We start from the raw sequence: 55,438 nt of genomic DNA on the forward strand, positions 1-55,438 counted from the left end.
CTTATCGGCATTGTCGACGCCGTTCTGCAGACTGAGTACCACCGCATCCGGTCGGGCATGGGCCGCAATAAGCCCGGCCATGTCCTGCGTCGCGCCGCTCTTGACCGTTAGCAGGATGACATCGGCACCGGGGAATGCCGCGGCCGGATCGGCGGTGACCGACAATGCCTCCGGCTTGACGGATCGGTCGCGGCCATCACGGTCGGTGATGCGCAATCCACCTTTTTGCAGCGCCTTCTCGATGCGAGGCCGCGCCAGCAGAACCACCTTTCGTCCGGCAAGTATCAGGCAGCCGCCGGCGTAGCATCCGATACTGCCGGCACCGGCGATTACGATCGTCCTGCCATGCGTGATCATGCGATGGCCCTGTCCTGGTCGAGAGGCCTGGCCGCAACTATACGGCATGAAAACCATAATGTCGGCGGCATGGCTGGCCCTTATGTCTGGCCGTGACAGGCCTTGCGCTTTCGACTATCGCTTTTGCCCATGACGCTGCCTACCGATCCGACCAGAAATCTGGCTGCTCTCATCCGCTGCGCTTCCGTGACGCCCGCCGAAGGCGGTGCGCTGAGCGCGCTGGAAGAAATGTTGAAGCCGCTCGGCTTTGCCGTCGAGCGCCCGGTGTTTTCCGAATCCGGCACACCTGACATAGAGAACCTTTACGCGCGGCGTTCCGGCAACGGCCCGCATCTGATGTTTGCCGGCCATACCGATGTCGTGCCGGTGGGCGATGAAACAGCCTGGACGCACCCGCCCTTTGCCGCCGACATCGCCAATGGCGAGATGTTCGGCCGCGGCGCCGTCGACATGAAGGGCGGCATTGCTTGTTTCGTCGCGGCGGTAGGGCGACATATTGCGCAGAAGGGCGGCCCGAAGGGTTCGGTCTCGCTGCTGATAACCGGCGACGAGGAAGGGCCGGCGATCAACGGCACGACGAAACTGCTCGAATGGGCGGCTGTCAAGGGTGAGAAATGGCATGCTGCGATCGTCGGCGAGCCGACCAATCCCGACGCGCTCGGCGATATGATCAAGATCGGCCGGCGCGGCTCGCTCTCCGGCACGGTCGTCGTCAACGGCCGCCAGGGACACGCCGCCTATCCGCAGCTAGCCGACAATCCCGTGCGCGGCCTGGTGACGCTGGTCGACGCCTTGCTTGACCCCGTCTTCGACAACGGAACAAGGGATTTCCAGCCGACCAATCTTGAGGTCACCTCCATCGATGTTGGCAACCCTGCCACCAACGTCATCCCAGCGAAGGCGGCGGCTACCTTCAATATTCGCTTCAACGACACATGGACCGTCGAGACGATCCAAGCCGAGATCCACAACCGCCTCGACCGGGCGGCGAAACGCAAGAAATACCGCGCCGGCAAGAAGACGCCGGTCGACTACGAGATCGTCTGGCGCGACGGGCCGAGCCATGTTTTCCTGACACGCGACGACAGGTTGATCGAGACGCTTGGCGGCTCGATCATGGCGGTGACCGGCAGAGAGCCGGCGCTCTCCACCTCCGGCGGCACCTCCGATGCCCGCTTCATCAAGGATTATTGTCCGGTGGTCGAATTCGGCCTTGTCGGCAAGACCATGCACATGGTCGACGAACGCGTGGCGATTGCCGACCTCGAGACGCTGACGCAGATTTATCTGCGCTTCGTTGAAGACTGGTTTGCGCAGGACATATCCTAGTGATGCTTTCAGCGGATGAAACCTACGCTTCGCTTGCCGGTGCCTGGCGGCTGATGCTCGGCAAGGCCGACGGATTTCGCCTGCTCGACCTTTCGGCGGACGGTTTCTGGAACTCCTTTTTTGCCATCGTCGTCGCGGCGCCGGCACTGATCGTCGGCTGGGTCGGTATTGCCAACGAGATCGGCGATCCCAACGCATTCGTCGGCCGTTTCAGCATGTTGATCCGCCTGGCCACCGTCGATATCGGCGCCTGGGTGCTGCCGCTCATAGGCCTCGCCCTGGTGGCGCCGCGGGTCGGCGTCGGCGGCCGTTTCGTCCATTATGTCGTGGCCAGCAATTGGGCCTCGGCGATCATCGCCTGGATGATGCTGCCATCGGCGTTGATCCGGCTTTTCCTGACGTCGGCCAACGAAGTCTCCGGACTCGTGTCGCTGCTGTTGTTCGCGCTGTCGATGGTCTTGACCTGGCGGATGACCAACGTTGCGATCGGCAGGGGTGCGGCCGCCGGCAGCGCCGTTTTTGCCGGCATGTTCGTGGCGTCGCTGATCGTCCTGTTCGGCCTGCAGGCGCTGCTCGGGATCAGCGTTCCGGATCAGCCAGGCGTCGGATAATCGACGCCGACGAGAAACAGCCCGTCGGGCGGCGCCACCTGACCGCAGGCGGCACGGTCGCGCGCCTCAAGCGCCGCCTTGAGGTCGGCAACAGTCCAGCCGCCTTCGCCGACACGTTTGAGCGAGCCGACCATCGAGCGCACCTGGTTGTGCAGGAATGACCGCGCCGAAGCGCGGACCTCAATGAAATCGCCCGCCCGGCTGACATCCAGCCGGTCGAGCGTGCGGACGGGGCTGGTGGCTTGGCACTGGGTCGAGCGGAAGGTGGTGAAATCATGCCGGCCAAGCAGCACCTTTGCCGCCTCGTGCATGGCACCGGCATCGAGCTGCTTCGGTACCCACCAGATCTTGCCCTTGTCGAGCGCCGCCGGCGCGCGGCGATTGACGATGCGGTAGAGGTAATGGCGGCCGATCGCCGAGAAACGCGCATCGAAGCCATCCGGCACGACGGCGGCCTTCAGGATGGCGATGCGCACCTTGGCCGCTTGCAGATGCGCGTTGACTGCGTCGCGCACCTTGTCGCCGGGCCATGCCTTGATCAGATCGACATGCGCCACCTGAGCGGTCGCATGGACGCCGGCATCGGTGCGGCCGGCGGCGCGCAGCGAAACCTGCTGACCACAGAACTTCTCGATCGCCTGCTCGATCGCCTGCTGCACCGATGGCTGGTTGGCCTGGCGCTGCCAGCCGGCGAAGAGACTGCCGTCATATTCGATGTCGAGGCGAAAACGCGGCATTCCCGGATCGAGGCGAAATCAGGCGGCAAGGGCTGAGCCGAAGGCCGAGGCGTAGACCAGCCTGCCGGTCTCCGGCGCCTCGCCCCAGGCAAGCGCCTGCAGGGCTTCGCCCTGATAGTCGCTGTCGAATTTCGCGGCACGGGCACGGCTGTAGCCGAAACGCCCATAATAGGCCGGATCGCCGAGCACCACGGCGAGCGTCTCGCCGGCAGCTTTCAGGCGGATATGAGCCTCGCGTACCAGGGCACCGCCGATGCCGGTGCCGTGGAACGACGGCTCGACCGCTAGAGGCGCCAGCGCCACCGCCGGGAAACTCTTGCCGCCATTCTGCACGAAGAGCCGTGAAAACAGGATATGGCCGACCACTTGCCCGTCTTCGTCCGCCACCAGTTCGACGACGGCATCACCGCCGGTGACCAGCGCGTCGACCAATCCGGCCTCCGTCTGCTGGCCGAACGCGTGTTCTTCGACAAGGCGGATCGCCTCGCGGTCCCGCGGCGTCGCCGCGCGTATGGACATCATGCTCATGACAATTTCATTCCTTTTTCGAGCTTGGCCCCGCGCAGAAACTCCTGCGCGGCAATGGGCCTTGCGCCCGCACGTTGAACTTCGACCAGCCTGATCGCGCCTGACCCGCAGGCGACCGTCAGACGGTCATCGAGAATTCCTCCCGGTTCGCCGGCGCCTTGCGAGAGCGTCGAGCGAAGCAGTTTCAGCCGTTCCACGCGGCCGCCGATTTCGGCCTCGCACCATGCACCGGGAAAGGGCGACAGGCCGCGAATCTGGTTGTGCACGTCGCCGGCAGGTCGCAGCCAGTCTATGCGAGTCTCCGATTTATCGATTTTCTTGGCGTAGGTCACCCCCACCTCCGCCTGTGTGGTAAATGTCAGCGTATTCCGCTCCAGCCGTTCGAGCGCTTGCACGATCAGCGCAGCACCGAGGACCATCAGCCGGTCGTGCAGATCGCCGGCCGTCATGTCGGGTCCAATGGGACATTTTTCAACCATTGCCACCGGCCCGGTGTCGAGGCCTTCCTCCATCCGCATCACCATAATGCCCGTTTCGGTATCGCCGGCCATGATGGCGCGCTGGATAGGGGCAGCGCCGCGCCAGCGCGGCAACAGCGATGCGTGACCGTTGAGGCAACCGAGCCGCGGCGCCTCGAGAATGGGTTTGGGTAGAAGCAATCCGTAGGCGACGACCACGGCGACGTCGGCGCGCAAGGCGCGGAACGCCTCCTGCTCCGCCTCGCTCTTCAGCGACACCGGCGACCGCACCTCGATGCCAAGCCGCTCCGCCTCGCGCTGCACCGGCGACGGCGTCAGTTCGAGCCCGCGCCGGCCGCCGGCGCGCGGCGGCTGCGTGTAGACGGCCGTCAACCCGTGCCCGGCCCCGGCAATCGCCCGCAGCGTCGGCACGGAGAATTCAGGCGTACCCATGAAGATGACACGCAGGGGCATTTCGTCGACGCCTACCCCACCATCTTGCCCGGCGCCTTGTCCCTGGCGAGCTTCTTGAATTTCTTGACCACCATGTCGCGCTTCAGCTTGGAGATGTGATCGATGAACAGCACGCCGTTGAGGTGGTCGATTTCATGCTGCAGGCAGGTCGCCATCAGCCCCTCGGCCTCGATCTCCTGCAGCTTGCCGTCGCGGTCGAGAAACTTCACCCGCACCGCCGCCGGACGCTCGACCTCGGCATAGTAATCCGGGATCGACAGGCAGCCTTCCTCGTAGACCGAACGCTGGTCGGAGCTTTCGAGGATTTCGGGATTGATGAAGACGTGCGGTGCCGGCGTCTCGTCCTCCTTGGCCAGGTCGATCACCAGCATGCGCAAGGGTTCGCCAACCTGGATCGCCGCGAGGCCGATACCGGGCGCGTCATACATGGTGTCCAGCATGTCGCCGGCCAGTTTGCGCAGATCGCCGTCGACACGCTCGACCGGTTTTGAAACCTGGCGCAGGACGGGATCGGGGAGGATGATAAGCGGCTTGATCGACATGGCGTCTCACCTAAGACCTCGCAGGAAAAGCGTCAACCGGGGCGCCTTCGGGTCGTTCACGTTTTGATCTGTGCCGGCAGACCGAATCATCTATGCTGTCGACATGAACGATCTGGCCACCATCCTGTCCGAACCTGTCGCCCGCCTCGGCGCCACCACGATCACGCTCGGCCAAGCCCTGGGTTTCGGCGCAATGCTGTTCCTCGGCCTGTTCGTGGCGCTCGTCGTTGCGCTCTGGCGATCGGCCAAGGCGCGTGCAGTGGCGGCCGCCGAAGCCGCCGACCACGCCCGCGACGCCGAGGTGCGGATGGCTGGTATCTTGGCAAGCCAGGCGGAAATGCAGGGCCGCATGGGCGCCATCGCCGAAGTGTTCGGGGCGCGCCAGGCGGAACTGACACAGTCGATCGGCCAGCGTCTCGATGCCATGACCGGCCGCCTGGGCCAGACCATGACCGAGCAGACGAGATCGACGCATGAGAGCCTCGCCAAGCTGCAGGAACGGCTGGCGGTCATCGATATCGCGCAAGGCAACATCCAGTCGCTGGCCGGCCAGGTCGTGCAATTGCAGGCGATCCTTTCCAACAAGCAGACGCGCGGCGCCTTCGGCCAGTCGCGCATGGAAGCCATCGTCGCCGACGGATTGCCGCACGGCGCCTATGAATTCCAGGCGACCTTGTCGAATGGCAGCCGGCCCGACTGCCTGGTGAAGATGCCGAACGGCGCACCGTCGCTTGCCATCGACGCAAAGTTTCCGCTCGAGGCGTGGAATGCCATCCGTGCCGCCGAAGGCGCCGACCTGCAGAAGTCCGCTGCACAGGCTTTCCGCCGCGACATCGAGGTGCATGTCCGGGATATTTCCGAAAAATACCTGATCCAGGGCGAGACGCAGGACACCGCCTTCATGTTCGTGCCCTCAGAATCGGTGTTCGCCGAAATCCATGAGAATTTCGAGGCCGTTGTCCAAAAGGCGCATCGATCGCGGATCGTCATCGTCTCGCCATCGCTTTTGATGCTGTCGATCCAGGTCATCCAGGCAATCCTCAAGGATGCCCGCATGCGCGAGCAGGCACACCTGATCCAGGGCGAGGTTATCCGGCTGATGGAAGACGTCTCCCGGCTCGACGAGCGGGTGCGCAAATTGCAGACGCATTTCGGCCAATCGGCCAAGGATATCGACGACATTCTGGTCTCGACATCGAAGGTGACCAGGCGCGGACAAAAGATCGAGGCGCTGGAGTTTGGCGTGCAGCCGGCGGAGGACACCGCTGGTTCGAATGGCAGCGGAGCAAAAGCGGAAAGCAGCCCGCGCGTCGCCGATTCGAAAACCGGGCAGTTGAGGCTAAGGGTCGTCGAAGGCGACGATTGAGAGCTACGCCGGAACCGGAGGCTTCGCCCGGGTCTGGCGCTACTGCTCCTCGATGATGGTTGTGCCTTCGAATTCCGGCAGCCAATGCAGCGCCGAGCGGTGCCAGATCTGCTTTCTCGGCACCAGTTGCTCGCGCTGCCGTGCCGTGCCGACCCTGATACCGTAAACCTTCGGTCCCTCGCCCGCCGACGTGGCGTAGAGATGCGAGCCGCACTCACCGCAAAATGCCTGGGCGCGCTTGGCGCCGCTCGAACCGGTCTTGATGTAGATCTTCGGCGTGCCCTTGGTGATCCTGTAATTGTCCTCGGACGCCGGCACGGTGACGCGAAAGGCCGTTCCGGTTAGCTTCTGACAATCGATGCAGTGACAAATGGTGGTCTTTTCCGGATCGACTTCGGCCTCGTAAGTGATAGCGCCACAATGACACGCGCCGTCGATTTTCATCTTCGTTCCTCCTGGAGCTTTTGCCCGCAATCATAACCGGGACTGCCCGATGGCGCAGCCATTTTCCTCAGGCCGGTTCCCCTCCGGACGCCGCCAAGGCCTTGCTCCGGCGTTCCCAGGTGCCGGTGGTCTGCGGCTTGACGAACAGCCGCGTCACCTCCGGCATCTCCGCTTTCAGCCGCGTCTCGAGGCGCTCGACACAGGTCTCTATCTCCGGCGCCGACAAATGATCCTCGAACTCGATGCTCAAAGCGGCGACGATCTCCTGCGGACCCATATGCAGCGTCAGCACGCCATTTGCCCGTTGCACCGCCGGGTCCTGCTGGACGATGGCCAGCACCTCTGTTTGCACCTCGGGCGAGGCCGGCTCGCCGAGCAGCAGGCTCTTGCTTTCGCGCGCCAGGAAGATCGCGGTCCCGCCCAGGATGAGCGCGATGCCGATCGACGCGGCGCCGTCGAGCTTCGGCATGTCCAGCAGTTCCGCCGCCGATATCCCGGCGAAGGCGACAACGAGGCCGAGAAGTGCCGCGCTGTCCTCGAAGAGTACGGTGTAGACACTCGGATCCTTGCTGAGCTGCACCGCCTCAAGCCAGCCGTGGCTGCCTTTTTGGTGGCGGAATTCCTTCAGCGCCACCAGCCAAGAGGTGCCTTCGAAGAGAAAGGAAAGGCCAAGGACAGCGTAGTTCACCTTGGCGTTGGCGATCGGCTCCGGCGCCATGATGTGCGTCACGCCTTCGTAGAACGATATGCCGGCACCCAGTGCAAAGACGAGGAGCGCGACGATGAAGCTCCAGAAGTACAGCTCGCGGCCATGGCCGAGCGGATGCGTGCGGTCGGCCGGCCGGGAGGCACGGTGCATGCCGTAAAGCAGCAGGCTGCCATTGCCGGTATCGACGAGCGAGTGGACGCCTTCCGAGAGCATTGCCGAGCTGCCCGTGAACAAGGCAGCGGCAAATTTGGTCAGTGCGATCGCAAGATTTCCGGCGAGCGCCGCATAGATCACTTTTTTCGACCCGCCATGCGCCGCCATGGTGTGCTGCCTTGGTTGATGCACCGAGATTGGCGGAGCGCCCGCCCACGCTCCACAGCTCTCACAACGCCCGAAGTGCCCAGTTGTTCACAAGGTCAGTTGTTAAAAAGGGCGGCGCGGGGCTATTCGACGACCTCGTCCGTCCAGACCTTGAAGCCAGCCAGCGCGCCCGGCCCAAAAATGTGGGTCAGCGGCACATCGGCGGCATCGCGTCCGGAGGCAATCAGGATGCGGCCGATGCGCGGCGCGTTATTGCGCGGGTCGAACGCGTGCCAGCGGCCGCCGAGATAGACCTCCATCCAAGCGGCGAAATCCATGTCCGACCACGGCTTTGGCAGGCCGATATCACTGATATAGCCGGTGCAGTAGCGGGTCGGAATGTTCAGGGCGCGGCAGAAGGCAACAGCGAGGTGAGCAAAGTCGCGGCATACACCACTCTGCTCGCGATAGGCCTCGGCGGCGGTGCGCGTCGGCCGTGCATTGAAATAGTTGAAGACGATGTGGTTATGGACGAAGTCGCAGACCGCCTGGACGCGCGGAATGCCGAGCGGGGTGCTGCCGAACAGCCGCCACGCTTCATTCGACAGCACGTCGCTCTCGCAATAACGGCTGGGCAGCAGGAACAGCAGCGTCTCCGATGGCAGATCGCGCACCTCGTGCTGCCACGCCGTCAGCTCGCGCGTCTCGAAGGAGCCGGCGTCGCGGATCACCGCGTCCGTGCCGAACGCAAAGCGCCCGGCCGGCGCAACGAAACGGTTGCACCAATTGCCGAAACTGTCGCGGTAGCTTTCGATCGGCACCGGCGGGTTCGACGTCAGGAAGTCCGGCCGCTCAAGATCGGATGCGCGCGAATAATGGACGTTTAGCATCGCGATCAGCGGTGTTTCCTGCGGGAAGTCGAAGCTCATCTGGCAACCGATGTGGATCCGCATTGTCGTCCTGACCGGCCTGCCTGATCATCAGCCGGCGAAACGCAAGGGCTGATGCTGCAGTGCGAAGAAGACCATGGCACGGACCGCTGCGGTTTACGAGGGAATTAGAAACCGGTTGACAGCCATCGGCCAGGGCGACTGCACGGCAGCGGCCTCTTGCAGTCGAGCGTTTTCTCTTGTTTCACTTCGCCAGACGTCAACTGGAGGAACGAATCATGGCTAAGGGTGCGATGAAGGCAGGCAAGGAAGCCCGCAAGCCGAAGAAGGACGCGAAGAAACCCGCTCCGGCGCCGGCCCTGAAGGCACCGCCGGTGAAGGCGATGAAGCTGAAGGACAAGTAGGGCCGCAGCTACCGTTTCGGCTTATTTCGACCGGCCGCAAACGCGGCCGGTATGATTGTTCACTAAGCTCACGCGCATCCCCTATGGATGCGGCGAAGGCAATTTTTGCGCTTTTCAAGAAATCGCCCGGAAGCCATCGAAACGGAGCGTTCCGATGTCGTGGATTTCCTGTTCCTCGCCGGCCTGTTCGAGATCGGCTGGGCGATCGGCCTCAAATACACCGACGGATTCTCGAAGCCGCTGCCGACCGTCCTGACGGTAGCCTCGATGATCGTCAGCCTGACCTTGCTCGGCCTGGCGCTGAAGGCATTACCGGTCGGCACCGCTTACGCGGTGTGGACCGGCATCGGCACCGTCGGCACGGCGCTGTTGGGATATGGCTGCTCGGCGAGCCAGCGACGGCGATCAGGCTGGCCTGCATCGCGCTAATCGTCTGCGGCATCATGGGACTGAAGCTCGCGGCTTAGCCGATTCTGACGGACGAGCGCGTTCGGGGCCGCTGCAAGGCGGCCCTGATTCTTGAATTCGGCTGATCAGTGCCGGAAGGCGCTATCGCGCGGAGAAGCCGGGCGGCGTCCTGCCGGTGCGCTGCTTGCGCGCCGCATAGCGTGCGTCACGCTTGGCCTTGCGTTCGGCCTCGTCGGCAAGAAAACGGGCGATCCGCTCGTTCTCTTCAGCTTCCCGGATCTTCGCTTCGGCCTGTGCGGCTTCTTCCGCGGCGATGCGTGCCGCTTCGGCAGCTGCCTCGCGCTCGGCCTTTTCGGCCGCTTCGCGCGCCAGCTTTTCCTGCTTCAGCCTGGCCTTTTCGGCCTCGCGTATCGCGCGGGCCTCGAGGATCGCCTTGCGCTCGGCCTGTCGTGCCAGCACCGCTGGATCATCTGGCGCCGGCTTTGCCTTGAAGCGCTCCAGAAGCGCCTTCTTTGCCTCGTTTGCGGCATTGCGCCGCTCGAAAACGTCTTTTTCCCTATAGATAGCCAAGTCCACTTCCCTGAAGTCAATTTGCGAGGCTTACATACGCGCGAAAACCGAGAGTTCAAGCGCCAAAACGGTATGCCAGCCATGAAATTCTGATCTGTTGCAGCCGGGAGACGCCATTTCGATTGAATTCGGCTGAAAGCACCCGCACTGTTCACCATCCAGGCATCTGGCGGGGCGGCGGACTGATCGCTACGTGTAGCGCCAAGACAAAACGCTGAGATGACACACTATGCAACTCGGTCTCTACACCTTCGCCGACGTCAGCCCGGAACCAGGTCCCGGTGCGATCGGTGCGCATGAGCGGTTGCGCAACCTGATCGAGGAGATCGAGCTCGCCGACCAGGTCGGGCTGGACGTCTTTGGTCTCGGCGAGCACCACCGTCCCGACTATGCTGCCTCGGCTCCGGTGGTGGCGCTGGCGGCGGCGGCCGAACGGACCAAGCGCATAAGGCTGACCAGCGCTGTCACCGTGCTGTCGTCCGACGATCCGGTGCGCGTCTTCCAGCAGTTTGCCACCCTCGATCTTCTGTCCGGCGGCCGTGCCGAGATCATGGCCGGGCGCGGCTCGTTCATCGAGTCCTTTCCGCTGTTCGGCTACAATCTCGAAGATTATGACGAGCTCTTCGCCGAGAAGCTCGACCTGCTGCTCGCCATCCGCGATCATGTCAAGGTGACCTGGTCGGGCAGTCTGCGCGCGCCGATCAACGACCGCGGCGTCTATCCGCGGCCCTTGCAGGACAAATTGCCGATCTGGATCGCCGTCGGTGGAACACCGCAATCCGTCGCCCGCGCGGGCGTGCTCGGGTTGCCGCTGGCACTGGCGATCATCGGTGGCGAGCCGGCGCGGTTCGCACCGCTGTTCGACATCTACAGGGATGCAGCCAGGCGCGCCGGCAACGATCCGGCAAGCCTTGCCACCAGTCTCAACGTGCACGGCTTCATTGCCGACACCACGGACCAGGCAGCCGACGATTTTTACGGGCCGCAGGCCGAGGTGATGAACCGCATCGGCCGCGAGCGCGGCTGGGGGCCGACATCGCGGGCGCATTTCAACCAATCGCGCGGCCCAAACGGCGCGCTGTTCGTCGGCAATCCAGAACAGGTGGCCGAGAAGATCATTGCCCAGCACAGGATATTCGGCAACGACCGCTTCCTGCTGCAAATGGCGATCGGCACCATGCCGCACGCCAAGGTGATGAAGGCCATCGAACTCTACGGCACCAAAGTGGCGCCGATCGTGCGCCGGGAAACTGCTAAGGCCGTTCCCGCCGTGGCGGCGCCGGTTGCCTGATTCCCAGTCACCTGATTCATTGCCAAGGCCGCGAGGCGGCCTTGCCGGTGACGCCGGCTAACGGAACCTTGAAGCGACAGAGGCGTTTTCGCCAACGGTCTGCACCAATCGCGGTGTGCCGCCGAGGGTCAGAATGAAAGCCGAACCCGACGCTTCGGGCGCAAGCGCTGCCGAAAGCCCGGATCCGCGCGTCGAGGCGCGGGCGGATGCGCATCTGATGCGTTCGCTGCTCGTCGGCATCTTCATTCTCATGGCGATCTACGCGCTTTACTTCGCCCGCGCCTTCTTCATGCCGGTCATTCTGGCTTTCCTGCTGGCGCTGACGCTGACGCCGATCGTTCGCTTCCTGCGCAAGCATGGCATGCCCGATGTCATTTCAGCGACACTGTTGGTGCTGCTTTCGTTCTGCCTCGTCGCCGTCGCGGGATTTCTGCTCAGCGGCCCGGTCATCGACCTCATCAACAACACCTCGACGATCGGCCAGCAGCTTACCGAACGTCTGGCACAACTGCGCCGTCCGTTCGAACGGATCGTGGAGATTTCGCGCCAGATCGAGGGCCTGACACAGACATCCCAGGAGCCGGGCGTTCAGAGGGTGGCGACGGCGCCATCCGGTATTCTCTCGCAGGCCGCCGGCAATGTGCTGTCGGCCGGCGCCAGCGTTACCATCGTCTTCGTCCTGTCGCTGTTCCTGCTCGCCTCGGGCACGATGTTCTATGAAAAGATCGTCCAGTCCTTCCCCAGTCTCAGCGAAAAGAAGCGGGCGCTGCGCGTCGTCTACGACGTAGAACGTGAAATCTCGCATTATCTGCTTACTGTCACGGTCATCAATACATGTCTCGGCGTGGTCATCGGGCTCGGCCTGTGGGCGCTCGGCGTGCCCAACGCGCAGGTCTGGGGCGCGGCAGCGGCTCTGCTCAATTTCCTGCCCTATATCGGGGCGCTGACCACCATCACGCTGGTTACGATCATCGCGCTGATAAGCTTCGACACGATTTCCTATGCGCTGCTGGCGCCGGCCTTCGTCCTTATGTGCGATGTCGTCGAAGGCCAGTTCGTGACGCCGACGGTGGTCGGCCGCCGTCTCGAAATCAACGCAGTGGCGATCCTCATCGCCATCGCCTTCTGGTCGTGGCTGTGGGGTTTTGTCGGCGCGCTGCTGGCGGTGCCGCTGCTGGTCGTCATCAAGGTGTTCTGCGATCATTTCGACGGCCTCAGTCATGTCGGCAATTTCCTGGCGGCGCAGCATACGGCAGCGATCGAGGACGAAGAGATTCCCGAGGTGAAAAAGTAGCGGCTTAAAGGGTCAAAAGCGTCCCCCCGATGGGGCAGATCACGACCTTGCATCGGTCGCACGTCCGTTGTGCCCTCAGCGCTCCATCAACATTTTGAATTTGCCGCCTCGGCAACGGCTTCCTACATCCCTTCGGCCCACAGGAAACCCGCGCCGATGACCGTTCTTTCCGTTCTCGACCTGTCGCCGATCGTCGAAGGCAGCAACGCTTCACAGTCACTCGCCAATTCGCTCGATCTCGCCCGTCATGCCGAGCGGCTGGGTTACCGGCGCTATTGGCTGGCAGAGCACCACAATATGCCGGGCATCGCCAGCGCCGCCACCTCGGTGGTCATTGCCCATGTGGCCGGCGGCACCAATACGATACGCGTCGGCGCCGGCGGCATCATGCTGCCCAATCATTCGCCGCTGGTCATCGCCGAGCAGTTCGGTACGCTTAACGCTCTGCATCCTGGCCGCATCGATCTCGGCCTCGGCCGGGCGCCCGGCACCGACATGGCCACGGCACGGGCGCTGCGCCGTAACCTCGACGCTGGCGCCGACAATTTCCCGCAGGACGTCGTCGAGCTGATGGGTTACTTGCAGCCGGCCGAAGACGGCCAACGCATCCGCGCGGTGCCCGGCGAAGGCGAAAAGGTGCCGATCTGGATTCTCGGTTCCAGCCTCTACGGCGCGCAGCTTGCCGCCATGCTCGGCCTGCCCTACGCCTTCGCTTCGCATTTTGCGCCGGCCGAGCTCGACCATGCTCTGGAGATCTACCGCTCGCGTTTCCAGCCTTCGGAGCAGCTCGACAAGCCTTATGTGATGCTCGGCCTCAACGTCTTCGCCGCTCCTTCCGATGCCGAGGCGCGGCTGTTGTTCACCTCGCTGCAGCAGGCCTTCGTCAATCTGCGCACCGGCCGGCCCGGCCGATTGCCGCCGCCGGTCGAAGGATATGAGCGCGACCTCGATCCAATGGCCAAGACCATGCTCGGCCAGGCGCTTTCCTGCGCCGCCGTCGGCTCCCCGGAAACGGTCAGGCAAGGCATCGAGGCGTTTGTGCGCCGCACAGGGGCCGACGAGCTGATGGTCACAGCGCAGATTTTCGACCATGCGGCGCGGGTGCGCTCGTTCGAGATCCTGGCCGACGCTCACAAATCGCTGTCGGAAGCTGCCTGAGAGTTGGTTCGCCACTTGCCACTGTTGCGGGCAAGGCCGGCCTTAGGCAGGGAACATCGCGAACAGGTGTGCGAAGACATAGCGAACATTTCGCGCGTTTTAGGCGGAGGTTTTCGATCCGTCATGCTCGTCCGTTAGCGGGAAACGCGGCGTCCACTAAATAACGATCACCTTGGTGCCGATTGTGGAGCGGTCATAGAGATCGATGATGTCCTGGTTCATGAGGCGAATGCAGCCCGCAGACACGGCTTTGCCGATGGACCACCATTCGGGGCTACCGTGCAGGCGATATCCAGTGTCACCCTTCTCGTTGAAAAGATAAAGCGCCCGCGCACCGAGCGGGTTCACGAGTCCGCCCTCCATATGGGCCGGTATGATGCGGCCTCGCTTCTGCTCGCGCACGATCATCGCGGACGGCGCGCTCCAATCCGGCCATTCGCGCTTCCTCGCAACGTGAGCAGTGCCATGCCACTCGAAGCCCGCCTTGCCGACGCCGATGCCGTAGCGCAGTGCCTGACCGTCTCCCAGCACGTAGTAGAGAAACTTCGCTCCTGTATCGACAATGATGGTGCCAGGCTCCTCGTCAGTTGCATAAGGCACTGTCTGCCGACGGAACTTTGGGTCGACCTTGTAGATCGGAACCGGCGGAATGCGGAAACCGGCGTCGGTGAGGCCGCCATAGGCCTGGGGAAAGGTCTGTAATGCTCCGCCGGTGGTGCAGCCGGAGAATGCGACCATCCCAGCAAGTCCCAGCCCAATTAGGATCGATTTCACGCGCATGACTCAAGCCGGCGCCCGTGTGAACGATCAGCCGCATCTCGTCATATTCCTAATCCGACATGCTTCGATTGCCAAGATTTTCCTGACTGTCGGCTGGCTGATTGTTGGCCACTTGGCTCGATCGGCGCCGCGTCCTTCAATTGCTCGGTTTTCGAACGACGAACGCCCGTAGTGGCTGCGAAGGCCCGGGGTCGGCAGGACAGAGGGAGCGCTGTCCGTCCGGCATTGCAAAGTTTCTGAACAGAGCCCAAGCGCTACGCGCTGACGCTCTGCGCAGTCGCACCTAGCGGACGGCATGAATTGCGGATCATCAGGCGTCCCTTGAGCGTCAGCTTGCGCGGCGGCGCATCCCTGTTTCCGGCGAGCCGGTCGAGCAGCAGATTGGCCGCCTGTTCGCCAATCGCCTGCACCGGCTGTGCGACCGTGGTCAATTGCGGCCGGAACACATCCGACCACGGAAAGTCGTCGAAGCAGGCGACCGAAATATCCTCCGGACAGGACAGGCCGATATCGCGAATGGCCTTCATGGTGCCGATCACCATCGGGTTGTTGGCCGAAAAGATGGCGCTCGGCCGGTCGTGCAGCGAAAGCAGCTGCATGGTGGCATTGTAGCCGTCGACTTCATGGAAGTTGCCGAAGCGGACGAGTTCGGCCTCGGCCGGCAGGCCGGCGGCCTGGAGGGCCTCGCGGTATCCCGCCATGCGGTCATGCATCGGCGAGATATCGAACGAGCCGGAGATGTAGCCGATGCGCCGATGGCCGAGATCGATCAGGTAAGTGATGGCGTCGAACACCGCGCGCTGATTGTCGAGAACGACGGCATCGGTGTCGACACCCTGGCAAACACGGTCGAGCAGCACGACCGGCACATTGGCGTCGTCGACAATCCGTTTGAGGATCGCGCCGTCACCGACACGCGCGACGATCAGTCCGTCGACCATGCGGTCGAGCAGCAGCCTGATCTGGTCGTCCTGCGTGTTCAGGTGCTCGTCGGTGCAGCACAGCATGACGGCGTAGCCGGCCCTGTCGAAAGCCTGCTGGATGACCGAAACCACGTCGGTAAAGAACGGATTGGTGATGTGTGGGACGGTGAGCCCGATGGTGCGTGTGGTGCCCATCTTCAGGCTGCGGGCAATGGCGTTGCGCTTGTAGCCGATGTCGCGGATCGCCTGTTCGATGCGCTGACTGAGCTCGGGGCTGACGGTCGCGGTGCCGTTGATCAGCGCCGATACGGTGGCCACGGAAACACGCGCGGCCTCGGCCACATGAAGCATGGTCGGAGCCGTGAATTTGCGCTGCTTTTTTCGTCCTGACGCTGTCATTTTCGAAACGTTTCACCACTCCACGGTAGCAATACGTACGGAATCTTATGATTTTGCGCAAGAATTGAAATGGAACAATCTCAGGCTCCAGATATTGCCTTGACATGATCGAAACGTTTAGATTAGCGTTTGAGGTGTTCGGTGACGACGGAGGGAGGCCGTCCTTGTCATGCAGCACGGCAATTCCATCCCTGCGCAAGGCGCTACGGCGGACGGCTCGGCTATCGTAGTGAGCGCCGAGCACATCTCCAAGTCCTTCGGCGGTATCGCCGCGCTCGTCGATGTCGGCTTCGAACTGCGGCGCGGCGAGGTCCATGCGCTGATGGGCGAGAACGGCGCCGGCAAGTCAACGCTGATGAAGATCCTGTCCGGCGTCTATACGGACTATAACGGAACGGTCAGTATCGATGGCTATCCGGTGCGCTTTGCCGGCGTCCGCGAAGCCGAGCGCGCCGGCATCGCCATCATCCACCAGGAGCTGAACCTCGTTCCCGAACTTAGCGTCGCCGACAATATCTTTCTCGGCCGCGAGAAGCTGATCGCCGGGCTGATCGTCGACCGCAAGGCGAGCAGCCGCGCTGCCGGCGCGCTCTTGCAAAGGCTCGGCATCGAGCTCGACCCGGATGCGCGCGTCGGTGCCTTGCGCGTCGGCGAACAGCAGCTGGTCGAGATCGCCAAGGCGCTGTCGATGTCGGCGCGCATTCTGATCATGGACGAGCCGACCTCGGCGCTTTCGCCGGCCGAATGCCAGCGGCTGTTCCGCATCATCCGCCAGCTCGCCGACAGCGGCGTGGCGATCGTCTACATTTCGCACCGCATCGACGAGGTCATGCATCTGGCCAGCCGCGTCACCGTGTTTCGCGATGGACGCCACGTCCTGACGCGGGCGATGGACAAGCTCGACGAAGACGCCATAATTTCGGCGATGGTCGGGCGAAACCTGCTTGCTTCCTCCCAGGAGCACCGCATCCCCGGTGGCAACACGGTCCTGTCCGTAAGCGAGCTGTCGCTGTCGAAGCCCAATCGCCATGGTTGGCGCACCGTGCTCGATGGCGTCAGCTTCGATCTTGCCGCAGGAGAAATCCTCGGTATCGGCGGGCTGCTGGGCTCGGGCCGTACTGAAATCCTGGAAACCATCTTCGGGTCCAGCGGCGGACGTGCCGGCGGTGAGATCAGGCTCGATGGCGAGGCAGTAGAAATCCGTTCGCCGCGCGATGCGCGCCGGCTCGGCATCGCTCTGGTCACGGAAGACCGCAAGACGCAAGGCCTGCATCTCGAGGCCTCGATCACCGACAATGTCGCGCTGCCGCTGGTCGGCGCGCTGGCGCGGTTCGGCGTGCGCTCGCTGGCCGGTGAGCAAGGGCTGGCACGGGACGCCGTCAAGGCGCTCGGCATTCGCTGCGAGACCGTCGAGCAGCCGGCGGGCACGCTGTCCGGCGGCAACCAGCAGAAGGTCGTCATCGGCAAATGGCTAGCGACGAGGCCGCGGGTGCTGCTGCTCGACGAGCCGACACGCGGCATCGATGTCGGTGCCAAGCGGGAAATCTACGATCTCATCTTCAAGCTGGCGCGAGACGGGCTGGCGATCGCCGTGATCAGCTCGGAATTGCCGGAGCTGCTGCATCTTTCCGACCGTATCCTGGTCATGGCCGACGGCCGCCAGACGGGAATCCTGTCCCGCGCGCAAGCCAGCGAGGAGGCCATCATGCGGCTTGCGGCGCCGCGACGGACGATGACGAGGCCTGCCGCATGAGCATTTTGCATATCCTGTCCCGGACGAAGCTCTATTGGGGCCTGATCGCCATCTTCCTGATCGGCGTGCTCGGCTCGCCGATCAGCTCCAAGGGCAACAACATCTTCCTGTCCTACGGCAACCTGCTCGATGTGCTGCGCCAGGTGTCGACCACCGGGCTGATTGCCACCGGCATGACTGCGGTGATCATCACCGGCGGTATCGACCTTTCCGTCGGCTCGCTGATGGCTATCTGCACGGTCGTCTGTGCCATGCTGCTGACGGTCCCCGGCGTGACGCCGGCGGTGGTGCTGGGGGTGCCGACAGTTGCCCTGGCAGCCCTTTGCCTCGGCATTCTCGTCACTCGTTTCATCCTGCTGAACATCGAAAAATCCCGCGCCGGCGCGCAGGCCACGCACGACATCAGGTTGGACAGCGTTCGCGGGCTGGTGACGCCCGGCATTGTCGGGGTGATCCTGTGCAGTCTGGTGCTGTGGTTCCTGCTGCCGCAGGTGGGCTCAAAATTCGGCGTGCTCGGCGTGCTGCTGGTGGCGCCTTGCGTCGGCCTGCTGTTCGGCGCGCTCAACGGCTTCATCATCGTCGCCGGGCGGCTGCAGCCCTTCATCGTGACGCTGGCGATGATGGTCACTGCGCTCGGCATCGCCCGGCTGACAGCCGGCCAGAACAATGCGGTGCTGCCGGTCTACACCGGCTCGAATGCCACCGCCGATTTCGAAATGCTGCGCACTCTGGTATTCGGCGTGATCCCGATGCCGGGCCTGTTCTTCCTCGGCGCCATCCTGATCTACGGCGCCGTGCTGCGCTTCACCCCGTTCGGCCGCTATGTCTATGCGATCGGCGGCAATGAGGAGGCGGCGCGGCTGTCGGGCATCGCCGCCGGCCGCGTGAAGATCGCCACCTATGCCGTGTCAGGGCTGCTGGCCGGCATCGCGGCGGTGCTCTATGTCGCGCAGTACCGGCAAGGCAAGCCGGACGCCGGCGCCGGGCTGGAGCTCGACGCGATTGCCGCCGTGGTCATCGGTGGCACCAGCCTGATGGGCGGACGCGGCAGCCTGACCGGGACGTTCTGCGGCGTGCTGATCTTCGGGCTGCTCTCGAACATCCTGCAGCTGCACAACATCAATTCGAACCTTCAGCTGGTGCTGAAGGGGATGATCATCATCGGTACCGTGCTCGTACAGGAGCGCAGTGCCGGTGATCTTCTCTTCTATCTGCGACTGCCCGGTGGGCAAGCGCACAAGGAAACGGCCGCGGCAAAGCGGCCGTCGCAAGAGACCGCGTCTCTGAATATTGGAGGAAACAAGAAATGAAACGACGTGAATTGTTGAAGCTCGCCGGGCTGACAGCGGCACTCCTGACCACGACCGCCATGCTTGCCGGCGGCGCCCATGCGCAGGACAAGAAGTGGAAGATCGGCTTCTCGCAGGTGACGACCATCGAACCCTGGCGGGCTCAGTTCAACAAGGACATCCTGGCCGAAGCGGCCAAGCATCCGGAAGTCGAGCTGATCATCACCGACGGCGAGGACAAGACCGAGAAGCAGGTCGCCGATGTCGAAAACCTTATCCGTCAGGAGGTCGATGCGCTCTTGGTATCACCGAAAGAATCCGCCGGCCTGACCGGTGTCGTGCAGCAGGCGATCGATGCCAAGATCCCCGTCTTCGTGCTCGACCGCAACGTCGAAACCAACGACTACACGCAGTTCGTCGGCGGCGACAACAAGCTGATCGGCCGGGCTGCCGGTGAATATGCCGTCGAGCTGCTTGGCGGCAAGGGCAAGGCCGCCGGCAACGTCGTCGAGATCTGGGGCGGCATGGGCACCCAGCCGGCACACGACCGCCATGACGGCTTCCATGAATTCACCGACAAGGAGCCGGGCATAAAATACCTGCTCGACCAGCAGTCGGGCGATTGGAAGCAGGACCAGGCCTACAACATCATGGCGACGGCGTTGCGCAACAACGAGAAAATCGATCTCGTCTACGGCCACAATGATCCGATGGCCTATGGCGCCTATCTTGCCGCCAAGGACGTCGGACGTGAGAAGGACATCAAGTTCATCGGCATCGACGGCCTGCCCAATGAAGGCGTGCAGCTGGTCGCCAATGGCGAGCTGACGGCGACGTTCACTTATGTGACGCCGGGCGCCGAAGGGCTGCGGCAGGCGATCAAGTTCCTGAACGGGGAGAAGGTGGAAAAGACCATCACCCTGCCGACGCAGAAGATCACCAAGGAAAATGCCGCCCAGATCCTGAAGGACAACGGCCTCTGAGACGAGGCTTTCCTGCCGGGCGTTCAGCGCCCGGCAGGAACAACAACCAAATGCCGGCAGGCAGCAGCTCAAGCCAGCTTGGCCAGTAGCTTCATGAAAATGGCCGCTTCCTTGGCGGAAAGCGGCGCCAGCGTTTCCTGCGTAATCTCACGGGCAAGCGGAATCAGCCGCTCGATCGCGTCGCGCCCCTCGGCGGTCAGATTGACCAGCAGGCGCCGTTTGTCGACTTCGTGTTTGCTAAGTTCGACAAAGCCACGCGCTTTCAGCCGGTCGATGACGCCCTTCACGGTCGCCGCATCCATGGCGATCAGGCTGCCAAGCTGGTTCTGCGAGGTCTCGCCGACGTCGTGCAATTTGGCCAAAGCGGCAAATTGCGGCGGCGTCAGATCGGCGATGTGTGCGGCGAAGATCGAGACATGGCGCTGATGCGCCTTGCGCAGGATGAAGCCGACCTGCTCCTGCAAGCGATAGTCGTTTTCGTCAGGCTCCTCGGCCTCGACCAGCTTGAGCAGATTGTCCTCGGCGCTCACCGCAGCCCATCCCATGCCTTAATGTCCTTGGCCGCCAGCCCACCCATGCGGTCGTGCACGCGCGGGCCGCAGGTCATGGCGAGGCAAAACAGGATCTCGTCGGGACGGGGGCCATCGCTGATGCCGATTTCCATGGCATCGAAATGGCTGCGCACATAGGCGGCGTTGATGTGGCCGAGCGGCACATCGAGCCGCGCGCCGAAGCCGCCGACCTTCTTCGCCGAGGGCACGATCGCCTTGGCGTCGCCGAGCCGTTCGCGCATGGCATAGCCGCCCGGCACATGCCACAGCGCGCCATGCTCCAGCTCGCCCGCCATGCCGACGATGGCGCCCTTGCCGTAACCGTCGATCTGTTTGACGTCGCCGCCCAATGCGGCAACAAGCCTGTCGGAGAGCAGCAGCCCGAGCGGCTTCAAATCCTCCATGGCGCTCTGCAGTTCCTCGACGTAACGGCCGGCGAACGGGTTCTTGACCACGGCCATGGCCGCCGCGCGGCGTCGCGGCACCTTCGCCACCGGCCCGCCTTCGTGAAAAATCTCTTCGGTCAGCACGGCGATCTTGCGGATCGGAAACTCAGGCATGAGCAATTTCCCTCTCTAAAACCTTATTGGCGAGTGCCATCGGACCTGCGATGCGTGCCTGACCGCCGAGGAAAAGCGCCGCGGCGGCAATCAGGCCGCGCCGCCGAAACTCCTCGGCACCGGCAAATCCACCTTCCAGTGCAATATCGATTTCAAGGGCGGAAAGCGGCCCCACGCCCTGCGTCACCAAACGGTCGCCGAGATCGCTGTCAGGTGCGAGATCGCGCGCCCGAACGCGCCTAACGGCCGGATGACCGGGCAGGTCGACGGCGTTGGCGATCAAGGTCGCGGCGGCATCGGCTTCAGCACCCGTTCGCGCCAGCACCGTGACCGCGTCGGCGATGCCCAGCGAAAAGGAGCGGCCGCGCCAGCCGCTTGTCGCGACACCGCGGATCCCGTCTTCGGGGCGGATCGTGAGACGATCTGCCAACCCATGACCTGTCCCGGCAATGGCAAGCGTCATCGACTGCCCGTGGCCGAGATAGATCGCGCTGTCGCCGCCATTGTTGACATAGGCGCGCTCGAGCCGGCGGCCGGCAAGCAGCGCGCCAAGCACTTCGTCGGCTACCGAGCCGGCGACGGCCGCCATCGGTGTGATGAATTGTTTCGCTAGCGGAACGACTGCCGCTTCCATGCGGCGCGCCGTCGGGCCAGCGAAAGCACGTGGCCGCGAGGCGGCCGGGCGCCGCAGTTCCGGCAACTCTTCGACCAGTTCGGGCAGGATTGTCTGGAAGCGCGCCACTGCCTGGCGATATGCGGCGCTGCATTCACTCGCCTCGCCGAATGCCTCGACGATCAGGTCGATCGGCCCATGATTGAGGTGAAGCCTCCGGCCGTCCTCGAGCCAATGCGCCTGCGGGCCGTTCATCGCCCGGCCCCGTTTGCGGCCGCGCGACGCAACTGCGCCAGCGGCGGCCAGGGATTGTCACGGGGTGCGGCCGTGCCGCGGCGCGGATTGAGATATTCGCCGCCCTTGGCCAGGATATCGTCGACGCTGCGGATTTCGCCTTCGTAGCCGCCAAGCCTGACATAATCGTCGCGGCGCATGGTGAACTCGATCGGCGCCACCAGCGCCGGGGTCGGCACATAGCCGAAGGCGCCTTCCGGGACGCGGGTGACGTCGACCATCAGCGTGATGCCGCCGCCCGGCCAGACATAGACCGGCGCGCCGCCGACCGTCACATAGGTCGTCAAGCCCTGCACCGAGCGGGTCAGATTGACCGGGTTCTCGGTGACGCCGGCGCGCAGCGAGCCGCCGGCGCCGCCGACGAAAAGCACGGTGCAGAGCGCCGGCTCGCAATTGTCCTCGATCAGTTCGACCGACTTCCGCAGCCGCTCCGGGAACGGTTTCTGGACCGGCTTCAGTTCGTCGTCGAGCTCGTAATAGGCGAATTGCTCGCCGGTGGTCGAGACCATCAGCAGCGACATGCCGGGGCGCGCACCCTTTTTGGCGTTCCATTCACCAAGGATCGACAGCGGGTCGGAAATGCTGGTGCCGCCCCAGCCGAGGCCGGGCTCCGACACCTTGAAATAACGGCCCGGCGTCGAACGGCGGCCGATGATCTTGATGCCGGTATCCTGCCAGCCAAGCACCTTGCCGGCCTGATGCTCGGAGACGACGCCGGTGATGTGGTCATCGACCACCACCACCTCGTCGACAAGGCCGCGCCATTGGGTCGCGAACATGCCTATGGTAGCCGAACCGCAGCCGACGCGCATGCGCTGCTCGAGCTTGCCGTCGATGACCGGCGGCTTGCCGGCTTCGACGATGACGGTGGCGCCGCCGTCGATGACGAGTTCAACCGGTTTGCGGTTGCACAGGGCGAGCATGGCGTCGCAGGTGGCGCGCCCTTCAGCCTTCGAGCCGCCGGTCAAATGATGTACGCCGCCCAGCGACAGCATCTGCGAGCCGTATTCGCCGGTCGTGACATGGCCGATCGCCTCGCCTTGGGCACGGACCGTCGCCGTTTCGGGGCCGATATGACGGTCGGTGTCGATCTTCACCTTGACGCCGCAATAGGAGAAGATGCCCTCGGTGACGACGGTGACCAGATCGACGCCCTCGACCTCCTGGCTGACGATGAAGGGCGCCGGCTTGTAATCGGGATAGGTGGTGCCGGCGCCGATGGCGGTGACGAAGCGGCGGCCGGTGTTGACCAGTTCGCCGTCCCATGTCTCGCCTTCTTCGGCAAAGGGTACGATTGCGGCGCCGGTCTCGGCCGCGTGGTCGAGGATGGTCAGTGGATCCATCCGCACGATCCTGCCGCCAACATTGCCGTAGCGGTCGCAGGCGCCGGTGCGGCTTTCGGCGATGTAGCACATGACCGGACAGGCATCGCAGCGGATCTTCTCGGCCACCAGCTTCTCGCCGGGATCGTGTGTCTCGAAGCGTTCGGCAAGCTCGCTCATCGGCGCGCCTCCTTGTCGAGGATGGCGGCGCGAATGCGGGTCGGCGTCGCCGGAATTTTGGTGACCAGCACACCGGTGGCGTGGCGGATGGCGTTGAGGATCGCCGGCGCCGTCGGGATCAGCACATGCTCGCCCAAACCCTTGGCGCCGAAGGGTCCTTCCGGATCCGGAACTTCTATCAGGATGGTCTCGATCGGTGGCACGTCGCCGATCGTCGGGATCAGATAGTCGTGCAGGTTTTCGGTGCGGCCGGGGATATATTCTTCCATCAGCGCCATGCCGATGCCCTGGGCGATGCCACCCTCGATCTGGCCCTCTGCCAGTAAAGGGTTGATGGCCTTGCCGATATCGTGCGCGGCGGTGATTTTTATAAGCTTCACGGTGCCGAGCCTGAGGTCGACCTCCAGTTCGGCGATCTGGGCGCCATAGCCATAGACGGCATAAGGCTTGCCTTGGCCCTTGGCATCGAGCGGCAGCGTCGGCGGGTCATAGCTTTCCTCGGCACGGAAGACAAAGCCTTCGGCGTCTGCCTTCAGCGAGGAAAGATCGATGCGGCGCGTCGCTTCGCCTTCCCCGATGCTCAGACTTGTGCCGTCCAGCGCAATCGCCGCCTTTTCCGAGACATTGGCGAAACGCAAGATCTCATCGCGCAAGGCGCGGCCGGCCTTTTCGGCGGCCTTGCCGGTGACGAAGGTCTGGCGCGAGGCCGACGTCTTGCCGGCGTCGGGGGTGATCGCCGTGTCGGCGCCTTTCAGCCGCAGCTTTTCAAGCGGAAGACCCAACGCGTCGGCGCAGATCTGCGCGATGACAGTGTTCGAACCTTGCCCGATATCGACCGCCCCCTGATGCAGGACGACTTCGCCCGATGCCGAGATGCCGACCTTGATGGTCGACGGATTGGGCAGCGAGGTGTTGCCGCAACCGTACCAGCAAGAGGCGACGCCGACGCCGCGTTTTTTTTCGCCGCTGCTACGGGCGTTGAACGCGTCGGCGTCAGTTAGGGCACGCCGCCAATGTGAGCGCAGGGCCTCGAGGCAGTCGGCGATGCCGACGCCCGACTCGAGCCGCTGGCCGGTGACTGTTTCGGATCCGTTCCGAAGGCAGTTCTTCAGGCGAAAGTCGAGCCGATCCATGCCGAGCTTGTCGGCCAGGTCGTCATAGAGGGTCTCCTGCATGATCGTCGCCTGCGGCACGCCGAAACCGCGAAAGGCGCCGGCAATCGGGCCATTGGTGTGGATGGCGCGGCCTTCGGCCCGATAGTTCGGCGTCGCATAGGGGCCGGAGGCGTGCACCGGCACGCGGTTGGCGACCGTCGGCCCCCAACTGGCATAGGCGCCGGTGTTGAAATCGCCGGCGAAGACCATGCCGGTGATGCGGCCGTCGGCATCGGCGCCGATGCTCGCTCTCATCTGAGCGGGATGGCGCTTGGTGGTCGAGATCATCGATTCGGTGCGGCTGTAGGCGAGCGCCGCCGGCCGGCCGGTTTTCATGGCGACGAGGCCGATGAGCGGTTGCAGCGAGACGTCGAGCTTGGAGCCGAAGCCGCCGCCGGTGGCGGTCGGCACGATGCGCACCTGTTCCGGGGCAAGGCCGAGCACTTTTGCCGTGTCGTCACGGTCCATATAGGGCGCCTGCGTGCAGGCGACGACGACCAGCGTGTCGCCGTCCATGAAGGCATAGCCGGCTTCCGGTTCGATATAGGCGTGCTCGACATAGGAAGTGTGGATGGCGCCGGAAACGGCGAAAGCCGCACCGGCGAGCGCGGCTTCGGGGTCGCCACGCTCCACGAAGCCGGAGGTGAGCAGGTTCGAGGGCCGGTTTTCATGGACTAGTTGCGCACCGCCGGCCTGCGCTTCGCCAGTTTCCAGAAAATGCGGCAACTCGGTCCAACTGACAGGGAAATCGGCTAGGTCGAGATCGAGGATAGCCTCGCGTTCGCCGGCGACCAGCGCCACCGCCTCACCGCGAAAGCGCGAAACCCCTTCGGCCAGCGCCGGCTGGTCGGCGAAGGGCGCGATGACGCCGAAACAATTCTTTCCCAGAATGTCGGCGGCGGTGAAGACGCCGGCAATGCCAGGACGGGATTTCACCCAGCTGCCGAGATCGCCAAAAGTGAAAGCGGCATGATAATGCGGCGAGCGGACCACCAACACCGACAATGCGTCGGCCGGGAATGAATCACCGCCGAATTTTTCGCCGCCAGTGACTTTCGGAAGGCCATCGAGGCGGATCGGGGAGGAGCCGACGGCATGGCCAGAGGATGGCATGCGCTGATCGAGACCGTCGGCGTGGCGCCAAGCATCCATCACCGCGGCGACGATCTTGCGGTAGCCGGTACAGCGGCAGAGCACGCCGCCCAGTGCATCCTGCGTTTCGGCCTCGCTCGGGCAAGGCGTCCTGTCCAGGAGTGCCGTTGCCGCGACCAGCAGGCCGGGCGTGCAGGCGCCGCATTGCGCTGCGCCATGGCTGAGGAACGAAGCCTGCAGCGCCGACAACCGGCCATTGGCGAGGCCTTCGACGGTCGTCACCACGGTGCCGGAGGCGGAAGCCGCGGGCATCAGGCAGGCGCAGACCGGCTCGCCGTCGACCAGCACCGTGCAGGCGCCGCAATCGCCGGCATCGCAGCCGATCTTGGTGCCGGTCAGCCGCAGTTCGTCGCGCAACACCGCGGACAGCCGCCGCACCGGCGGCACGCAAACGCTGACGGCGGCGCCGTTGACTTCGAAGGCGATGTCGGCGCGCTCCATGTCCATCAGGCCGCCGCCCTTTCGTCGGGAACAGCGCCCATCGCACCAAGCACGGCGCGGGCGACGATCTCGCGCGCAGCGTCCAGCCGATATTCGGCGCTGCCGCGCACGTCGCCGATCGGCGACAGCTCGTCCATCGGTGCGGATTGGATCGCAGTGGCCAGCGCGTGGCCGACGGGCCGGCCGCGTAGCGCCGCCTCGACACCCGCCAGGCGCCTGGCGACAACCGAGCAGGAACCGACGGCGACGGCCGCGTTCCTGACCCTACCATCTTCGACGGCCAGGCGTGCGGCGGCCATGGCGATGGAGATGACGAGATAACGCCGCGCGCCGAGTTTCACGAAGGCGGAGCTGCCGGCGGTCGCGGGTTTGGGAATGCGGATTGCCATGACCATTTCGCCGGGCTGCAGTGCGGTGCGACGGTTGCCGAGGATGAATTCTGCAAGGGGCAGATGCCGGGTCGCCACAGCGGAACGCAGTTCGACTTCGGCATCGAGCACCAGCAGCGGCGGCACGCCGTCGGCGGCCGGCGAGGCGTTGCAGAGATTGCCGGCAATCGAGGCAACGTTCTGGATCTGCACCGAGCCGACTTCCCGCGCCGCCTGCTTCAGCGCGTCGAAAGCCGCCGGCAGAGGATGGCGGACGAGATCGGTCCAGGTGGTGCGCGCGCCGACGAGCCAATGGTTTTCGGCTTCGGCAATGCCGCGCAATGCCACCAGGCCATTGATATCGAGGACATTGTCGCGGAAAGGCTTGCTGCCCTGTGCCGGATAGAAGTCGGTGCCGCCGGCGAGGATGCGCCATTGCCCTTCGCCCAGCAAAGCGAGGGCGTCGTCGACCGTGGTGGGTTTTGCGTAACGGATCACGCTTTGCCTTCCCAGAATGGGCTTCCCGAGAGGGGATCCTGCCGAAAGATTTTCCCGAGCATTCAAGGCAGGAAATTCATTCGTATGCAAATGATATCAAGCCGGCAGGAATTGTCAAAGCCAGAGTTTGCACGGCTGTTGGCACCGGTGCACCCGGAACGCATTTGTTATGCCATGAGAGGTTGACGCAGCCGGCCATCTGGTCAAGTTTCTGCGTCCGGTCGCGTTTTCATTGGAGCCTAAGCTCAAGACCAAGAAAATAAGGAGGCTCCATGGCCGACGAAGCGCTTGTCGTTATCGACCTGCAGAACGATTTCTGCCCGGGTGGCGCCCTTGAAGTGGCCGGTGGCGACGAAATCGTGCCGTTGGTCAATGACCTGATCCGGCGGACCGAGCACGTCCTGCTGACGCAGGACTGGCACCCTGCCGGCCATTCGAGCTTTGCCTCCAGCCACCCCGGCAAGCACCCGTTCGAAACGATCGACGTGCCTTATGGCCACCAGACGCTGTGGCCGGATCACTGCATCCAGGGCAGCCTGGGATCGGATTTCCATTCGGGCCTCGCCTGGAGCAAGGCCGAGCTGGTGATCCGCAAGGGGTTCCGTCCTGCGATCGACAGCTATTCCGCATTCTTCGAGAACGACCGGACGACGCCGACCGGCCTTGCCGGCTATCTCCGGGATCGGAACATCGAGACGCTGACCCTGGTCGGCCTGGCGACGGATTTCTGCGTCGCCTTTTCGGCGCTCGACGCAGTCAAGCTCGGTTTTGAGACGTCCGTGCGGCTCGACGCCTGCCGCGGCATCGATCTCAACGGCTCCGTGGAGAGGATGCTGGGCCGGATGCGCGATGCCGGCGTGACACTGATTTGAACGTCATCCACCCGAACCTGACAGACTTTTGAGGGGCTTCATGCGGTTTGCGGCGTTGACGGCAAGTGCTGCACTTATTGCAGCAATCTTTTCTCCGAGAGCGGTTCTCGCGGCCGAAGCGCACGAATTGCCGGGCGCCGCCATGTCGCTTTGGTGGGTGCTGCCGTTTGCCGGGCTATTGCTTTGCATCGCGACCGGCCCGCTGCTGTTCCATCATGCTTGGGAGCACCATTACGGCAAGATCGCTGCCTTCTGGGCAGCGTTGGTGATCGGGCCGCTGGCCATCGCCTTCGGCATCCCGTCCGCCACGCAGGCGGTGCTGCATGCGCTGCTCACCGAATACATGTCGTTCATCATCCTGCTGTTTGCGCTGTTCACCATTTCGGGCGGTATCTTCGTTGCCGGCAACATACACGGCACGCCGCTGGTCAATGCCGGGCTGTTGCTGGGAGGGGCGCTGCTTGCCTCGATCATTGGCACAACCGGCGCCTCGATGATCCTGATCCGGCCGCTCATCCGCGCCAACGACAACCGGCGCTTCAACGCCCATGTCGTCATCTTTTTCATCTTCCTGGTTTCCAACATCGGCGGGTCGCTAACGCCGCTGGGCGATCCGCCGCTGTTCGTCGGCTTTCTGCGCGGCGTCGATTTCTTCTGGACGACAGTTCACCTGCTGCCCGAGACGCTGTTCGTCGCCGGCGTGGTGCTGGCTGTTTTCCTGGCGATCGACATCATCATGCATCGCCGGGAGGAAGGCGCGCCGAAGATCAAGGATCCGACGCCCGACAGCAAGGTGCGCATTCGCGGCCTGGCCAACATCCCGCTGCTGGCCGGCGTAATCGCCGCGATCCTGATTTCCGCTGCCTGGAAGCCGGGAGTGAGTTTCTCTTTTCAGGGCGTCAGCCTCGAGCTGCAGAATCTGGTGCGCGACGCCGCCATCCTGATACTGGCCTTCACTTCGCTTGTCGTCTCGCCGAAGGAGTTTCGCGGCGCAAACGCCTTCAACTGGGGGCCGATTGCCGAGGTGGCGAAGCTGTTCGCCAGCATCTTCATCTGCATCGTGCCGGTCGTCGCCATATTGCGGGCCGGGCTCGACGGCGCGCTGGCGCCGTTGGTGCTGCTGGTCAGTTCGCCGACCGGCGCGCCGGACAACCTTGCCTATTTCTGGCTGACCGGAGCGCTGTCGTCCTTCCTCGACAATGCGCCGACCTATCTGGTGTTCTTCGAGCTGGCTGGCGGCGATGCGCAGCATCTGATGACCGAGTTCGCCTCGACGCTGGCGGCGATCTCGGCAGGCGCGGTGTTCATGGGCGCCAACACCTATGTCGGCAATGCGCCGAATTTCATGGTCTATGCCATTGCCAGGCATCGCGGCATCAAGATGCCGAGCTTCTTTGGCTATATGGCATGGTCGGGCGCGGTGCTGATCCCGACATTCCTGCTTGCCGGCTTGCTGTTCTTTGCCTGATCATCCGACGCCGACATAGCGACGGACCGCCGAGGGATCGGCACGCAGCTCCTCAACGTCGACCGTCTCGCGGTTGCGGCCGTTTTCGATGAAACAAACGCGGTCTGCGACCGAGAGCACGGCATCGACGCGCTGCTCGACAAGAATTGTCGACACGCCAAGCGCACGCAGCTTCGACACCGTTTCGCGGATCTTGGCGATCATCGACGGCATCAGCCCTTCGGTCGGCTCGTCGAGCAGAAGCACCTGTGGTTCCAGGCACAGGGCGCGGGCCATGGCCAGCATCTGCTGCTCACCGCCGGACAGCGTGCCGGAACGCTGCCTGAGGCGCTGGCGCAGCAGCGGAAAAAGATCGAGCACGTTTTCGCGCGTCGCCTTGCCCTTGTTGCGGGCCATCAGGCCGATCTCGATGTTTTCAGCCACCGTCATCTCGGCGAACAGCCGCCGGCCCTGCGGCACGTAGGCGAGGCCGGCCTTGGGCACCTCGTGCGCCGGCAAGCCGGTCAATTCCCGCCCTTCGAGCCGGATCGAGCCTGAGCTTACCGGCACCAGGCCCATGATTGCCTTCAGCGTCGTCGTCTTGCCGGCGCCGTTGCGGCCGAACAGGCAGAGCACTTCGCCCTCGTTCAAGACAAGATCGAGGCCATAGAGCACCTGGACCTCGCCATAGAAGCAGTCGACCCCGGAGATCGTCAGTGCCTTGGACTGGGCCTCAGCCATGGGTCGTCCCCAGATAGGCGTCCTGCACCGCGGCATTGGCGCGGATCTGCTCGGGCGTGCCTTCAGCCAAAATCCTGCCGGCGTTGAAGACGGTGATGCGGTCGGCGAGCCGCATGACCACCGGCATGTTGTGCTCGATCAAAAGCACGGTGGCGCTATCGGCGATCTCGCGCACCAGCTCGATGAAATTATCGATCTCGCTGTCGGCCAGCCCTTGCGTCGGTTCGTCGAGGATCAGCAGCCGCGGCTTCAGTGCCAGTCCCATCGCCACTTCCAGCAACCGCTGGTGACCGTAGGACAGCTGCCCGGCCGGCATGTCGGCGCGGTCGGCAAGGCCGGTACGCTCGAGCGCGGCCATGACGCCGGTGTGAACCGCGCCCTTCGAGCGGCCGTCGGTCAGCGTGCGCTGCACCGGCAGGGCAACATTGTCGTAGGCGCTGAGATTGGCAAAGACGCTGGTGATCTGGAAAGTGTAGGCGACGCCAAGGCGAACCCTGGCGTAGGCCGGCAGATTGGTGATGTCCGCGCCGTCGAAGACGATCATGCCCGACGAGGGCTGGATACGGCCGCTGACCAGGCTGACGAAGGTGGTCTTGCCGGCACCGTTGGGGCCGATGACAGCGCGGATCTCGCCCGGCATCAGCGCGAAGTCGACGCCGTCGACGGCGCGCAAGCCGCCGAAACTGCGCGACAGGCCTTTGGTGGTGAGCAGCGGCATCATGGCAACCACCCGAGCCAGCGCTGGCGGATGCTGCCGAGAATGCCTCTCGGGAAGAACAGCACCAGCAGGATGAGCGCTATGCCGACGATCAGCAGATAGGCCGAGGTGTAGCCGCTGGCGACATCGATGACATAATACATGAACAGCGTGCCGATCAGCGGACCGAGCGTGGTAGCGGCACCGCCCAGCAGCACCCAGAGCAGCGGCAGGATGGAATATTGCACCGAAGCGAAGCTCGAGCCGACATAGCCGAACAGCAGCGCATAGGCCGCGCCGGAAGCCGCGCAGATGCTGCCTGAGATGACGACGGCGGCGAGCTTGTTGGAAAATGTATCATAGCCAAGCATTTTGGTCCGCTCTTCGTTCTCGCGGATGGCGACCAGCACGCGACCGTAGCCGGAGCGGACTATCGCCAGGCTTATGAGCAGCACGATCGAGAACAGTGCCAGCGCGCTCATATAGCGCACGGTCGGGTTGGTGAGGTCGAGCGACGTGCTGCCCAGGACAAGGACACGCATCGGCTGCGGCACGACCATGCCCTGGTCGCCACCGGTCCAGGCAGCGAAATAGAGGATGACGAGATAGAATACCTGCGCGAACATCATAGTGACGATCATGAAGGCGACGCCGGAGGTGCGCAGCGCCAGCAGCCCGATCACCAGCGCGAGAAGCGCGCCGCAGGCAAGCCCGGCTGCGAAGGCGGCCGGCACGCTCCAGCCGAGATGGATGACGGCAAGGCCGGCGCCATAGAGCCCGGCTGAAAAGAACATGGCATGGCCGAGGCTAAGCAGCCCGACATAGCCGAACAGCAGATTGTAGCCCATGGCGAAGACCGCCAGCACCATGATGCGGGCGAGCAGGCCGTGATGGTATTCCGGCAGGACGAAGCTAAGCCCGAAAAGCAGGGCGATGACGCCGAGGTGCAGCGCATATGGCTTTGCCGGCGAAGCATCCTTCATCGCGATGTCGTCCCGAACAGGCCCTGCGGCCGGAACACCAGCACCATGGCGACGAGCAAGGTGGCGATGATCTTGGCCAGCGTCGGTGAGAAGAACACCGAGATGATGCCGTCGGAAAGGCCGATCAGCACCGCGGCGACGACCGTGCCTCGCAGCGAGCCGAGGCCGCCGATGATGACGACGATGAACGACAGCAACAGCGGGTCCTGTCCCATCAGATAGTGGGCCTGGCTGATCGGCACGATCAGCACCGCGGCGACAGCAGCCAGCATGGCGCCGAGCGCGAAAACACCGGCATAGACTCTCGTCACCGGGATGCCGAAGGCCTGCGCCGTCTCGCTGTCATATTGCGTGGCGCGCATGACGAGGCCGATTTTCGTGCGCGTCAGCACCAGCCAGGTCGCGACCAGCAGCAGCGCCGACGCGGCGATGATCGACAGCTTGTAGCCGGAATAGCCGAACCACGGCAGGAGGATGCGGTAGCTGAACGGCGGCTCCACCGGCCGCGCCTCCGGGCCGTAGAAGGTCAGCGCCAATTGCTGGATGATGTAGAGCATGCCGATGGTGGCGACGATGGTGGCTTCCGGATTGTAGTTGAGCCGGCGCAGCACCAGCCGTTCGGCGACCAGCGCGATCAGGCCGACGATCAGCGGCGCCAGCACCAGGGCGGCCAGGAAGCCGAGCGCCGGATGGCCGGATATCGCCGTAGAGATCGCCCAGGCAAGCACCGCGCCGAGCATGAAAAACTCGCCATGCGCGACATTGACGACGCGCATGACGCCGAACACCAGCGACAGGCCAAGCGCCGTCAGCGCCAGCACGGCGGAGGTGACGAGGCCTTCGAGGGCGGCGAGGAGCAGGTGGGGTCCGAAGTGCATCGGTTACACACCCATCGCAGGTGCGAGGCGCACCCCCCTCTGTCCTGCCGGACATCTCCCCCTCAAGGGGGGAGATTGGCAGTTCCCGCGAAGGCGGCCACCTACCGGCCTTTGCGATTGGCGAAAGCGCTGGTGACAGCCAATCTCCCCCCTTGAGGGGGAGATGTCCGGCAGGACAGAGGGGGGTGGGCCGAAGCGCACTGTGCTTAATGAAACCAAGCTCACAGCGTCTGCGTCGTGTAATCCCCCTCAGGCTCATAGAGGCCGTCCTCGATCTTGGTCTTGTGGACGACATTCAGCCGGCCGCCTTCGACCTTGGAGATGTTCTGGATACCAAAGCACTGGTGGATCTTGCCGTTGAAGGTTTTCGGTCCCTGCGGATGCTCGGGCCCCTCGGCGAACTCGGTCAACGCCTCGGTCGCCTCGACCAGCTTGGCGCGGTCTTCCGGGCCCTTGTAGCCGGCATCCTCCATCGCCTTCTTGACGACGTAGAGCGTTTCCCAGCAGCCGAACATGTGCGCGGCGGTGGAGACGTCCTTGGGGTCGCCGACGGCGGCACCATTGTCATCGATGCCGACGGCGGCGCGGTAGGCCTTCTGTGCGGGGGAATCATCGGGCTGCGCGTAGCGCGGCGAGCCTTCCCAGAAATGGCTACCGTCGAGGAATTCGAGGCCGGGGCTGTTGATGTCGGTGGCTTCGAGCGAATCGATGAAGCCGAACAATTGCGGCCGATTGGAGCCGTAGAACTCGCCGAGCTCCTTGACGAAGGTGAGCACCGCCGGGCCGACCATGACGTGGTAGATCACCTCGGTCTCCGCGGGGATCTGCGGGAAATATTTGGTGAAGGAGGATTCCGTCGGCGGAATCGCGATCTGCGCAATGACCTCGGCGCCTTGCGCCTTCAGCGCCGGCGGCAGGTAGTCGCGATGGTCATAGCCGAAAGCGAAATCGGGGAAGATCTGCGTCACCTTCTTGCCGGCATTGGCGGCAATCCACGGTGCCATCGACTGGATCTGGCTCTTCACATCGGTGATGCCGGGCTGGAAGATGTAGCGGTTCAATTTGGTCGAGGCGACGTGGTGGCCTTCGCTGACAACGAAATAGGGCATCTTGGCCTCGCCGGCGGCCGGCGCCGAGCCGATGACGACATGCGAAAACAGCGTGCCGTAGACGATGTCGGTCTTGTGCTGGGAGGCGAACTTGCCGACGACTTCGGCGCCCCGGCCGGGATCGGTGCCGTCATCCTCGATGATCACGTCGACCGGCCGGCCGTTGATGCCGCCGGAATCGTTGATCGCCTTGACGGCAGCCGCTGTGGTCTTCTCGTACCAGCGGCCATAGGCGGCGCCGATGCCGGTGCGGTGCGACTGGAAGCCGATCTTGATCGGCGCCGAGCTCTGCGCCTGGCTGTAACGCACGAAACCCGGCGCGACGGCAAGACCGACGCCGGCGGCAAGGCCCTTCAGCGCCGTGCGGCGGGTGAGAGCGGATCTGGAGAGATCGAAAAACCCATTCTTGTCAGTCACGGCAGTTCCCCTTGTTTTTGAGCTTTGACCAATGGCTGTAGCAGGCAGGCCACTCTTGTTAAGAGGGGCGAAAATTGCATGTGTACAAACTAAATCACCAAAGCTCTGACGTGGCAAGCGAGCTTTCCCCAAGGTTCGATTGACGGGCATCGCACACCTCGTTCATCCGGCGCTCGGCGTCGCAAGCAGCCATAGGCCGAGGACGGTGTAGGCGATCATCAGCACGGTGAGCGGGAACTGGCTGAGCGCGGCGCGAGCCGGAATGGCGTGCAGCCGCCAGGCCAAGCCATGGGCGACAAGCACAGCAAGCATGTGGCCGGCTATGATGACGCCGGCCTGGAGGTTCCACAGCCACCACGCCGAACCGGCACCGGCGACGACGCCGGCTTCAATTGACATGTCGGCGGTACCGAACAGGTTCCAGCCCAGCGCAAACGGGTCGGAGAGAGCGGCAATCGCATATTGGCCGTCGACCAGCAGCGCCGTCAGATAATGCGCGAAGTGGTAGGCGAGCGCGATCGGTACGATCGACCAGACCAAAAGCCCGGCGGCGTGACCGAGCGAATGCTTGCTGCCGGCAAGGTTCTGGCCAAGAAAGACGGCGAGCTCGAACACGGCCGCAAGCACGGCAAAGGTCATCACAAGGCCGAAGCTGCCGATGCCGATCAAAGCGGTGCGTCCCGGAAATTCCACCGGATTGATGCCGAACCAGCCTAGCCAGAAGAAGGTTTTCGACAGGCCGTCGAAGGACACCGACGACAGCGCAAGCAGCAGGAAAGCGACGCCGCTGAGCGGTAGCGGCGCGGCAGCGAGCAGCTTGGCGCCCGGCCAGCAGAGTTTTAGCCGGCCGTCTGCAATACGTTCGACGATGGCGAAGCGCGCCACCATGGAAAAGAACACGGTCAGGAACTCACCGCGCAGGGTCCAGTCGCGGTAGCCGAAGACCTGCATGGCGGCGAAGCTCAGCAGCCAGTAGAGGCCGGCGGCCCAGGCCAGCCGCGCCGGATCGTCGGGCGCAGGGTCGATCAGCTCGAACCAGGCGAAGGCGAAGAACAGCAGGAAAGCCGGCCAATAGCCGAGCCGTTGGGGGAGCAGATACGGCTGCGTTCTGCCGGACAGGCGCGAGGCGACGCGGCATGGCCCGTACCAGGGGTTGAGCCACGACCAGAGATCGCCGGCGAGCCCCTGCAACAGAGCCAGGCCAACCCAGAGAAGCGTCCATACGGTCAGCGGCATCGGATTGGAAAGCGGATCGCGGCTGCCGAACAGGCCGGCGGCAATCAGAATTGCAAAGCCGGCAAAGGATACCAGGCTGACGGCAGTCCGCGCGGTGTCACCGAAGGTGAACAGCGGCAGGCGTTTGCGCCAGAAGCGGTCGAGGGAGTCCGGCGGCAGTAGCGCCAGGACAAGGAAACTGGCGGCAACCGCGAGCGCGCCGCCGGCAAGGTAGTAGCGGGTGGGAAGGAGCAGGACGTGGCCGCGGTCGGAGGCGTGGGCGAAGGCGGGCGTGGGCAAGAATGCAAAGGCAACAATGACGAGAGCTAAACTGTAACGACGGCGCTCTACGGCGCCCCCCTCTGTCCTGCCGGACATCTCCCCCACTTGGGGGGAGATCGGCGGTTCCGCCGTCGGCTCTCCTTCTGCAACTTTAGCGATTGGCGAAAGCAGCAATGAGGGCGCAATCTCCCCCCTCGTGGGGGAGATGTCCGGCAGGACAGAGGGGGGCGCGAAGGAACTCATACTACGCAAGAGTTCCCCTACCTCACACCTTCACCAACTGCTCCACGCGGTCCTTCTGGCCGAAGATGCGCAAATAGCGCTCGATCTCTTTCTCGTCGCCTGTCGACTTGGCCGGATTGTCGGAAAGTTTGACCGCCGGCCTGCCGTTGGCTTCGGTGACCTTGCAGACCAGCGAGATGGCGTCTAGCCGGTTGGTCTCGGTCGGCGCGCAGCCCTCGAAATCGTTGGTCAGGTTGGTGCCCCAGCCGAAGGACATGCGCACCTTGCCGCGGAAGTGGCGGTAGGTTTCCTCGATGGTCTCGACCTCCAGCCCATCCGAGAAGATGAGCAGCTTCTGCTTGGGGTCCTTGCCCTTTTCGCGCCACCAGGAAATGATTTTCTCACCGCCTTCGATCGGCGGCGCGCTATCGGGGCGGAAGCCGGTCCAGTCGGCGACCCAGTCCGGTGCATCGCGCAGGAACGCCGCGGTGCCGAAGGTGTCCGGCAGTACGATCAGCAGGTTGCCGCCGTAGTAGCGCTGCCAGTCCTGCAGCACGTTGTAGGGCGACTGTTTCAATTCCTTTTCCGAATTGGTGAGCGCGGCGAACACCATCGGCAGTTCATGCGCATTGGTGCCGAGCGCCTCGAGATCGTTGTCCATGGCGAGCAGCACGTTGGAGGTGCCAGTGAAGGCCTCGCCGATGCCCTCCTTCAACGCTTCGACGCACCAGCGCTGCCACAGGAAAGAATGACGGCGGCGGGTGCCGAAATCCGAGATGCGGATGCCGGGCAGCGCCTTCAGCCGCTCGGTCTTGGCCCACATCTTGGCCTTGGCGCGGGCATAGAGCACGTCGAGCGCGAACGGCCCGAACGCCCGCATGGCCGCGCGAGATCGAAGTTCATTGATAATTGCCAGCGCCGGGATCTCCCACAGCGTCGTGTACATCCACGGGCCGCTGAAGACGAGTTCGTATTGGCCGTCGCGCTTGGAAAGCTCGTATTCGGGCAGCCGGAAATTTTCCAGCCAGGCGAGGAATTCCGGTTCGAATATCTGCTTGCGGCCATAGAAGGTGTTGCCGCCGAGCCAGATCATCTCTTTCTTAGAGAAGCGCAAGGTGCGGGCATGGTCGAGCTGCTCGCGCAGCTCCGTCTCATCGATCTCCTCGGCAAGGCGGACCGAGGTGGTGCGGTTGATCAGCGAGAAGGTGGCGTCGACCTTGGGATACATGCCCCAGATCATCTGCAGCATCAGAAGCTTGTAGAAATCGGTGTCGAGCAAGCTGCGGACGATCGGGTCGAGCTTCCAGGTGTGATTGTAGACGCGCCGCGCTATATCGGTCTTTGCCATCGCTCAATGCGCCTTCGCTGCTCGCTCTAGCTTTTGTCTAGCGCAATTCCGGACGGAAAACCGCTGCGCACTTTTCCTGGAATTGCTCCAAATGCCTCTTAGCATCGAATTTTTGAACGCGCCTCCCGCTTTGCGGGCTGGCCCGACAAAAAGAAGCCGCTGCGGCAAGCGGCGCCTACGGCAGTTTCGGCCTCAGGATGCGGTCTTGGCGCCGACCACCTTGAGCGCTGGACGCTTGCGGCGAATGCCGATGCGGCCTGCCACCGGCGCGTCGGCGCGGCGGTCGGCCTGCTCTTTCTCGGCAAACAGCCAGTCGATGAACAATTGCACGATCGGCGCCGACCGCATCTCGTTGCGGCAGACGACGTAGAAATCGTCGACGGCCGGCACGGAAAGACTGAACGGGGCGACAAGCAGGCCCCTGGCGAGCAGTCCGCTTGCCGTCACCGTATCGCCGAGCGCCACGCCATGGCCGTGGACAGCCGCCTCGGTCGCCATGCGCGCATCGCCGAGATGATGGCGGCGGCCGCGCTCCAGGTCCAGCGCGTCGGCGGCGGCCAGCCAGGTATGCCATCCGCGGCCGTCGTCGCCATGCAGGAAGACGTGATCGGCGAGGTCGCGGACGGTGCGGATCGGGCGGTTGTTGATCAGCGTCGGGCTGACCACCGGGAACAGTTCGAGGCCCGACCATTTGCGCATCCAGCAGTCGGTCCAGCTGCCGTCACCATAGTGCACGCAGACATCGATATGCGGTGCGCGGACGTCCTTGGCATCATTGGATGGGATCAGCGTCAGCCTGATATCCGGATATTGCGAGGTGAAGCTGCCCAGCCGCGGGATCATCCACAGCAACAGTAGCGCCGGCACGCAGGATACAGAGAGAACGCCGGTGCTGGCCGGCCTCGTCATGCGCTGCGTGGCGGCGGCAATGCCGTCGAAGGCGGTCGACACCGCCGGAAGCAACTCGGCGCCGTGTGGCGTCAGCTTCACCCGCTGACCGGCACGCTCGAACAGCTTGACACCCAACGATTGCTCGAGCGCCTTGATCTGATGGCTGATGGCGCCGTGGGTGACGTTGAGCTCAGCCGCCGCCTTGCTCAGCGAGGCGTGGCGCGCCGTCGCCTCGAAGGCGCGCAGCGGGTTGAGCGGTGGCAAACGCTTGGCCATTTGGACCCTAGGCTCTGTGAGATTTTCTCACAGATAACACACTAACAATATCAATTGATTTTTCAATGCAGCTACGGGACACTTTGCCTAGGCATTGCATCACGACGTGAAATCTGCAGGCAGCCGACGGCTGCGGCTATCGGGGCCGCTGTCCGCGCGCCGCACCAGCCATGGAGGACCGACATGGGTTACGACCGCGGCAAGCTCGAAGCGTTGCGCCGCAAATACGGCGAGAGCCATGGCGGCGAAATGTTCGACCCGAAATTCCAGCGTGTCGCCGACAAGATCTTCTCCAAGACCGGCACGCGACTGGCGCCCTATTCCGGCATCCCGACCTTCCTCGCGGCGCCCTATCGTGAAATCGCCGCCGACAATCCGGATTTCGGCGATCTGCAGGTGGCGATGATCGGTGTGCCGATGGATCTGGGCGTCACCAACCGGCCGGGCGCCCGTTTCGGGCCAAGGGCGCTGCGCGCCATCGAGCGCATCGGCCCCTACAACCATGTGCTGGAATGCGCGCCGACGCATGAGCTGAAGGTCGCCGACATCGGCGACGTGCCGTTCCAGAGCCGCTACCGGCTGGAGACCAGCCATGACGACATCGAACGCCGCACCAACCAGATCGTCGACGCCGGCGTCCTGCCCTTGTCTGTCGGCGGCGACCATTCGATCAGCCACCCGATCCTGAAGGCTGTCGGCAAGAGGGCGCCGGTGGGCATGATCCATATCGACGCGCACTGCGATACCAGCGGCCTGTTCGACATGACCAAGTTCCACCATGGCGGGCCGTTCCGCAACGCGGTGCTGGACGGCGTGCTCGACCCGAGCCGCACTATCCAGATCGGCATTCGCGGCTCGGCCGAGTATCTGTGGGAGTTCACTTATGAGTCCGGCATGACCGTCGTGCATGCCGAAGAGGTGACCGGCCTCGGCATTCCCGCCATTATCGAGAAGGCGCGCAGGATAGTCGGCGACGGCCCGACCTATGTCTCCTTCGACATCGACAGCATCGATCCGGCCTTCGCACCGGGCACCGGCACGCCGGAGGTCGGCGGGCTGACGACGCGCGAAGTGCTCGAGCTGCTGCGCGGCCTGAAGGGACTCAACATCGTCGGCGGCGACGTGGTCGAGGTGGCACCGCAGTACGACGCGACCACCAACACGGCGCACGCCGGCGCGCAGGTGCTGTTCGAGATCCTCAGCCTGATGGTCTTCAGCCCGGCAATCACCGGCAAGGCGGGCTGACACGCTCGACCATGATCCCGAAAGTGGGAACCGGTTTTCGGAGAAGATCATGGTCCACTAGAGAATCCAAAGGCGACCGCCGCGCTGGAGCCGGCGGTTGCACTCAAACAAACAAGCTTCCAGCAGGGGAATGACAATGACACTTCACATGAAACTCAAATCGTCCATCGCCGCCGTGCTGATGCTCGGCGCGACCGGTTTTGCTTTCACGACGCAGGCCGTCAATGCCGACGCGATCGACGACATAGCCAAGGCCGGCGCCATCAATGTCGGCATCTTTTCCGACTTCCCGCCCTTCTCCTCGGCCAGCGCCGACATGAGCATCAAGGGCTACGACATCGACGTGGCGCAATCCATCGCCGACCAGCTCAAGGTCAAGCTCAATCTGGTCAGCGTGACCGGCCAGAACCGCATCCCGTACCTTACCGACAAGCGCGTCGACCTGCTGATGAGCGTCGGCTATTCCAAGGAGCGTGAGCAGGTGATCGATTTCGCCGCCGCCTACGCGCCCTATTACATCGCCGTCATCGGCCCGGCAGCTCTTGCGGTCAAAGGCAAGGAAGACCTCGCCGACAAGTCGATCGCCGTCAATCGCGGCACGCTGGAGGATACCTCGCTGACCGAGGCGGCACCGGCCTCGGCCGACATCCGCCGTTTCGACAACTACAATTCCGTCATCCAGGCCTTCATTTCGGGTCAGACCCAACTGATGGTGGTCGGCAACGATGTCGGCGCCCAGGTGCTCGCCCGGCAGGAGGAACTGAAGCCGGAGCAGAAATTCCAGCTTCTCACCTCGCCCTCGCATATCGGCCTCAACAAGAAGGAAGACCGCCTCAAACAAGCGGTCAACGATGCGGTTGCCAAGATGCTGGCCGACGGCAGACTGGACGAAAGCTCGAAAGCCTGGCTGAAGACGCCGCTCGATCCCGCCAATCTCAAGGATTGATGGCCGGTGAGCTATAGCCTCGACTTCGGCTGGCTTGCCGGGGCGACAGGGGCGATCGCGCGCGGCGCGGCCACGACGATCCTGTTGATCGCTGTCACCACGCTGGCGGGAACGTTGCTCAGCATCCTCGGCGCCGCAGGGCGGCGGAACGGTCCGCTCCTGCTCAAGCGGGCGATCGGCGTCTATGTCGAGGTGATCCGCAACACGCCGTTCCTGGTGCAGCTATTCTTCATCTTCTTCGGGCTGCCCAGCATCGGCGTCAAGCTCGATCCGGTGCTGGCAGCCATGCTGGCGATGACGCTCAACATGGCCGCCTATACGATCGAGATCGTTGGCGCCGGGCTCGACGCGGTGCCGCCCGGGCAGACGGAAGCGGCACTGGCGCTTGGGCTCAGGCCGCGCCAGGTCTTCATCAAGATCGTGCTGCCGCAGGCGCTCAAGGTAATCTATCCGGCGCTGACCAGCCAGATCGTCATCATGATGCTGGAATCCGCCGTGGTATCGCAGATCGCCGTTCGCGAGCTGACCTATGAAGCCGACATGCTGCAGGCGCGCACGTTCCGGGCTTTCGAGACCTATTTCATCGTGACGATGGTCTATCTCATCCTGTCGATTGGGCTGCGCCGGCTGCTGGTCGGCGGCGGGCGCCGGCTTCTCGGAGCCGGCGTGTCATGATCGAATTCACCTTCTGGGACATTCTGCGCAACCTGCTGCTGGCGGCGCGCTGGACGGTGCTCTTGTCGCTGGCCGCCTTTGTCGGCGGGGCCGTGGTCGGCATGATCGTGCTGTTCTTCCGGATCGCCAAGAATAAATGGGCGCGCCGGTTTGCCTCCGGCTATATCGCGCTTTTCCAGGGCACGCCGCTGCTGATGCAGCTCTTCCTGATGTTCTTCGGCTTGCCGATGCTGGGCCTGCGCATCGAGCCGTGGACCGCGGCGGTGCTTGGCCTGACCTTCTTTGCCAGCGCCTATCTCGCCGAGATCTGGCGCGGCGGCGTCGATGCACTGCCGCGCGGCCAGTGGGACGCCGGCGCCAGCCTCGGCCTGCACTATCTGCAGGAACTCCGGCTGATCATCTTGCCTCAGGCGTTTTCGATCACCCGCGCACCGACCGTCGGCTTTCTGGTGCAGCTGATCAAGTCGACCGCGCTGACGTCGATCATCGGTTTCGAGGAGCTGGTGAGGACATCCAACGCGATCAACAATGCGACCTTCGAACCGTTCAAAGTCTATGGGCTGGTAGCGCTGATCTTCTTCGTCATGTGCTTTCCGCTGACGCAATACGCACGTTCGCTCGAGCAGCGGGCGGCGGCCCGCTGAGCGGGCGACCAGCAATTCAACGCCCGAATACCAGCGGCGGCGCGATCCTGTCACGCCGCAGCCAGCGCCCTAGCAAGAGCGCCGCAACCACCGCCAGTCCCGACGACAGGCCGATCCAGATGCCGACGCCGTTGAAGCCGAAACGGAAGGCCAGCAGCACGCCGAGCGGCAGCCCGACGCCCCAATATCCGATCGCGGCATAGATCATCGGCACCTTGGTGTCGTGCAGGCCGCGCAGCATGCCGCTGGCGACCGCCTGCGCACCGTCAAAAACCTGGAACAGCGCGGCAAAGGCGAGGAACGACACGGCAAGCGCCACCACCTCGGCATTAGCCGGATTGCCCAGATCGATGAAGGCGCCGATCAAGAGATGCGGCCACAGGATCATCACTAGCCCCATCAGCGCCATGAAGGAGACACCGACGACATAGGCGGTCCAGCCAGCCCGGCAGACACCTTCCGGATTGCCGGCGCCGTGGGCAAGTCCGACGCGCACCGTCACCGCCTGGTTGAGGCCGAGCGGCACCATGAAGGTGATCGAGGCGATCTGGATGGCGATCGCATGGGCGGCAAGCGAAGCCGCATCGATCAGGCCCATGAGAAAGGCCGCCGCGTTGAAGATCGTCACCTCGAACGCCAGCAGGCCGGCGATCGGCAGGCCGAGCCGCAGCAGGCCCTTGAAGCGCGGCCAATCGGCGCGCCAGAAGCGTCCGAACAGACGATAGCGCCGGAATTTCTTCTCAAGCATCACCACCGCCGCCATGCCGGCGAACATCAACGTGCTGGACAGAGTGGTGGCGAGGCCGGAGCCGGCGATGCCCATCGATTGGATGCCGAGATTGCCGAACATGAACAGCCAGTTGAAGAAGGCGTTGCAGGCGACGGCAACGAAGACGATGATCAGCGCCCAGCCCGGCCGCTCCAGCGCCGAAATGAACGAGCGCAGGACGATGTAGCCGAAAAAGGGCAGCACCGCCCATTCGAGCCAGCGCAGATAGATGCCGGCCTGGTGCGCCAGCGCCGGTTCCTGACCCATGGCCAGCAACACGCTCTCGCCGTGCCAGAGAAGGGCCCATATCGGAATGCAAATGAGGATCGCCAGCCACAGACCCTGGCGCACGGTGCGGCGCAGGTCGCGCACCGAGTGCCGGCGACGGCCGAGCTCGGTCGCCATCATCGGCGAGGTCGCCAGCATCAGGCCGAGCCCGAAGATGAGCGGCATGAAGTAGAGATTGGCACCAAGCGCACCGCTGGCCAGCGTGTCCGGCCCCAGCCGCCCCATCATCATGACGTCGGTAGCGGTCATCGCGGTCTGGCCGAGATTGGTCAGCACCATCGGCCAGGCGAGCGCCAGCATCGCCCTGATTTCCCGACGCCAAAGGTTTTCCGGCGCGCGAGCGTCGGCTTCGATCGCAGACATTCTAGTTTTCCGCCTATCCGATTGCGGCACGTCGGCAAGAGCCGGAAGCCGCGTCTCAGCGCGGAAAATGGCCAAGATCGGCCGGATTCCGCATTACGACGGGTTTGTCTATCAAATGGGCACCGGTGGCAAGAGGCTGACTTGCGGAAGGGTTAAGCCAGTCGGTTCAATGCAGGCTATTGGAGAGGCTATGGAAGCCGCTATGGTCGCGGCAGAATCCATTTGAAAGGCAGCCTGATGAGCGCGTTTCCCGAAATCTATCTGGTTCGGCATGGCGAGACGGAATGGAGTGCGTCCGGAAAACATACCGGCCGAACCGACATACCGCTGACGCCGGCCGGCGAGGAAGCGGCAAGGCGGATCGCTGAGCGGCTCAAGGGCCTGTCCTTCTCGGCGGTGTGGTCGAGCCCGTCGCAGCGCGCCTTCAACACCTGTGCGCTGGCCGGCTTCGGCTCGTCAGGCGTGAAGAAGGACGATCTGGCGGAGTGGGATTATGGTGCCTATGAGGGATTGACCACCAAGCAAATCCTCGCCGAGCGCCCCGGCTGGCGTCTCTTTCGCGACGGCTGCCCGAGCGGCGAGTCCGCCACGGATGTCGGCTCGAGGGCGGACCGGATCGTCAGCCAGTTGCGCGAGGTCGGCAGCAATGTCCTGGTCTTCTCAAGCTCGCATTTCCTTAGGGTGCTGGCCGCACGCTGGCTCGGCCTGCCGCCGCAAGCCGGCGCGTTTTTCGTGCTGGATACCGCCAGCATAAGCGTGCTCGGTTATGAGCACGACCTTGACGAGCCGGTCATCCGGCGCTGGAACCAGAGATAGCAACCGATCCCGATTTATCGGATCGCGTCCAGCGCCTGCCTTTGCCTGTGCATTTCGAGAAACACGCGGTAGTCGCGATCGAACCGGCCGGCGGCAGCCGGATTGGGCTCTCGCGTCCTGCCGCCCTGTTGCATGGCGACGCAGGCAGCGTTCAAATCGGGAAAAAGCCTGGCCGCGGTGGCGGCAATCATGCCGGTGCCGAGCAGCACCGCCTCGTCCGCCAGCGGCTCGACCACCGTGCAGCCGGTTGCATCGGCATAGAGCTCCATCAACAGCGGGTTCTTGGTGTGGCCGCCGGTGACGTGCAGCGTGTCGATCAGATAGCCGTTCTCGTTCAGCGCTTCCAGCACATGACGGACGCCAAGCGCGATGCTGACGGCGGTGCGCCAGTAGAGCTTGCACAGACTGTCGAAGGAGGCATCCAGCGTCAGCCCGCTGATGACGCCGACGGCATGCGGGTCGGCGAGCGGCGAGCGGTTGCCGTGAAAATCGGGCAGTACGTGCAGCCTTGCGGCGAGGTTTTCGCCCTCGGCGGCACGCAACTCGGCGACGCGGTGGGCAATCCTGGCATGCATGGCGGCATCCGGCTCGCCGCCGGCGCCATGCCAGCGGATGATGTGGTCGAGCAGCGCGCCGGTGGCCGACTGGCCACCTTCCGACAGCCACAGGCCGGGAAGGGCTGCGCCATAATATGGGCCCCAGACACCGGCGAAAGGCTGCGGATCGGGCGACATCGCCATGACGCAACTCGACGTACCGGCAATCAGGGCCAGATGGCGGCCGATGTTCGTCGCGTCACCGGCGAAACCGCCGAGCACGCCAAGCGCGCCGGCATAGGCATCGATGACGCCGGCGCCGACCCGGCATTTTTCGGTGAGGCCAAGCTCCGTCGCGGCTTGCGCGCCGAGCGGGCCGATATCGGCACCGACCGGGCTTGCCTTTTCCGGCAGGTTGCCGTGCTCAAAGATATCGCCGAGCCCGACGGCTTCGAAGAAGTCGCGCCGCCAGCCGGTCGCTTCATGGGCTAGATAGGTCCATTTGGCGGTCAGCGTGCATTGTGAACGGGAGAGCGAGCCGCTTGCCTTCCAGGTGAGGAAGTCGGTGAGGTCGAATAGATAGCCGGCTTCGTTCCATGTTCCGGGCAGGTTGCGCTTCAGCCACATCAGCTTCGGCGTCTCCATTTCCGGCGACATGACGCCGCCGATATAGTCGAGCACAGCGTGGCCGCTTTCAGTGCATTCGTCGGCCTCGGCAATTGCGCGATGGTCGAGCCAGACAATGGTGTCCCAGCGCCTTTCACCAGTGACGGACACGCTGAGCTGGCCGCCATGCCGGTCTCGCACCACCAGCGAGCAGGTGGCATCAAAGGAGATGCCGACGATATCCTCGGCCCGCACGCCCGCCTTTTCGCGGGCAGCGCGGACGGCCATGCACACCGCCGACCATATATCCTGCGAATCGTGCTCGGCATGGTCGGCCTTCGGCTGTTGCATGGCGATCGGGTGCTCGGCGCGGCCGAGCAAGGCGCCACCGGTGTCGAGAATGCCGGCACGAGCGCTTCCGGTGCCGACATCGACCGCGCAAACGAAACTGTTGGTCAAGGTGTTCTTGCTCTCGCTCCCAGGCCTGCAATCAGATCGGGCAATTGCAGCATGTCAGCGAATATAAAGTCCGGCTCACTCGACGCAAGCCGCGCTTTCAATGCCGGGTTGCCGGTGTGCGAGCCGCCGGTGAAGGCAAGGACGCGCATGCCGGCCGCCCGCGCCGCTTCGATGCCGGCCGGGCTGTCCTCGACGACGAGGCAGTTTCGCGGGGCCGCTCTCATTTTATCTGCTGCATGGAGAAAGAGATCGGGCGCCGGTTTGCCCCGCGCCACCATGGCGGCGCTGAACAAATGCGGCTCCAGCAGCCCAAGCAACCCGGTGACGTCGAGCGCATAGCGGATGCGTTCCAGGGTGCCGGAGGAGGCGACGCAGCACGGTACGCCGAGCCTCGGCAGGACCTGTGCGATACCTGGCATCGGTTTCAGCTCCTCGCGGAATCTGCGCATCAGTTCGGAGCGCATCTCGGTCAGATGCTGGTCGGTGAGATCGAGCCCGAAGTCGCTTGCGAGGATTTCGCGGACGCTCTTCATGCTCTTGCCGAGGAAGTGCTCGTAGGCAATGTCCTCGCTGACGTTGCCGCCGGCAAGCGCGATCATCTCCAGCAATGCCGAGACGGACAGCATCTCACTGTCCACCAGCACGCCGTCACAGTCGAAAATGACCAGTTCAGGCGTCATCGCGCTGGATCGGCTTCAGAGGTCGCCGGCGAGATAGCGCGTCAGTGTCGCGCGCGCGCCGTCCGCCCACAGCAGTCTCAGCGCTTGGCCGAAGGCTTCAGCGAACGGCGGCGAGCGGCCGACATCGCCATAGATGTCCTCCATGGCAAGCCAGGCGGCAGGCATGTCCCTGGCCGCCTTGGCCGTCGCCTGCAACCGGCCCCAGTTCGGGTCGTTGGGCTCGGTGACGGCACCGGAATCCGTCGTGCCGAAGCAGTAGCGACACCAGAGCGCCGATTCCAGTGCAAGGCCGGTGACACTTTTGCCAGCCTTCAGCCGGTCGGCGATGGTCGGAATGATGAATTTCGGCTGGCGGTTGGAGCCGTCGAGGCAAAGCCGGCGTATGGTGTCGCCGATCTTCGGATTGGAGAAGCGGTGCTCGATGAGCTGGTAGTAATCTTCGAGGTCGGTGTCCGGAACCGGCGGCACGGTCGGGATGATTTCGTCATGCTCGAGCTTGTCGAGGAAGCCGCGTACCAGCGGCTCCTGCATCGCCTCATGGACGAAATGGATGTCCATCAGCCCGGCCGGATAGGCGATGGTCGCATGGCCGCCATTGAGGATGCGGATCTTCATCAGCTCATAGGGCGCGACGTCGCTGACGAACTGCACGCCGACCTTTTCCAGCGGCGGGCGGCCGTCGGTGAAACGGTCCTCCAGCACCCATTGCTTGAACGGTTCGCAAAACACCGGCCAATTGTCGTCGAGGCCGAACTCGCTGGAGAGAATGCCGCGCTCGCGGTCGGTGGTGGCCGGCGTGATGCGGTCGACCATGCCATTGGGAAAGGCAACGTTCTCGCTCACCCAGTTTGCCAAACCTTCGTCGATCAGCCGCGCAAGGCCGATGACGCCATCTGAGGTGACGTGGCCGTTATGGGGGATGTTGTCGCAGGACATGATTGTGAAGGGCACGATACCGTCGGCGCGGCGGCGCAGCAGCCCGGCGAGGACGAGGCCGAAGACGGTCTTCGGCGTCGCCCCCGGCTCAGCGTCGGCAACGATGTCGGGATGTGTCGGATTGAAGACGCCGGATGCCGGATCGATGAAATAGCCGCCCTCGGTAATGGTCAGGGAGACGATCTTGATCGCCGGATCGGCAAGCCGCTCGACGATTGCGGCCGCATCGCCCGGCACCAGGAAGTCGATCATGACGCCGGTGACGCGCGCGCTCATATGGCCGCTGTCCTGCTCGACCACGGTGGTCAGCCAGTCCTGCTCCTGCAACTTGCCGCGGCCGACCTTCTCGCCCTCGAAGACGCCGGCGCCAACAATGGCCCAGTCGTGGCCGACACCCGAATTGAACAGGTCGTCGAGATAGACGGCCTGGTGCGAGCGATGGAAATTGCCGACGCCGAAATGCACGATGCCGGCCTTGAGCGCGGCGCGATCATATTTCGGGCCGGCGACCTTGGGCGGCAGCTTGGCGAGGATGGAAGAAGAGAGTTTCACGGTCATCTGCTTTTACCCTTTAGCGGGACGGCTCTTCCCCCCGTGGAGGAGACGGGGGGAAGAGCGCCTTCGCCCCCTCAACTCATCCACTGGCCGCCATCGACATTGTAGGTCTGGGCGACGATGTACTCGGCCTCATCGCTGGCCAGGAACACCGCCATGCCGGTGAGGTCTTGCGCCGTGCCCATGCGGCCATAAGGCACGGCTTCGCCGACCAGCCTCTTCTTCTCGCCCCTCGGCCGGTTCTCGAACTTGGCGAACAAGGCATCGACATGGTCCCAATGCTCGCCGTCGACGACACCCGGGGCGATGGCATTGACGTTGATGCGGTGTTTGATCAGGTCGAGCCCTGCCGACTGGGTGAGCGAGATGACCGCCGCCTTGGTGGCGCAGTAGACGGTGACCAGCGCCTCGCCGCGGCGCCCGGCCTGGCTTGCCATGTTGATGATCTTGCCGCCCTTGCCCCGGGCAATCATCGAACGGGCGGCGGCCTGCAACGTAAACAGCGTGCCGGCGACGTTGACCGAAAACAATTTGTCGTAGCTTGTCTTGGTGATCTCGACGATCGGCGCCAGGTCGAACAAAGCAGCGTTGTTGATCAAGATATCCAGGCCGCCGGCCCTGGCTTCGACTGCCTTGACGGCCTCATCGATAGACGCGAGATCGGTGACGTCGAGCTTTACCGCGTAGGCGTTGCGGCCGATTTCCGAAGCCGTCTTCTCGGCGGCTTCGAGATTGATGTCGCCAATCGCGACCGTCGCCCCTTCGCGCATGTAGGCTTCGGCAAACGCCCTGCCGATGCCGCGCGCCGATCCGGTAATCAGCGCCGATTTACCCCGGAGCCTCATTGCAGCATCGCCTTCCCGTCGGCGCCGAAACGATGCAGCTTGGCCTTTTCCGGCGTCAGGTAGATCGTGTCGCCGTGATGGGCGGCCAACTCGCCGTCGGCACGCACCGTCAGCTGCCCGACACCATCCGCCTGGACGTGCAAAAACGTGTCGGAGCCGAGATGCTCGGCAACCCCGACCGTCGCCTTCCAGTCGCCTGACGTCTTCGAAATGTTCATATGCTCCGGGCGGATGCCGACCGTCTTGGCGCCATATTTGGCGGCCGGCGCGCCTTCGATCAGGTTCATCTTCGGCGAACCTATGAAGCCGGCGACGAACAGGTTCTTCGGCGTCTTATAGAGCTCCATCGGCGAGCCGACCTGCTCGATATTGCCGGCATTGAGCACGACGATCTTGTCGGCCATGGTCATCGCCTCGATCTGGTCGTGGGTGACGTAGACCATGGTTGTCTTGAGCTGGTGATGCAGCTCGCTGATCTCCAGCCGCATGGTGCCGCGCAGCGCCGCGTCGAGATTGGACAAAGGCTCGTCGAACAGGAAGGCCGACGGCTGGCGCACGATGGCGCGGCCGATGGCGACGCGCTGCCGTTGGCCGCCGGAGAGCTGGCCGGGGCGGCGGTCGAGGTAGTTGGTGAGGTTCAGGATCCGCGCGGCGTCCTTCACCTTCTTGTCGATGGTCGCCTGGTCCTCGCCCGCCATCTTCAGCGGGAAGGCGATGTTCTTGGCCACCGTCATGTGCGGGTAGAGCGCATAGGACTGGAACACCATAGCCAGCTTGCGCTTGGCCGGCGCCTCGCCGGTGACGTCGCGACCATCGATGATGATGGTGCCGCCGCTGGTATCCTCGAGACCGGCGATCAGACGCAACAGGGTGGATTTGCCGCAGCCCGACGGGCCGACGAAGACGACGAACTCTCCGTCCTCGATGACGAGATCGAGGCCGGGGATGATGGACGTCGCCCCGAAGGATTTGGAGACGTTCTTGAGCGTGATGTTTCCCATGGTTTCCTCCCCCGAAGGGCTATCTTTTCGTTTTGCGTCAGGCGATGCCCGCTACTTTACCGCACCGAATGTCAGGCCTCGGACCAGCTGCTTCTGGCTGAACCAGCCCATGATCAGTATCGGTGCGATCGCCAGCGTCGAGGCGGCCGAAAGCTTGGCCCAGAACAGCCCCTGCGGGCTGGAGAAGGAGCTGATGAAAGCGGTGAGCGGCGCGGCCTCGGTGGTGGTCAGCCGGATCGTCCAGAACGCCTCGTTCCAGGCGAGAATGATGTTGAGCAGCATGGTCGAGGCGATGCCGGGGACCGCCATCGGCGTCAGCACATAGATGATCTCGTTCCAGAGCGATGCGCCGTCCATGCGCGCCGCTTCCAGGATCTCGCCCGGGATCTCGCGAAAATAGGTGTAAAGCATCCAGACCACGATCGGCAGGTTGATCAGCATCAGCATGACCATCAGGCCGATGCGGCTGTCGAGCAGACCGGTATCGCGGAAGATCAGATAGATCGGAAACAGCACGGCGACGGCCGGCATCATCTTGGTGGAAAGCATCCACATCAGGATGTCCTTGGTGCGTTTGCCCGGCGAAAACGCCATCGACCATGCCGCCGGTATGGCGACGAGCAGAGCCAGGATGGTCGAGCCGACCGACAGGAACACCGAGTTCAGGAAGAATTTGAAATAGCCGTTCTGCGCCTGGACCTCGGAATAGCTCTCCGTGGTTCCCGACGGGAACAGGTTGAAGCCCTGGATAGCCTCCTGCTCCGACTTGAACGAAGTGATGATCGTATAGAGGATCGGGAAGAAGATCAGCAGCGCGACGATCCAGGCGGCCGCGGTAGCAATCGTCTTGTGCTGGGTGGTGACTGCACGTGCCATGGTCAGGTCCTCCCTATCGGCGATGTTGGCGGCAGGGTCGACCCCCACTCCGGTTTGCTGCGCAACCCACCTCTCCCCCGATCGAGGGGGTGGAGGAAGGGCGCGGTTTCGATGCAGGCCTTTCCTCTACCCCGGGCAGGGGGAGAGGTGTCCCGCGCAGCGGGACGGAGTGGGGGTGGTTCAGCGCACGTGCCATCTTATCCTCCCTTATTTATCCAGGTTCTTGCCGACAGCGCGCATGGCGAAGAAGGCAACGATGTTGGCGAGAATGACGGCAATGATACCGCCGGCGGACGCCTGGCCGATTTTGAACTCCAGCAATGCCTTCTGATAGACGAGGAAGGGCAGGTTGGTGGAGGCGTAACCCGGGCCGCCATTGGTGGTGACGAGGATCTCGGCATAGACCGACAGCAGGAAGATCGTCTGGATCAGGATGACGACGGTTATGGCGCGCGACATATGAGGCAGCGTCAAATAGATGAAGCGGCTGATGAAGCCGGCGCCGTCCATTTCGGCGGCTTCCTTCTGCTCGCCGTCGAGCGACTGAAGCGCGGTCAACAGGATCAGCGTAGCAAACGGCAGCCATTGCCAGGCAACGATGATGATGATCGCCAGGAGCGGATGCTGCCCGAACCAATCGATCGGCTGCCCGCCGAAGAAGCGCGCAATATCGGCGAAAACCCCGTACTGCGGATGCATGATCATGTTCTTCCAGACCAGTGCTGCCACCGGTGGCATGACGAAGAACGGCGAGATGACAAGGATGCGGACGATGCCCTGTCCCCACATCGGCTGATCGAGCAGAAGGGCGAGCAGAATACCGCCGATCACCGTGATCAAAAGCACGCTGACGACGATGGTGAGCGTGTTGAGGATCGACTGCAGGAATGCCGGGTTGGAATAGAACAGCGCGTAGTTCGAAAACCCGACGAAGCCGTCGCGCATCGGATTGAGCGGGTTGTATTGCTGGAAGGAAAACCACAGCGTGAATGCCAGCGGCACAATCATCCAGACCAGCAGCAGCACCACGGATGGCGCCATCATGAAACGGGCAAGCGAACGGGTCTGCTGAGTAGCCATGACGGTCACCCTTCGAGGTCGGCCAAGTTTTTCAGCGGTGTGAAAGCTGGCCGCCCGAACTGGGATTCGGGCGGCCGTTGCCGGTCGCCATTGGCAACCGGCACCCGGAGGAGCTTACTTGATGTAACCGCCCTCGGTCATCGTCGCGGTGGCGGCGTCCTGCGCCTGCTTCAAGGCATCGTCGACGCTCGACTGGCCGGCAAGTGCCGCCGAGAAGAGCTGGCCGACGGTGGTGCCGAGACCCTGGAACTCAGGAATGGCGACGAACTGGACGCCGACATAAGGCACCGGCTTGACGGTCGGGTGCGTCGGATCGGCGGAGTTGATCGAGTCCAGCGTCATCTTGGCGAAAGGTGCTGCCTTCTGGTATTCGGGATTGGCATAGAGCGACGAGCGCGTTCCCGGCGGAACGTTGGCCCAGCCTTCCTTCGAGGCGACGAGCTCGGCATAGTGCTTGCTGGTTGCCCAGGCTACGAACTTTTGAGCGGCGTCGGCCTTCTGAGTGCCGGCGGGGATGGCTAGCGACCATGCCCACAGCCAATTGCCGCGCTTGCCGAGGCCATTGTCCGGCGCCAGCGCATAGCCGACCTTGTCGGCGACGGTGGAGTTCTTCGGGTCGGAAACGAAGGAGGCAGCGACGGTAGCGTCGATCCACATGCCGCATTTGCCCTGCTGGAACAGCGCCAGGTTTTCGTTGAAGCCGTTGGACGACGCGCCCTCGGGGCCGTCGGCCTTCATCAGGTCGACATAGAACTGCAGCGTGTTCTTCCATTCGGGCTGGTCGAATTGCGGCTTCCAGTTCTCGTCGAACCAGCGCGCGCCGAACGAGTTCGACATGGCGGTCAGGAAGGCCATGTTCTCGCCCCAGCCGGCCTTGCCGCGCAGGCAGACGCCGTTCACGCCGTTGGCGCGGTCGGTCATCTTGTCGGCGGCCTGCTTGATGAAGTCCCAGGTCGGTGCATCGGGCATCTTGAGCCCGGCCTTTTCCATCAGGTCCTTGCGGTACATGACGAAGGAGCTTTCGCCGTAGAACGGGGCTGCGTAGAGCTTGCCGTCGACCGACAGGCCGCCGGCTATGGCCGGGATGATGTCCTTGACGTCGTAATCGTCGCCGAGTTTGTCGAGCGGCAAAAGCCAGTTCTGCTTGGCCCAGATCGGCACTTCATAGGTGCCGATAGTCATCACGTCGTACTGGCCACCCTTGGTGGCGATGTCGGTGGTGACGCGCTCGCGCAGAACGTTTTCCTCGAGCGTGACCCACTGCAGCTGGACGTCGGGATTCTTGGCGGTGAAGTCGTCGGTCAGCTTCTGCATGCGGACCATATCGCCATTGTTGACCGTGGCGATGGTGATGGATTCGGCATGCGCGGCGAAAGCGAGCGCGCTGGCCGAGAACAGGCCTAGGGTGAACGTGCGAAGTTTCATCAAAATTCCTCCCATAAACCAAGATGAGCATTTGCCTTGGCTGTGAGCAATTACTCACTTGCGATGAATTATGTCAAGACGGATTCGTTGCTGCAGCGCAGCACGCCGGGTCTTGTGCAGCGGCAAGCCTGGGACGTTTGCGGCATGTCTGACGAAGGATTCGGCCGGGCTGATTGGGCCCGGCGCTTTGCTATCGGGCTTGCTGGGATTCAGCCTACTGGCAAGCGATTTCACTCAGGATCCAATCGCGGAAGGCGCGGATCTTCGGCACGTTGCGTCGTGCCGTCGGATAGACCAGCCAATAGGCGTGGCCGTCGTCACCGACCAGATCAAAGGGCTGGATCAGGCGGCCGTCGGCAAGTTCGGTCTTGAACAGCGCCTTGGTAACGATCGCCACGCCGTGGCCGGCAATCGCGGCATTGGCCTCGTAGGCCTGCGCGCCCATGCTGGTGCCGGGACGCCTGGCCAGATCCTCGACCGGCAGGCCGGCGGCGGCAAACCAGTCCCGCCACCAGATGTCACCCGGGTCGAGGATCGGCAGCCGCAGCAGGTCGGCCGGCTCCTTGACTCCGCCGATGCTTGCCGCGAGCTTTGGACTAAGGACCGGCGTGAAATCGGCCCTGAAAAGCATATGGGTCTCGACGCCCGGCCAGTTGCCACCGCCGGAGCGGATGGCGATGTCGATATCCTCTCTGGCAAAGTCGACAACCCTGTTCGAAGTATCGACGCGCACCGCCAGCGACGGATGCGCGACCTGGAACGAACCGAGATGCTGCGCCAGCCAATTGGAGGCAAATGTCAGCAGCGTCGAAACGCAAAGCAAGCCGTCGGCGCCGGTGCGCGCGGCGGCATAGGCGCCGCTCAACAGCGCGAACGCCTCGCTGACCGCGGGCGCCAGGCGCTGGCCGGGTTCGGTCAGCACGATCTGTTTTGGCTGGCGCAAGAACAGGGGCGCGCCGATGCGCTCCTCCAGAAGCTTGATCTGATAGCTTGCCGCCGCCTGCGTCATGCCAAGCTCCTGGGCGGCCTTGGTGAACGAGAGATGCCGCGCCACCGCCTCGAACACCCGGATCGCCTGAAGCGGAGGAAGCTGCGAAACCAGCTGTCGTGAATTGAGCTCCGGCATAAGCCCTCCTTATGGGCAGTGATCGACGTTTGATTGGCGGCACCGGCCGGTCCTACCGATATTCCGTATTGAAGATCAATTACGCCTAGGGATAGCGAAGGCTGACGATCATGACCACAATACAGGAAAAGCTGCTTCTTGCTCCAGCCCATGGCTGGTTTTCACGGTTGGCGCGGGGATTGGCAAGGCACGCGGCGCGGAAACGGGCCTATCTCGACGTCCGGGAGCTGCCGCCGCATCTGCAGCGCGACATGGGCTTTCTCGACGGCAACGATCCTTGCGGCCGGCACCAGTAGTGACGCTCGTTTTATCGGGGATTCAGATGCGTTTCGATTTCACATGATCGTTTCCGACCGCCAGCGGCTCGGAGATCATGCGCCCGCCAGCAAGGCGGCGGCGGTCCGCTCATCGGTGATGAGGCCGTTGACCAACCGCCGGTTGACGGCGGCGAAGATGCCCGGCAGCTTGCGGTCGCCCATGGCAAGCGCGATCACCAGCGACTTTTCGCGCGACGGCAGCGGCGCCGACGACACCCGATCATTGGTGATGCCCTCGATCATGCGGCCGTCACGATCGAATACCCAGCCGACGATCTCGGCGACGCCGCCGGCCTTCTGCAGCGCCTTTAATTCGCCCTCCGAAATGAAGCCGTCTTCGTAAAGCGGCGCTTTCGGGCCGAGATCGCCGATGCCGACAAAGGTGACGTCGGCCTCGGCCGCAAGCGCCAGCGTCGGCTGGATCATCGGCTGGCTGAGCAGCATCTCGCGCTCCTCGGGCGAGGAAGCGATGACCGGCAAAGGCATCGGAAACGAACGCGCCTTGACCCTGTCGGCCATGGTGAAGATGACGTTGTAGAAGGCCGCCGAGCCGTCCGGCGAGATGTTGCCGGTCAGCGACACCACTTTGTGCTGCGGGCATTCCATCGGCGGCAGTTGCTCGATCGCGGCCTTCAGCGTGCGGCCGGTGCCGATCGCCATGACGATCGGCACCGGCGACCGCAGCCGCCGTTCGATCTCGGCCGCCGCCGCCTCGGCGACGCCGATGACGGTGGAGGAAGAA

54 protein-coding genes and 1 pseudogene (2 of these 55 only partly in view) are annotated in these 55,438 nt (G+C 63.7%); 19 read left to right on the forward strand and 36 right to left on the reverse strand.

The window, feature by feature from the left end; translation table 11 throughout:
* Positions 1–357: the start of a 2-dehydropantoate 2-reductase gene (locus NKJ73_RS04650; protein WP_352568524.1), read on the reverse strand. 675 nt of this gene lie to the left of the window's left edge; 357 of the gene's 1,032 nt are visible here — the first part of the coding sequence; it begins with the start codon at positions 355–357; its stop codon lies off the left edge, out of view.
* A 129-nt stretch (positions 358–486) separates the two neighbouring features.
* Here NKJ73_RS04650 and dapE point away from each other — a divergent pair, with 129 nt between their 5' ends.
* On the forward strand, positions 487–1,686 hold the full coding sequence (gene dapE / locus NKJ73_RS04655; RefSeq protein WP_352568525.1) for a succinyl-diaminopimelate desuccinylase: 1,200 nt from the start codon (positions 487–489) through the stop codon (positions 1,684–1,686).
* Between the two features lie 2 nt (positions 1,687–1,688).
* Positions 1,689–2,297, forward strand: coding sequence for a hypothetical protein (locus NKJ73_RS04660; protein WP_023677470.1), 609 nt, complete (start codon positions 1,689–1,691; stop codon positions 2,295–2,297).
* Here NKJ73_RS04660 and truA read toward each other — a convergent pair.
* The 4 genes from truA to def are packed head-to-tail and all read right to left on the reverse strand — an operon-like array spanning position 2,279 to position 5,036.
* Complete coding sequence (gene truA / locus NKJ73_RS04665; RefSeq protein ID WP_352568526.1) at positions 2,279–3,034, reverse strand: tRNA pseudouridine(38-40) synthase TruA; 756 nt, start codon at positions 3,032–3,034, stop codon at positions 2,279–2,281. The genes NKJ73_RS04660 and truA overlap by 19 nt on opposite strands.
* 18 nt (positions 3,035–3,052) lie before the next feature.
* On the reverse strand, positions 3,053–3,562 hold the full coding sequence (locus tag NKJ73_RS04670; RefSeq protein WP_352568527.1) for a GNAT family N-acetyltransferase: 510 nt from the start codon (positions 3,560–3,562) through the stop codon (positions 3,053–3,055).
* Positions 3,559–4,488, reverse strand: coding sequence for a methionyl-tRNA formyltransferase (fmt, locus tag NKJ73_RS04675; protein WP_352568573.1), 930 nt, complete (start codon positions 4,486–4,488; stop codon positions 3,559–3,561). Before fmt ends, NKJ73_RS04670 begins: the two co-directional genes overlap by 4 nt.
* A gap of 17 nt (positions 4,489–4,505) precedes the next feature.
* Positions 4,506–5,036, reverse strand: a complete 531-nt coding sequence (gene def, locus NKJ73_RS04680) for a peptide deformylase (RefSeq protein WP_023676950.1) — start codon at positions 5,034–5,036, stop codon at positions 4,506–4,508.
* A 103-nt stretch (positions 5,037–5,139) separates the two neighbouring features.
* On the opposite strand from def, the gene NKJ73_RS04685 reads away from it, so the two are divergent.
* Positions 5,140–6,402, forward strand: a complete 1,263-nt coding sequence (locus NKJ73_RS04685; RefSeq protein WP_352568528.1) for a DNA recombination protein RmuC — start codon at positions 5,140–5,142, stop codon at positions 6,400–6,402.
* A gap of 39 nt (positions 6,403–6,441) precedes the next feature.
* Here the strand turns inward: NKJ73_RS04685 and NKJ73_RS04690 are convergent, their stop codons facing one another.
* The 3 genes from NKJ73_RS04690 to NKJ73_RS04700 form a co-directional block, all read right to left on the reverse strand.
* Positions 6,442–6,846, reverse strand: a complete 405-nt coding sequence (locus NKJ73_RS04690) for a GFA family protein (protein WP_023676952.1) — start codon at positions 6,844–6,846, stop codon at positions 6,442–6,444.
* A 67-nt stretch (positions 6,847–6,913) separates the two neighbouring features.
* Positions 6,914–7,876, reverse strand: a complete 963-nt coding sequence (locus tag NKJ73_RS04695) for a cation diffusion facilitator family transporter (RefSeq protein WP_352568529.1) — start codon at positions 7,874–7,876, stop codon at positions 6,914–6,916.
* Positions 7,877–7,998: 122 nt separating this feature from the next.
* Positions 7,999–8,808, reverse strand: a complete 810-nt coding sequence (locus tag NKJ73_RS04700; RefSeq protein WP_352568530.1) for a transglutaminase-like domain-containing protein — start codon at positions 8,806–8,808, stop codon at positions 7,999–8,001.
* A gap of 215 nt (positions 8,809–9,023) precedes the next feature.
* Between NKJ73_RS04700 and NKJ73_RS04705 the strand changes: the two genes are divergently transcribed.
* Both NKJ73_RS04705 and sugE read left to right on the forward strand, forming a co-directional pair.
* Positions 9,024–9,149: a hypothetical protein gene (locus NKJ73_RS04705; protein WP_013528464.1), complete on the forward strand. Its 126-nt coding sequence runs from the start codon at positions 9,024–9,026 to the stop codon at positions 9,147–9,149.
* A gap of 154 nt (positions 9,150–9,303) precedes the next feature.
* Positions 9,304–9,616, forward strand: a pseudogene (gene sugE / locus NKJ73_RS04710) (quaternary ammonium compound efflux SMR transporter SugE).
* 82 nt (positions 9,617–9,698) lie between these two features.
* Here the strand turns inward: sugE and NKJ73_RS04715 are convergent.
* A complete protein-coding gene (locus NKJ73_RS04715; RefSeq protein WP_023676956.1) occupies positions 9,699–10,127 on the reverse strand; it encodes a DUF6481 family protein in 429 nt (142 codons plus the stop codon).
* Between the two features lie 229 nt (positions 10,128–10,356).
* Between NKJ73_RS04715 and NKJ73_RS04720 the strand changes: the two genes are divergently transcribed.
* From NKJ73_RS04720 to NKJ73_RS04730, 3 genes are all read left to right on the forward strand, one after another.
* On the forward strand, positions 10,357–11,418 hold the full coding sequence (locus tag NKJ73_RS04720; RefSeq protein WP_352568531.1) for an LLM class flavin-dependent oxidoreductase: 1,062 nt from the start codon (positions 10,357–10,359) through the stop codon (positions 11,416–11,418).
* Positions 11,419–11,551: 133 nt separating this feature from the next.
* Positions 11,552–12,712 carry an AI-2E family transporter gene (locus NKJ73_RS04725; RefSeq protein ID WP_352568532.1) on the forward strand — a complete coding sequence of 387 codons (1,161 nt, stop codon included), beginning with the start codon at positions 11,552–11,554 and terminating at the stop codon, positions 12,710–12,712.
* 156 nt (positions 12,713–12,868) lie between these two features.
* Positions 12,869–13,870: an LLM class flavin-dependent oxidoreductase gene (locus tag NKJ73_RS04730; RefSeq protein ID WP_352568533.1), complete on the forward strand. Its 1,002-nt coding sequence runs from the start codon at positions 12,869–12,871 to the stop codon at positions 13,868–13,870.
* 156 nt (positions 13,871–14,026) lie between these two features.
* On the opposite strand, the gene NKJ73_RS04735 is transcribed toward NKJ73_RS04730, so the two are convergent.
* Together NKJ73_RS04735 and NKJ73_RS04740 are read right to left on the reverse strand one after the other, a co-directional pair.
* The gene (locus NKJ73_RS04735; protein ID WP_352568534.1) at positions 14,027–14,650 is read right to left on the reverse strand and encodes a L,D-transpeptidase; all 624 of its coding nucleotides are present in this window, start codon (positions 14,648–14,650) and stop codon (positions 14,027–14,029) included.
* Positions 14,651–14,904: 254 nt separating this feature from the next.
* Positions 14,905–15,924, reverse strand: coding sequence for a LacI family DNA-binding transcriptional regulator (locus tag NKJ73_RS04740; RefSeq protein WP_352449454.1), 1,020 nt, complete (start codon positions 15,922–15,924; stop codon positions 14,905–14,907).
* 217 nt (positions 15,925–16,141) lie between these two features.
* On the opposite strand from NKJ73_RS04740, the gene NKJ73_RS04745 reads away from it, so the two are divergent.
* Genes NKJ73_RS04745 through NKJ73_RS04755 form a run of 3 tightly spaced genes read left to right on the forward strand, consistent with a single transcriptional unit; the run spans position 16,142 to position 19,997 of the window.
* On the forward strand, positions 16,142–17,725 hold the full coding sequence (locus tag NKJ73_RS04745; RefSeq protein ID WP_352568535.1) for a sugar ABC transporter ATP-binding protein: 1,584 nt from the start codon (positions 16,142–16,144) through the stop codon (positions 17,723–17,725).
* Positions 17,722–19,035, forward strand: coding sequence for an ABC transporter permease (locus tag NKJ73_RS04750; RefSeq protein ID WP_352568536.1), 1,314 nt, complete (start codon positions 17,722–17,724; stop codon positions 19,033–19,035). Before NKJ73_RS04745 ends, NKJ73_RS04750 begins: the two co-directional genes overlap by 4 nt.
* Positions 19,032–19,997 (forward strand): substrate-binding domain-containing protein, encoded by a 966-nt coding sequence (locus NKJ73_RS04755; protein WP_254815861.1) that lies wholly within the window; start codon positions 19,032–19,034, stop codon positions 19,995–19,997. The genes NKJ73_RS04750 and NKJ73_RS04755 overlap by 4 nt, the downstream gene beginning before the upstream one ends.
* Positions 19,998–20,065: 68 nt before the next feature.
* On the opposite strand, the gene NKJ73_RS04760 is transcribed toward NKJ73_RS04755, so the two are convergent.
* The 6 genes from NKJ73_RS04760 to NKJ73_RS04785 are packed head-to-tail and all read right to left on the reverse strand — an operon-like array spanning position 20,066 to position 27,130.
* Positions 20,066–20,527 (reverse strand): MarR family winged helix-turn-helix transcriptional regulator, encoded by a 462-nt coding sequence (locus NKJ73_RS04760; protein WP_352568575.1) that lies wholly within the window; start codon positions 20,525–20,527, stop codon positions 20,066–20,068.
* Positions 20,524–21,108 (reverse strand): amino acid synthesis family protein, encoded by a 585-nt coding sequence (locus tag NKJ73_RS04765; RefSeq protein ID WP_352568537.1) that lies wholly within the window; start codon positions 21,106–21,108, stop codon positions 20,524–20,526. Before NKJ73_RS04765 ends, NKJ73_RS04760 begins: the two co-directional genes overlap by 4 nt.
* A complete protein-coding gene (locus NKJ73_RS04770; RefSeq protein ID WP_352568538.1) occupies positions 21,101–21,976 on the reverse strand; it encodes a UPF0280 family protein in 876 nt (291 codons plus the stop codon). Before NKJ73_RS04770 ends, NKJ73_RS04765 begins: the two co-directional genes overlap by 8 nt.
* Positions 21,973–23,517, reverse strand: coding sequence for a hypothetical protein (locus NKJ73_RS04775; RefSeq protein WP_023676968.1), 1,545 nt, complete (start codon positions 23,515–23,517; stop codon positions 21,973–21,975). Before NKJ73_RS04775 ends, NKJ73_RS04770 begins: the two co-directional genes overlap by 4 nt.
* Positions 23,514–26,270, reverse strand: a complete 2,757-nt coding sequence (locus NKJ73_RS04780; protein ID WP_352568539.1) for a molybdopterin-dependent oxidoreductase — start codon at positions 26,268–26,270, stop codon at positions 23,514–23,516. Before NKJ73_RS04780 ends, NKJ73_RS04775 begins: the two co-directional genes overlap by 4 nt.
* The gene (locus tag NKJ73_RS04785) at positions 26,270–27,130 is read right to left on the reverse strand and encodes an FAD binding domain-containing protein (RefSeq protein WP_023676970.1); all 861 of its coding nucleotides are present in this window, start codon (positions 27,128–27,130) and stop codon (positions 26,270–26,272) included. Before NKJ73_RS04785 ends, NKJ73_RS04780 begins: the two co-directional genes overlap by 1 nt.
* A 272-nt stretch (positions 27,131–27,402) precedes the next feature.
* Between NKJ73_RS04785 and pncA the strand changes: the two genes are divergently transcribed.
* Together pncA and NKJ73_RS04795 are read left to right on the forward strand one after the other, a co-directional pair.
* Positions 27,403–28,002, forward strand: a complete 600-nt coding sequence (gene pncA, locus NKJ73_RS04790) for a bifunctional nicotinamidase/pyrazinamidase (protein WP_023676971.1) — start codon at positions 27,403–27,405, stop codon at positions 28,000–28,002.
* A gap of 142 nt (positions 28,003–28,144) precedes the next feature.
* On the forward strand, positions 28,145–29,470 hold the full coding sequence (locus tag NKJ73_RS04795) for a sodium:proton antiporter (protein WP_502905362.1): 1,326 nt from the start codon (positions 28,145–28,147) through the stop codon (positions 29,468–29,470).
* Here NKJ73_RS04795 and NKJ73_RS04800 read toward each other — a convergent pair whose 3' ends face one another.
* From NKJ73_RS04800 to gcvA (NKJ73_RS04835), 8 genes are all read right to left on the reverse strand, one after another.
* Entirely contained in the window at positions 29,471–30,190 is a 720-nt protein-coding gene (locus NKJ73_RS04800) for an ABC transporter ATP-binding protein (RefSeq protein WP_023676973.1), read from the reverse strand. It lies immediately after the preceding gene.
* On the reverse strand, positions 30,183–30,911 hold the full coding sequence (locus tag NKJ73_RS04805; RefSeq protein WP_023676974.1) for an ABC transporter ATP-binding protein: 729 nt from the start codon (positions 30,909–30,911) through the stop codon (positions 30,183–30,185). Before NKJ73_RS04805 ends, NKJ73_RS04800 begins: the two co-directional genes overlap by 8 nt.
* Positions 30,908–31,870 carry a branched-chain amino acid ABC transporter permease gene (locus NKJ73_RS04810; protein ID WP_023676975.1) on the reverse strand — a complete coding sequence of 321 codons (963 nt, stop codon included), beginning with the start codon at positions 31,868–31,870 and terminating at the stop codon, positions 30,908–30,910. Before NKJ73_RS04810 ends, NKJ73_RS04805 begins: the two co-directional genes overlap by 4 nt.
* Complete coding sequence (locus tag NKJ73_RS04815) at positions 31,867–32,748, reverse strand: branched-chain amino acid ABC transporter permease (RefSeq protein WP_352568540.1); 882 nt, start codon at positions 32,746–32,748, stop codon at positions 31,867–31,869. Before NKJ73_RS04815 ends, NKJ73_RS04810 begins: the two co-directional genes overlap by 4 nt.
* Positions 32,749–32,969: 221 nt before the next feature.
* The gene (locus tag NKJ73_RS04820; RefSeq protein ID WP_352568542.1) at positions 32,970–34,274 is read right to left on the reverse strand and encodes an ABC transporter substrate-binding protein; all 1,305 of its coding nucleotides are present in this window, start codon (positions 34,272–34,274) and stop codon (positions 32,970–32,972) included.
* A 162-nt stretch (positions 34,275–34,436) separates the two neighbouring features.
* A complete protein-coding gene (locus NKJ73_RS04825; RefSeq protein ID WP_023676978.1) occupies positions 34,437–35,867 on the reverse strand; it encodes a hypothetical protein in 1,431 nt (476 codons plus the stop codon).
* 169 nt (positions 35,868–36,036) lie between these two features.
* On the reverse strand, positions 36,037–37,341 hold the full coding sequence (gene pncB / locus NKJ73_RS04830; RefSeq protein ID WP_023676979.1) for a nicotinate phosphoribosyltransferase: 1,305 nt from the start codon (positions 37,339–37,341) through the stop codon (positions 36,037–36,039).
* Positions 37,342–37,533: 192 nt separating this feature from the next.
* Positions 37,534–38,508 carry a transcriptional regulator GcvA gene (gene gcvA, locus NKJ73_RS04835; protein ID WP_352568543.1) on the reverse strand — a complete coding sequence of 325 codons (975 nt, stop codon included), beginning with the start codon at positions 38,506–38,508 and terminating at the stop codon, positions 37,534–37,536.
* 183 nt (positions 38,509–38,691) lie between these two features.
* Between gcvA (NKJ73_RS04835) and speB the strand changes: the two genes are divergently transcribed.
* From speB to NKJ73_RS04855, 4 genes are all read left to right on the forward strand, one after another.
* The gene (gene speB, locus NKJ73_RS04840; protein WP_023676981.1) at positions 38,692–39,753 is read left to right on the forward strand and encodes an agmatinase; all 1,062 of its coding nucleotides are present in this window, start codon (positions 38,692–38,694) and stop codon (positions 39,751–39,753) included.
* 136 nt (positions 39,754–39,889) lie between these two features.
* Positions 39,890–40,699, forward strand: coding sequence for a transporter substrate-binding domain-containing protein (locus tag NKJ73_RS04845; protein ID WP_352568544.1), 810 nt, complete (start codon positions 39,890–39,892; stop codon positions 40,697–40,699).
* Between the two features lie 6 nt (positions 40,700–40,705).
* Entirely contained in the window at positions 40,706–41,374 is a 669-nt protein-coding gene (locus NKJ73_RS04850; protein ID WP_352568545.1) for an amino acid ABC transporter permease, read from the forward strand.
* Positions 41,371–42,018, forward strand: a complete 648-nt coding sequence (locus NKJ73_RS04855) for an amino acid ABC transporter permease (protein WP_023722520.1) — start codon at positions 41,371–41,373, stop codon at positions 42,016–42,018. Before NKJ73_RS04850 ends, NKJ73_RS04855 begins: the two co-directional genes overlap by 4 nt.
* A gap of 16 nt (positions 42,019–42,034) precedes the next feature.
* Here NKJ73_RS04855 and NKJ73_RS04860 read toward each other — a convergent pair whose 3' ends face one another.
* A complete protein-coding gene (locus NKJ73_RS04860; protein WP_352568546.1) occupies positions 42,035–43,438 on the reverse strand; it encodes an MATE family efflux transporter in 1,404 nt (467 codons plus the stop codon).
* A 234-nt stretch (positions 43,439–43,672) separates the two neighbouring features.
* Between NKJ73_RS04860 and NKJ73_RS04865 the strand changes: the two genes are divergently transcribed.
* On the forward strand, positions 43,673–44,254 hold the full coding sequence (locus tag NKJ73_RS04865; protein ID WP_352456011.1) for a histidine phosphatase family protein: 582 nt from the start codon (positions 43,673–43,675) through the stop codon (positions 44,252–44,254).
* A 14-nt stretch (positions 44,255–44,268) separates the two neighbouring features.
* Here the strand turns inward: NKJ73_RS04865 and NKJ73_RS04870 are convergent, their stop codons facing one another.
* The 9 genes from NKJ73_RS04870 to gcvA (NKJ73_RS04910) form a co-directional block, all read right to left on the reverse strand.
* Entirely contained in the window at positions 44,269–45,855 is a 1,587-nt protein-coding gene (locus NKJ73_RS04870) for an FGGY-family carbohydrate kinase (RefSeq protein ID WP_352568547.1), read from the reverse strand.
* Positions 45,852–46,535: an HAD family hydrolase gene (locus NKJ73_RS04875; RefSeq protein WP_352455927.1), complete on the reverse strand. Its 684-nt coding sequence runs from the start codon at positions 46,533–46,535 to the stop codon at positions 45,852–45,854. Before NKJ73_RS04875 ends, NKJ73_RS04870 begins: the two co-directional genes overlap by 4 nt.
* A 15-nt stretch (positions 46,536–46,550) precedes the next feature.
* On the reverse strand, positions 46,551–48,029 hold the full coding sequence (locus NKJ73_RS04880) for a mannitol dehydrogenase family protein (protein WP_352455926.1): 1,479 nt from the start codon (positions 48,027–48,029) through the stop codon (positions 46,551–46,553).
* Between the two features lie 71 nt (positions 48,030–48,100).
* On the reverse strand, positions 48,101–48,871 hold the full coding sequence (locus NKJ73_RS04885) for an L-iditol 2-dehydrogenase (protein ID WP_023676990.1): 771 nt from the start codon (positions 48,869–48,871) through the stop codon (positions 48,101–48,103).
* Positions 48,868–49,872 (reverse strand): ABC transporter ATP-binding protein, encoded by a 1,005-nt coding sequence (locus NKJ73_RS04890; protein WP_023676991.1) that lies wholly within the window; start codon positions 49,870–49,872, stop codon positions 48,868–48,870. The genes NKJ73_RS04885 and NKJ73_RS04890 overlap by 4 nt, the downstream gene beginning before the upstream one ends.
* A gap of 51 nt (positions 49,873–49,923) precedes the next feature.
* Positions 49,924–50,748, reverse strand: a complete 825-nt coding sequence (locus NKJ73_RS04895; RefSeq protein WP_023676992.1) for a carbohydrate ABC transporter permease — start codon at positions 50,746–50,748, stop codon at positions 49,924–49,926.
* A 207-nt stretch (positions 50,749–50,955) separates the two neighbouring features.
* Positions 50,956–51,828: a carbohydrate ABC transporter permease gene (locus NKJ73_RS04900; protein WP_031195183.1), complete on the reverse strand. Its 873-nt coding sequence runs from the start codon at positions 51,826–51,828 to the stop codon at positions 50,956–50,958.
* 114 nt (positions 51,829–51,942) lie between these two features.
* Entirely contained in the window at positions 51,943–53,253 is a 1,311-nt protein-coding gene (locus NKJ73_RS04905) for an ABC transporter substrate-binding protein (protein ID WP_352568548.1), read from the reverse strand.
* Positions 53,254–53,467: 214 nt separating this feature from the next.
* Entirely contained in the window at positions 53,468–54,379 is a 912-nt protein-coding gene (gcvA, locus tag NKJ73_RS04910) for a transcriptional regulator GcvA (protein WP_352568549.1), read from the reverse strand.
* 110 nt (positions 54,380–54,489) lie between these two features.
* Between gcvA (NKJ73_RS04910) and NKJ73_RS04915 the strand changes: the two genes are divergently transcribed.
* Positions 54,490–54,675 (forward strand): hypothetical protein, encoded by a 186-nt coding sequence (locus NKJ73_RS04915; protein ID WP_254815832.1) that lies wholly within the window; start codon positions 54,490–54,492, stop codon positions 54,673–54,675.
* 75 nt (positions 54,676–54,750) lie between these two features.
* Here the strand turns inward: NKJ73_RS04915 and NKJ73_RS04920 are convergent, their stop codons facing one another.
* Positions 54,751–55,438, reverse strand: partial view of a sugar-binding transcriptional regulator gene (locus NKJ73_RS04920; protein ID WP_023676997.1) — the 3' portion only. 272 nt of this gene lie beyond the right edge of the window; only the last 688 of its 960 coding nucleotides appear in the window; the start codon falls outside the window, past its right edge; the stop codon is at positions 54,751–54,753.

It is taken from the genome of Mesorhizobium sp. M0074 (genome assembly GCF_040322975.1).
Lineage (GTDB): Bacteria > Pseudomonadota > Alphaproteobacteria > Rhizobiales > Rhizobiaceae > Mesorhizobium.

Coding starts and splice junctions, on each gene's coding strand:
- dapE (WP_352568525.1), top strand. CDS start 487: ATGACGCTGCCTACCGATCCGACCAGAAATCTGGCTGCTCTCATCCGC.
- NKJ73_RS04915 (WP_254815832.1), top strand. CDS start 54,490: ATGACCACAATACAGGAAAAGCTGCTTCTTGCTCCAGCCCATGGCTGG.
- speB (WP_023676981.1), top strand. CDS start 38,692: ATGGGTTACGACCGCGGCAAGCTCGAAGCGTTGCGCCGCAAATACGGC.
- NKJ73_RS04745 (WP_352568535.1), top strand. CDS start 16,142: ATGCAGCACGGCAATTCCATCCCTGCGCAAGGCGCTACGGCGGACGGC.
- NKJ73_RS04855 (WP_023722520.1), top strand. CDS start 41,371: ATGATCGAATTCACCTTCTGGGACATTCTGCGCAACCTGCTGCTGGCG.
- NKJ73_RS04660 (WP_023677470.1), top strand. CDS start 1,689: ATGCTTTCAGCGGATGAAACCTACGCTTCGCTTGCCGGTGCCTGGCGG.
- NKJ73_RS04705 (WP_013528464.1), top strand. CDS start 9,024: ATGGCTAAGGGTGCGATGAAGGCAGGCAAGGAAGCCCGCAAGCCGAAG.
- NKJ73_RS04700 (WP_352568530.1), bottom strand. CDS start 8,808: ATGCGGATCCACATCGGTTGCCAGATGAGCTTCGACTTCCCGCAGGAA.
- NKJ73_RS04875 (WP_352455927.1), bottom strand. CDS start 46,535: ATGACGCCTGAACTGGTCATTTTCGACTGTGACGGCGTGCTGGTGGAC.
- pncB (WP_023676979.1), bottom strand. CDS start 37,341: ATGGCAAAGACCGATATAGCGCGGCGCGTCTACAATCACACCTGGAAG.
- NKJ73_RS04880 (WP_352455926.1), bottom strand. CDS start 48,029: ATGACCGTGAAACTCTCTTCTTCCATCCTCGCCAAGCTGCCGCCCAAG.
- NKJ73_RS04775 (WP_023676968.1), bottom strand. CDS start 23,517: ATGAGCGAGCTTGCCGAACGCTTCGAGACACACGATCCCGGCGAGAAG.
- NKJ73_RS04725 (WP_352568532.1), top strand. CDS start 11,552: ATGAAAGCCGAACCCGACGCTTCGGGCGCAAGCGCTGCCGAAAGCCCG.
- NKJ73_RS04780 (WP_352568539.1), bottom strand. CDS start 26,270: ATGGACATGGAGCGCGCCGACATCGCCTTCGAAGTCAACGGCGCCGCC.
- NKJ73_RS04885 (WP_023676990.1), bottom strand. CDS start 48,871: ATGAGGCTCCGGGGTAAATCGGCGCTGATTACCGGATCGGCGCGCGGC.
- NKJ73_RS04860 (WP_352568546.1), bottom strand. CDS start 43,438: ATGTCTGCGATCGAAGCCGACGCTCGCGCGCCGGAAAACCTTTGGCGT.
- NKJ73_RS04730 (WP_352568533.1), top strand. CDS start 12,869: ATGACCGTTCTTTCCGTTCTCGACCTGTCGCCGATCGTCGAAGGCAGC.
- pncA (WP_023676971.1), top strand. CDS start 27,403: ATGGCCGACGAAGCGCTTGTCGTTATCGACCTGCAGAACGATTTCTGC.
- NKJ73_RS04900 (WP_031195183.1), bottom strand. CDS start 51,828: ATGGCTACTCAGCAGACCCGTTCGCTTGCCCGTTTCATGATGGCGCCA.
- NKJ73_RS04795 (WP_502905362.1), top strand. CDS start 28,145: ATGTCGCTTTGGTGGGTGCTGCCGTTTGCCGGGCTATTGCTTTGCATC.
- NKJ73_RS04740 (WP_352449454.1), bottom strand. CDS start 15,924: ATGCTTCATGTGGCCGAGGCCGCGCGTGTTTCCGTGGCCACCGTATCG.
- NKJ73_RS04735 (WP_352568534.1), bottom strand. CDS start 14,650: ATGCGCGTGAAATCGATCCTAATTGGGCTGGGACTTGCTGGGATGGTC.
- NKJ73_RS04845 (WP_352568544.1), top strand. CDS start 39,890: ATGACACTTCACATGAAACTCAAATCGTCCATCGCCGCCGTGCTGATG.
- NKJ73_RS04815 (WP_352568540.1), bottom strand. CDS start 32,748: ATGCACTTCGGACCCCACCTGCTCCTCGCCGCCCTCGAAGGCCTCGTC.
- NKJ73_RS04755 (WP_254815861.1), top strand. CDS start 19,032: ATGAAACGACGTGAATTGTTGAAGCTCGCCGGGCTGACAGCGGCACTC.
- gcvA (WP_352568549.1), bottom strand. CDS start 54,379: ATGCCGGAGCTCAATTCACGACAGCTGGTTTCGCAGCTTCCTCCGCTT.
- NKJ73_RS04800 (WP_023676973.1), bottom strand. CDS start 30,190: ATGGCTGAGGCCCAGTCCAAGGCACTGACGATCTCCGGGGTCGACTGC.
- NKJ73_RS04765 (WP_352568537.1), bottom strand. CDS start 21,108: ATGCCTGAGTTTCCGATCCGCAAGATCGCCGTGCTGACCGAAGAGATT.
- NKJ73_RS04690 (WP_023676952.1), bottom strand. CDS start 6,846: ATGAAAATCGACGGCGCGTGTCATTGTGGCGCTATCACTTACGAGGCC.
- NKJ73_RS04905 (WP_352568548.1), bottom strand. CDS start 53,253: ATGAAACTTCGCACGTTCACCCTAGGCCTGTTCTCGGCCAGCGCGCTC.
- NKJ73_RS04720 (WP_352568531.1), top strand. CDS start 10,357: ATGCAACTCGGTCTCTACACCTTCGCCGACGTCAGCCCGGAACCAGGT.
- truA (WP_352568526.1), bottom strand. CDS start 3,034: ATGCCGCGTTTTCGCCTCGACATCGAATATGACGGCAGTCTCTTCGCC.
- def (WP_023676950.1), bottom strand. CDS start 5,036: ATGTCGATCAAGCCGCTTATCATCCTCCCCGATCCCGTCCTGCGCCAG.
- NKJ73_RS04695 (WP_352568529.1), bottom strand. CDS start 7,876: ATGGCGGCGCATGGCGGGTCGAAAAAAGTGATCTATGCGGCGCTCGCC.
- NKJ73_RS04685 (WP_352568528.1), top strand. CDS start 5,140: ATGAACGATCTGGCCACCATCCTGTCCGAACCTGTCGCCCGCCTCGGC.
- gcvA (WP_352568543.1), bottom strand. CDS start 38,508: ATGGCCAAGCGTTTGCCACCGCTCAACCCGCTGCGCGCCTTCGAGGCG.
- NKJ73_RS04810 (WP_023676975.1), bottom strand. CDS start 31,870: ATGAAGGATGCTTCGCCGGCAAAGCCATATGCGCTGCACCTCGGCGTC.
- NKJ73_RS04670 (WP_352568527.1), bottom strand. CDS start 3,562: ATGAGCATGATGTCCATACGCGCGGCGACGCCGCGGGACCGCGAGGCG.
- NKJ73_RS04895 (WP_023676992.1), bottom strand. CDS start 50,748: ATGGCACGTGCAGTCACCACCCAGCACAAGACGATTGCTACCGCGGCC.
- NKJ73_RS04770 (WP_352568538.1), bottom strand. CDS start 21,976: ATGAACGGCCCGCAGGCGCATTGGCTCGAGGACGGCCGGAGGCTTCAC.
- NKJ73_RS04750 (WP_352568536.1), top strand. CDS start 17,722: ATGAGCATTTTGCATATCCTGTCCCGGACGAAGCTCTATTGGGGCCTG.
- NKJ73_RS04890 (WP_023676991.1), bottom strand. CDS start 49,872: ATGGGAAACATCACGCTCAAGAACGTCTCCAAATCCTTCGGGGCGACG.
- NKJ73_RS04805 (WP_023676974.1), bottom strand. CDS start 30,911: ATGATGCCGCTGCTCACCACCAAAGGCCTGTCGCGCAGTTTCGGCGGC.
- NKJ73_RS04825 (WP_023676978.1), bottom strand. CDS start 35,867: ATGTCCGGCAGGACAGAGGGGGGCGCCGTAGAGCGCCGTCGTTACAGT.